The sequence below is a fragment of the Kribbella capetownensis genome, assembly GCF_004331485.1.
In the GTDB taxonomy this organism is placed as follows: Bacteria; Actinomycetota; Actinomycetes; order Propionibacteriales; family Kribbellaceae; genus Kribbella; species Kribbella capetownensis.
In genome coordinates this window covers 222647-278060 of sequence record NZ_SJKD01000008.1, presented here as the reverse complement: position 1 = coordinate 278060, position 55414 = coordinate 222647, and the positions used below count along the sequence as shown (strand labels likewise).

Here is a 55414-nt window from a genome sequence, read left to right as displayed (position 1 = left end):
CAGCTCGTCGCGCAACGGGAGATCCGACAGTGCGTTGATCGCGTTGTTGAGGTTGAGCAGGAGCTTCGACCACTGCACCGGCAGGATGTCGTCGTGCTGCTTCAACGGAAGGCCGGCCTTTGCGAAGCCCCCGACGTACGGCGCCAGACCTGAATGCTCTTGGACATCGAGCGCGCCGGCGGTGCCCTGGTGGAAGACTCCCTGGCCACGGTTCAGGACGTTGAACGGGACCATCCCGGGCACCACGACCTGGTCCGTCAGCCGCTCCCGCAGGACGTCACCATTGCGGATGCCGTTCTGGAAGCTGACCACGACAGTGCCCGGCTTGACCACACCGGCCAACTCGTCGGCTGCGGCCTCGGTCGCGGCCGACTTGACCGTCAGCAGGACCAGATCCGCCGCCCCGGCCGCCTCGGGCGAGGTCTCGTACCGAACCTCGGCAACCCGGAGATCAGCACCGAGGTAGTCGGTCAGGCGTAATCCATGGGTCGCGACCTCGGCCGCCATCCGTTCCCGCCCGACGAACGCCACGTCGGCCCCGCCCGCGAGCAGTCGTCCGCCCACGTAGCACCCGATCCCACCCGCGCCGTACACCACGATCGACACGGCACCACCGTACCGAAGGACAGGAGGTAGTCAGTGCTGACCGGCGCGGCTCCGCTTGGCCCACCCCTGAGGGGCCAACCAGCCGGCCACTACCTCCTGTCCTTCGGTACAACTAGTGGAGTCGAACCCGCGGATCCAGGAAGGCGTACGCGATGTCGACCAGGATGTTCGCGACCACCACCGCGGCGGAGGCGAACAGGACGATCCCGATGATGACCGGGAGATCCTGCTGGTTGATCGCCGTCACCGCGGTCTGCCCGAGGCCGGGCAGGCTGAACACGGTCTCGGTGACGACGACACCACCGATCAGCTGACCCAGATCGATGCCGAACTGCGTGACCACCGGAGTCAGTGCGCTGCGCAGACCGTGCCGGACGATCACCCGGCTCTCCCGGATGCCCTTCGACCGGGCAGTCCGGATGTAGTCCTCGCCGAGTACGTCGAGCATCGAGCCTCGGGTCAACCGGGTATAGGTGGCCGCAAGCAACAAAGCCAGTGCTACCCACGGCAGCAGCAGGTGCTGGAACCAGGCACCGGCGCCGGCGGTCAGTGGAGAGTATCCACCTGCCGGGAACCAGTGGAACCCGGCCAGCGTGAGCCGGAAGTACAGGAAGTACAGCAGCAGCAACCCGAGCAGGAACGACGGGAACGAGTAGAAGAACAACGAGAACAGCGTCAGCCCGCGATCGGCCAACGACCGTGGATGCACCGCGGAGATGACCCCGTTGAAGATACCCAGCAGCAACCACAGTACGGCGGCTCCGAGCGCCAGCGAGACCGTGATCGGCAGCGCCGTCCCGATGATCGTGGTCACCGGCACCTGGTGGTAGTAGTCGTACCCGAGGTTGCCGTGCAGCGCGTTCTCGACGAAGTGCAGGTACTGCTTCCACACCGGCAGGTCCAGCCCGAGCCGGTGCTTGATCAGGTCAACGGTCTCCGGCGTCGCCTGCCGGCCGGCCAGCGTCTGCGCGACGTTGCTCGGGGCAACGAAGAACAGAGCGAACACGGCCACCGTGATGAGCCAGAGGACCAGGAGTCCGTGGCCCAGCCGGCGGATCAGGAAGAGTGCCATCACTAGGTCCGATCTGCGCGGGGGTCGAAGGCGTCGCGGACCCCGTCACCGAACAGGTTGAACGCGAGCGTCGTGATCAGCAGCGCCAGGCCGGGGAAGAGGATGAACCACCAGGCGGTCGTGTAGTAGTTCTGCGAGGCGCTGATCATTCCGCCCCAGTCGGCCGTTGGCGGCGGTAGCCCGAGCCCGAGGAACGACAACGTCGCCTGGGTCACGATCACCACCGGGATCAGCAGCGTGGTGTAGACGATCACCGGCGCCAGCACGTTCGGCAGGACATCGACGAACATGATCCGCCGATCGCCGGCGCCCAGGGACCGGGCGGCCTCGACGAACTCGCGTTCGCGCAGCGACAGCACCTGCCCACGCACGATCCTGGCCACCGACGCCCAACTGAAGAACCCGATCACCAGCACGGTCACCGTCAGGCTCGGTCCGGTGACGGACACCAGCGCGATCGCCACCAGCAGGAACGGCACGGACAGTACGACGTCGATCAGCCGCGCGAGCACCGTGTCGACGACCCCGCCGAGGAACCCGGCCGCGAGCCCGAGGACGACGCCGATCGCGACGGTGATCGCGGTCGCGATGACCCCGACCAGCAGCGAGACGCGGGCGCCGTACGCGATCCGGACCAGGATGTCCCGGCCGAGGTCGTCCGTGCCGAGCCAGAACGTCCCGTTCGGCCCGCGCGGCAACCCGTCCGGGGTCAGCCCGATGTCGCGGTACTGCTCGTTCGGCGGATGCCCGGTGATCGCCGCGAACACCGGCGCGAAGATCGCCATCAGCACGATCAGCACGATCACGGCCAGCGAGATCATCGCGACCTTGTCCTTGCGCAGCCGCCGCAACGCCAGCACGAACGGACTGCGGCCCTCGATCGCCTTGGGCTCGTCGACAACGTCGACCATTTCGATGGCCGCGGTCATGATGCCTTCAGGTCCGGTACGGCGGTCGACATGTCTTCGCCGATCGTCAGCGGATGGAAGCAGGCGGTCCGGTGGTCCTGCTGGTCGTCGAGCACGGAGATCAGCGGTGGCTCACCCGCGGCGCAGTCGGCGCGCGCCTTCGGGCACCGCGTGTGGAACCTGCACCCCTCCGGCGGGTTCGTCGCGGCCGGGATGTCGCCACCGAGGATGATCTGCTCGCGGCTGTCCGCCGTGTCCGGATCCGCCACCGGCAACGCGGACAGCAGCGCCCGCGTGTAGGGGTGACGTGTCTGCCCGAACAACTCGTGCGTCGGCGCCAGTTCGACGATCTTGCCCAGGTACATCACCGCGATCCGGTCACTCACGTGCCGGACCACGGACAAGTCGTGCGAGATGAACACATAGGTCAGGTCGAACTCCTTCTGCAGATCGGCCAGCAGGTTGATGATCTGCGCCTGGATCGACACGTCCAGCGCCGACACCGGCTCGTCGCAGATCACCAGCTTCGGCCGCAGCGCCAGCGCCCGCGCGACGCCGATTCGTTGCCGCTGGCCACCGGAGAACTCGGCCGGGAACCGGTTGTAGTGCTCGGGATTCAGCCCGACCAGCTCCATCAGTTCCTGGACCTTCTTCTTGCGTTCCAGCCCGGACGCGATGCCGTGGATGGCGAACGGGTCGCCGATGATCGAGCCGACCCGGCGGCGCGGGTTCAGCGAGCCGTACGGGTCCTGGAAGATCACCTGGACCTCGCGGCGGACCGGCCGCATCGCCCGCCGCGACAGCGTGCTGATCTCCTTCCCGTCGAACCAGACCGAGCCCGAGGTCACGTCGTACAGATGGGCCATGCAGCGGGCCAGCGTCGACTTGCCGCAGCCGGTCTCGCCGACCAGCCCGAGCGTCTCGCCCTTGTGCACCTCGAGAGAGACCCCGTCGACCGCATGGACCACCTCCTTCGAATGGGTCGGGAACTCCTTACGAACGTCGTCGACTTTGAGTAGTACGTCGTTCATGACGCGATCGCCTCGCTCACGGTGTGGGGCAGCCAGCAGGCCGACTGGTGTCGTGGGTCGCCACCGACGTCGCTCAGCGGCGGCGCCTCCGTGCGGCACTTGTCGAACACGTGCGGGCAGCGGGCGGCGAACGGACATCCCGCGGGCAGGCTGATCAGACTCGGCGGACTGCCGGCGATCGGGGTCAGCCGGTCGCCGCTGCGGGCCGGCAGTGATGCCAGCAGACCTTGGGTGTACGGGTGGTGGTTGCGATAGAAGATGTCGCGGCGTGGTGCCCGTTCCATCACCGCGCCGGCGTACATGACGACCACCTCGTCGGCCATCTCCGCCACCACGCCGAGGTCGTGGGTGATCAGGATGATCGCCGTACCGAACTGCTCCTGCAGGCGGCGCATCACGTTCAGCACCTGGGCCTGCACGGTCACGTCGAGCGCGGTCGTCGGCTCGTCCGCGATCAGCAGCGCCGGGTCGAGCGCCATCGCCATCGCGATCATCACCCGCTGCCGCATCCCGCCGGAGAACTGGTGCGGGTAGTCGTCGATCCGCTCCGACGCCCGCGGGATGCCGACCAGGGTGAGCAGCTCGGCGGCCCGTTGCCGGGCCGCCTGCTTGCTGATCACGGTGTCGTGCGCCCGGATCATCTCGACGATCTGCCAGCCGATCCGGTAGTGCGGGTGCAGGCTGGACAGCGGGTCCTGGAAGATCATCCCGATCTGCGCCCCGCGCAACCTGCGCAGGGTCGACTGGTCCGCGCTGATGAGATCCGTCCCGTCGAAGAACGCCGTACCGGACACCTGGGCGCCGCGGGTCAGACCGGTGATGGTCTGGGTGGAGACGCTCTTGCCCGACCCGGACTCGCCGACCACCGCCAACGTCTGTCCGGCCTCGACGTCGAACGACAGGCCCCGGACGGCGCGGACGGTGCCGTCCGGGGTGTCGAAGGAGACCCGAAGATCTCTTACTTCAAGCAGGGCCATGAGGTTCAGCCGCCCTGCTTGTCCTGGGACAGCCAGACGTTCGCCGGGTCGAAGTTCTGCAGGGACGGAACGTAGATGGCGTTGTGCACCTGCGTGGCGTGGTAGCTCGACTGCTTGTTGTTGGTCACCGGGTAGAAGGCGGCCTGCTCCATCACCCGGGCGTCGGCCTTGGCCCACAGCTCCGCGGCGGCGTCCGTCGTCGGCGCGGCGATCGCCTGGTCGATCAGGTCGTTGGTCTGCGGGTCGTTGTAGAGACCGAAGTTGCTGCCCACCGGCGGGAACGACGGCTCACCCGAGAACAGCGGGTTGAAGAACGACAGCGCCGCGTTGCCGTACCAGTCCGCGCCCCAGCTGGCCAGGGACAGGTCCCAGACCCCGCGCTTGGCCACGTCCGGCACCTGCAGGTACTTCACGTAGAAGTCCGCGTTCGGCGACGGTACGCCGGTCACCGTGATGCCGGCCTTGGTCAGGTCCTGCTGGATCGTCTGGAACGTCTTGCTGCTGCCCTCGCTCGCGTTGCGGTAGAGGAACTTCAGCGTGAGGTTCGGGTAGCCGGCCTCGGCGAGCAACTGCTTGGCCTTGTCCGGGTTGTACGGATAGGGGTCGTTCGGCTTCGATCCGAGGATCACGTCCGGCAGGACATGGGTGAGCGGCGGGTTCAGCGTCTTGCCGCCGAGCACCTGGATGATGTGGTCCCGGTTGATCGCGTAGCTGATCGCCTGCCGCACCTTCGGGTTCGCCAGCGCCTTGTTGTTGTTCGGCGAGGCGGTGTTGTAGACGACGTACGGGTTCGTGCTCGCGGTGTCGCCGATGTTGAGATTCGGGTCCTTCTTCGCCTGCAGGCCGGCCAGTTGCGACGGCGGCGGTGCGACGTCCCATTCCATGTCGGCGGTCGGCGTACCGGTCTGCAGCTGTTGCTGGACCGAGTCCTGGGTGACGGTCTCGTTCACCACGATCTTGTCGACGTACGCCTTGCGGACCGGGTCACTGGCCGGGTCCCAGGCCGGGTTGCGGGAGAAGTTGATCGACTTGGTCGGCACCCACGAGTCGATCTTGTACGGCCCGTCGGACGGGAAGTGGTTGCCCAGCTCCGTGCTGGCCGGCAGGTAGTTCAGCGACTCGATCGGAGCCGGCGAGAAGGCGGACAGCGTCAGCATGTCGACGAAGTACGTCGCCTTCTGGGTCAGGTGGAAGACGACGGTCGCGTCGTCCTTGGCCTCCACCCCGGGCAGCGGGGTCTTCTCGATGTAGTCCTTCAGGCCCGCGACCGTCTTCGGGGCCTTGGCGAACCCGTCGGCGAACGCCTTGTACCCGACGAGCAGGTTGGCGAAGTCCGGGATGCCGCCGAAAGGCTGGACCGGGTTCGCGGTGCGCTTCACGCCGCGGACCACGTCGGCCGCCGTCACCTGGCGGGCGGGGGAGGTACCCCACTTCGCTCCCGGGCGGATCTTGATCGTGTACGTCTTGCCGTCGGCGCTCAGCCCGCCGTTCGCGGTGGTCGGGGTGTCCATGGCCAGGTCCGCGACCGGCGAGGTGTTCTTGCCCCCCGGTTCGGCCGGGTACGTGAACAACTGCCGGCTCCACAGCCGCAGACCCAGGTAGCCGACCGAGTAGTAGCTGATGTTGGGATCCATGTAGTCGACGTCGCCGGCCCCGAGCATGTTCAGGGTTCCGCCCTTCACGGGAGTGGCGCTGTCACCTCCGGATCCGGTTGGTGTCGTGCCACCGTTACTGCATGCGGCGAGCGCGACGAGCGCCGCCACGGCGGCAAGGGATACTGCCGCCAGCCGTCTTCTGGCCATTGGTCCTCCTCCGGGACTCGATAGCGCCGAAATTAGGACCCTTCCGCGCGCCGTCCGCCCGGGTCACCGAAGCGTCAAGAGGTTGTCACCTTCGGCCCGGCGCGAACATGACGGATTCATGACAGCCGTAACCGCCGCCCGCTCCGGTGGTGCGGGACACTGGATGCGTGCCACACAGCCTGTTACTGGTCGACGACGAGCCACGCATCCGTCGGGTGCTCCGGCTCGCCTTGGAGGACGAGGGGTACCAGGTCGCCGAGGCGGCCAACGGGTACGACGCTCTGGCCGCGCTGCGCCGGGAACCACCGGACGTGGTGCTGCTGGATCTGATGCTGCCGGACCGGGACGGATTCACGGTCTGCCGCGAGATCCGCCGCGCCAGCGACGTACCGGTCATCATGGTGACCGCGCGCACCGACAGTCACGACGTGGTCGCCGGGCTGGAGGCGGGTGCCGACGACTACGTGACGAAACCACTCGTTGCCAAGGAGTTGTCGGCCCGGATCCGCGCCCTGCTGCGCCGGGTCGAGCCGGCCAACGCGCGGCAACCCGACGTACTCGTGGTCGGTGACCTCACGATCGACGTTCCCGGGGCCGAGGTGACCCGCGGCGATTCCGTGCTGCCGCTGACCCGGACCGAGTTCAAGCTGCTCGCCGAGCTGGCCGGGGCCGAGGGCAAGGTACTGAGCCGTGAGCAACTGCTGTCCAAGGTCTGGGGCTACGGGTACTTCGGTGACAGCCGGATCGTCGACGTACACATCCGCCGGCTGCGGCTGAAGATCGAGCACGACCCGGCCAGTCCGAAGCATCTCGTCACCGCCCGCGGCCTGGGCTATCGACTGGTGAGCTGACGTTGCGGCGACGGCGACTGGGGCGGCGACTGGGGCTGCGATGGGGCAGGACGGGCCTCAAGCCCGGCCTGCGCGGGCGTGTGATGGTGGCCTACGGCCTGCTCGCGCTCGGACTGTCGTCCGTGCTGGCGTTGGTCACCTGGGGTGTCGTGTCCGACTACCTCACCGAGCAGCGCGAGTCCTCGGCGATGGTCGAGACGGCCGACAACGCGGCGGCGTTCCACTACGGGCTGTTCGGCGCACCACAGCCGTGCCGGCCGGTGCGTCAGCAGGCCGAGTGCGGCAGTCTGACGCCGGACCCGGACGTCGGCGTGACGGATCTGCTGACCAGCCTGCCGTCCACGGATGCGGCCGCCTCGATGGTCTACTACGACAACACCTGGTACTCCCTGACCGGGAAGCCGTCCGACCTGCCGACCGACCTGGTCACCACAGTCCGGAACGGTACGGCGGCGAATCGAAGTCTCACCGTGGGCGGGCAGCACGTGCTGGCGGTCGGCGTACCGATGAAGCAGCCGGGTACCGCGTTCTTCGAATGGCACCCGCTGGCGAGTCTCGACGGGACGCTGCGGACGCTGAAGATCACGCTCGTCGCCGCGGCGATCGTGACCGCGATGATCGGCCTGGCGGTCGGACGGCTGGCGAGCACGCTGGCGCTGCGGCCGCTGGCGGCGCTGACCAAGGTGGCGGACGCGGTGGCGCGCGGGCGGCTGGATGCGCGGCTGGAGGCGGAGAACGACCGGGACCTCGGCGGGCTGGCCCGATCGTTCAACCAGACCGCGGCGAATCTGGAACGGCGGGTGGCGGCGGACGCGCGGTTCGCGAGTGACGTGAGTCATGAGTTGCGTACGCCGTTGATGACGATGCTCAACTCGATGCAGTTGATCCAGAACCATCGGACTGAGCTTCCCAGCGCAGTGCGGGAGCCGGTCGAGTTGCTCGGTGACGACCTGGATCGGTTCCGGCGGCTGGTGATCGATCTGCTGGAGATCTCGCGGGACGACGGTGGTGATCAGGGCAGCCGGGAGATCGTGCGGATCGCTGACCTGGTCCGGGCTGCGGCCGACGCGACGGCCGGACGTGAGGTGACGACGGTCGCGCCGGAGGCCGAGGGGCTGACGCTGCAGGCGGACAAGCGCCGGCTCGAGCGGGTGATCGCGAACCTGGTCGAGAACGCCGAGGACCACGCCGGGGGTTGCAAGGGTGTCGGCGTCGAGGCCGGTGGGCTCGGCGTGATCATCACCGTCGACGACGCCGGTCCCGGGATCGCGCCGGAGGATCGCGAGCGCATCTTCCAGCGCTTCGGCCGCGGCGAAACCAGTGGCCGAGGTCGCGGTGTCGGCCTGGGACTGGCCATCGTCGCCCGCCACGTCCAATGGCACCACGGCACCATCCACGTCACCACCCGCCCCTCCGGCGGCGCCCGCTTCGTAGTAGAACTCCCCGCCAAAACCCCCTGAGTAGTAATTCGAGTGACGGGACCTTGAGGTAGTCGGTAACTTGGATTTATGGCTACTTGCCTCTGTGTCTAGCTGCGGGACCCGCTTCCGTACCCGAAGTGCGTCCCTTGGCTATCACGGAGAGTAACCATCATGATCACCGTCAACGGTGTAGATATTCGCGTCGGCGCCCAGCTGCTGCTGTCCGACCTGTCGTTCCACGTCAGCCCCGGCGATCGCGTCGGGCTCGTCGGCCGTAACGGCGCCGGCAAGACCACTCTGCTGAAGACGCTGGCAGGCGAGGACCGCCCAGCCACCGGCTCCATCACCGTGTCTGGCTCCATCGGCTACCTGCCGCAGGACCCGCGCGCCGCCGACCCCGCCGTCACGGTCACGGACCGGATCCTGTCCGCCCGCGGCCTGGACGTCGCCGTCCGCAAGCTGCGCGAGGCCGAGGCCGCCATGAGCACCGCCACCGGCGACGCGCAGGAGCGCGCGATGGCGGCGTACGCACGGGCCGAGGCGCAGTTTCAGGCCGGCGGCGGGTACGCGGCCGAGGCGGAGGCGGCCCGGCTCGCAGCCGGCGTCGGTCTGCCGAACCGCGCCCTCGAGCAGCCCGTCGGCGAGCTGTCCGGCGGTCAGCGGCGTCGCGTCGAGCTGGCCCGGATCCTGTTCGCGCAGCACGACACGCTGCTGCTCGACGAGCCGACCAACCACCTCGACGCGGACTCGGTGGTGTGGCTGCGTTCGTTCCTGCTGTCGTACCCCGGCGGCCTGATCGTGATCAGCCACGACCGCGAGTTGCTCAAGGCAACGGTCAACCGGGTCTTCCACCTGGATCCGCTGCGGGTCACGATCGACATCCACAACACCGGCTGGACGAAGTACCTCGAACAGCTGGAGACCGACGAGCGCCGCCGTACCCGGGAGCGCAACACGGCCGAACGCAAGGCCGCGGTCCTGCACACCCAGGCGCAGAAGATGCAGGCGAGCGCGACCAAGGCCGTTGCCGCGCGCAACATGGCGCGGCGGGCCGACAAGTTGCTCTCCGACCTCGAGCCGGTACGCCGGGCCGCGCGGGTAGCCCGCATCCGGCTGCCCGCTCCGGCCCCGTCCGGGAAGACACCGCTGACCGCCGTCGGCCTCAAGAAGGCGTACGGCGGACTCCAGGTGCTGAACGGCGTGGACCTCGCCATCGACCGGGGCAGCCGGGTCGTCGTTCTCGGGCTGAACGGCGCGGGCAAGACCACCCTGCTCCGGCTGCTCGCGGGCCGGGAGGAGCCGGACGAAGGCCGCGTCGTGCCAGGTCACGGGCTGCGCCTCGGGTATTTCGCCCAGGAGCACGACACCCTGGACCTGGCCGGCACCGTCCGGCAGAACCTGGCGTCGGTCGCGCCCGGCCTGACCGACGGCGAGGTCCGGAACGTGCTCGGTTCGTTCCTGTTCAGCGGTGACGACGCGGACAAGCCGGCCCACGTGCTGTCCGGTGGGGAGAAGACCCGACTGGCGCTCGCCGGGCTGGTCCACTCCGGCGCCAACGTGCTGCTGCTGGACGAGCCGACCAACAACCTGGACCCGGCCTCCCGGGACGAGGTGCTGGGCGCGGTCGGCAGCTACCCGGGCGCGATCGTCATGGTCACCCACGACGAGGGTGCCATCGAGGCCCTGCAGCCGGACCGGGTGCTGATCCTCCCGGACGCCAGCGAGGACCTCTGGTCCGACGACTACCTCGACCTGGTCTCCCTCGCCTGACCCCGTCCCCACCCGTCTGATGGGCTGACCCAGCCCCGGGTGGGTTGGCCAACCGGATTCCGGTGGGCCAACCCACCATCTCGTGGGCCAGCCCAGCAGACGTGGGCTGGGCGGGGTCAACCCTGGGGTTGAGATCCGGGATCCACCCGGGTGCGAACCGCGGGCTGACGTTCAGGGGACCGGATCCGGGGAGTGTTGTCACCAGCAACGAACAACCTCCTCGGAAAGGAACTGACAGATGTCGGCCGGAGTAGTGGTGGGGATCTTGGTAGGGCTGTGGGTGCTGTTCCGGGTCGTCGGCCGGCAGATCACCGGGTCGCTGGTCACGCAGCGGTCGCTGATGCTGATGCCGGCGATCCTGCTCATCATCGGCTTGCTGCCGCTACCGGCGGCGCTCGGTACGGCGTCGACCGGCGAGATCGCGTTCCTGATGCTGGACTGCGTCGTACTGGTCGGACTCGGCCTGTCCCGCGGTGCGAGTCTGCACCTCACGCAGCGCGAGGACGGGCTGTACCAGAAGGGGACGGGTGCCACGCTCGCGCTCTGGATCGCGACGCTCGGGATCCGGATCGGCGCCGCGTTCACCGCGCCGGCGATCTGGCCGCACGGCACGCTGAACCACGCGACGCTCGCGCTGACCATCGGTCTCACCATCGCCGCACAGAACGCGATGATCTACCGCCGGGCGCTGAGCATGCACATCCCGCTCGCGGTCGAACGGGCATGATGACGGTATGACGTCGACGCTCAGGAGCCGGGTGCGGGCCGCCAGCGCGCCCGGGCTCCTGATCCGTGCGTTCCCCGGCGTACTGACGATCGGAACGCTGGTCTTCGCGGGCGGCGGGGACCCGCACCGGCTGCCGTACCCGGTGATCCTCGTCCTCGCGGTACTTGTTGTCATCAGCAACTTCTCGCTCTTCGGGCTCCGGTACGGCGAGCCGTTGGGCGACGCCACCTACGGGTTGCTGGTGTTCGCGGTCGCCGGATCGCTGCTGTGGTTCGCGTTGCCGCAGAGTCCGTTGATCCTGCTGCCGTTCTGGGTGTCGAGAGCGGCGGTCCGATATCACCGGGCCGGGCCGCGCGAGATCGCGGTGGTCGTCATCGGTGTGGTGGGTGCCTCGGTGCCGCTCTACGTCACGGCCGGTTCGGTGGCGGGGGCGGTTGGACCGGCCTTCGGGTTGGTGGCCCTGGTACTGGCTTCGATCAACCGCCGGAACCGGGAGTCCCAGCTCGAGGACCTGGAAGTCTCGCTGGCCCGGAAGCAGGCGGCGATCGAGGAACACGGCCGCGCCGCCGCCCTGGCCGAACGCGCTCGGATTGCCCGCGACGTGCACGACGTACTGGCGCATTCGCTGGCCGGACTGTCGTTGAGTCTGCAAGGCGCGCGGCTGATGCTGATCCGGGACGGCGCATCGCCCGAGGCGGTCGAGCAGGTGACGCGAGCGCAGGGGCTGGCGGTCGAAGGTTTGGCCGAGGCGAGGCGTGCCGTAGCCGCGCTGCGGGAAGACGCGGTTCCCGACGTACGGGCGCTCGGCGATCTGGTCACGTCGTACCGGCTGGAGAGTGGGGCAGCGGCGGACTTCGAGGTGGAGGGGGAGGCGCGGGAGTTGTCCGCCGACGTGATGAGCACGCTGTACCGGACGCTGCAGGAGGCGCTGGCGAACACCCGCAAGCACGCGCCGGGCGCACCGGTCGACGTACGGCTCCGGTACGCCGATGATGTCCGGCTGACCGTCGAGGACAGGCCGGGGAAGCGTCCGGCGCAGCCGACGCCCGGCGGCTATGGTCTGCTCGGGATGAAGGAACGGGCCGACCTCGTCGGCGGATCGGTCGAGGCCGGTCCGACGTCCGAGGGCTGGCGGGTAGAACTGAGGATTCCGGTATGAGTGCAGTGCGCGTGGTGGTCGCCGACGATCAGACTGTGGTTCGCGACGGCCTGGTCACGTTGCTCAAGCTGCTGCCCGGGATCGACGTCGTCGCGGCCGCCTCCGACGGCGAGGAAGCCGTGCGATTGGTTGCCGAGCACAACCCCGACGTCCTGCTCGTGGACCTGCGGATGCCGAAGTGCGACGGCGTGGAAGCAACCCGGCGGGTCCGCGCGGACCACCCCGGCACGGAGGTCGTCGTACTCACGACCTATAGCGACGACGAATCGGTGCTGTCCGCGTTGCGCGCCGGTGCACGTGGGTTCCTCACCAAGGACGCGGATGCCGAGTCGATCGGGCGGGCCTTGCAAGCGGCCGCGGCCGGGCAATCCATCCTCGACGCCGAGGTCCAGCGCCGCCTGATCGAAGGCGCCGCAACCCCAAAGCCCGCTGACCTCGCCGGCTCGGGCCTCACACCCCGCGAGATCGAGGTACTGCGCCTGATCGCCGACGGACTGTCGAACACGGAGATCGCCCGTCGCCTGGTCGTCAGCGAGGCCACGGTCAAGACGCACATCAACCACCTCTTCGCCAAGGCCAACCTCCGCGACCGCGCCCAAGCCGTCGCGTACGCCTACCGCCTCGGCCTGGCCTGATTGTTGCCTGGCGGTGACCGCTGCACTACCGTCGACATATGAAGAGTTCTGCAGATGTGCAGGGCAGCGCGGCGATCGACGCCTGCAACGTCCGGGTCGTGGACCCGGAACGGGTGGCGAGCGTCAATGCCAGGATGCCGGGGGAGGACGACATCGTCGACACCGCCGATGTCTTCAGCCTGCTCGGCGATCCGCGCCGGCTGAAGCTGCTGGTGGCGCTGCTCGACGGCGAACTGTGCGTCTGCGACCTCGCCGCGGTGACCGGCCTCAGCGAGTCCGCGACCTCGCACGCGCTCCGGCTGCTGCGTGCCCACCGCGTGGTCGCCGTACGGCGGGACGGCCGGATGGCGTACTACCGCCTGGACGACGCACACGTGCGGATGCTGGTCGACCTCGCCGTCGCGCACACCGAGCACACCGACGCGATCCACCCGGAGAGGTCCGGGGCATGACCGCCGAGGCACACGGCCACGGGCACGGCCATGGGGTGAGTGCGGAAGCGGACCGGAAGCTGCTCAGCGGTGCGCTCGCACTGATCGTCGGCTTCATGGTGGCCGAGGTTGTAGTCGGTCTCGCGGCCGGATCGCTGGCCTTGATCACCGACGCGGCGCACATGCTCACCGACGCGATCGCAATCATCCTCGCGCTGATCGCGATCCGGCTGGCCGCCCGTCCGCCGGCCGGCGGGTTCACGTACGGCTTCAAGCGGGTCGAGATCCTGTCCGCCCAGGCCAATGGGATCACGCTGCTCCTGCTGGCGGCGTACTTCGTCTATGAAGCGGTCAACCGGATGATCGACCCGCCCGAGGTGAAGGGCGCCCTGGTGCTGATCACCGGTGTCGTCGGCATCGCGGTCAACCTGCTGGCCACCTATCTGATCAGCAAGGCGAACCGCTCCAGCCTGAACGTCGAGGGCGCGTTCCAGCACATCCTCAACGACCTCTTCGCGTTCATCGCGACGGCCATCGCCGGTCTCGTCGTCCTGCTCACCGGCTTCGCCCGCGCCGACGCGATCGCCGCGCTGGTGGTCGCCGCGCTGATGCTGAAGGCGGGCGTCTCGCTGGTCCGCGACTCCGGCCGGATCTTCCTCGAGGCAGCGCCGGCCCGGATCGACCCGCAGGCCCTCGGCACAGAACTGTGTGCGGTCGAGGGCGTGGTCGAGGTGCACGACCTGCACGTCTGGGAGATCACGTCCGGCGAACCGGCCGCATCCGCGCACATCCTGGTCGCGCAAGGTCTCGACTGCCACCAGATCCGGGTCAAGATCGAGGGGCTACTGGCCGAGCGCCATCAGCTGACCCACTCGACGCTCCAGGTAGACCATGCCTCCGGCAACGATCGCGACGCGCACTGCAGCGACGCGCACGGTACCGTGCACCGCTCGATCACAGCCGCTGGGACAGGACCTGACCCGGCCATTCCCAATCATTGACCGGCACGGTGAACTCCACGTCCCGCACGAATCCCTGCTTCTCGTAGTACCGCACCAGGGCGCCGTCCCCGCCCGCGAAACAGTCCACCCGGATCAGGCTGACGCCGGCCTCGCGCGCCAACCCACGCGCGTGGTCGAGCAGTTCGCCACCGATGCCATGGCCCGCGGACGCCCGATCGGTCACCAGTAGCCGGACGTACAGCTCCGGCTCGTCCACGGTTGGTACGTACGACATCGCCGGCCCGACCGCCAGAGCGCCGACCACCCGGCCGTCCGCCTCGGCAACCCACAGCCCGTCGTCGGCGAACCCGGTGATCTGCGCGACCCGGCGCGGATTGGTCGAGTGCGCCTCCGTGCCCCACTGATCCGTCCGTCCACGAGCGACCAGCCACTCGGTCGCCCCATCAAGCAGTGCGAGCACCGCCGGTACGTCGTCCCGCCCCGCGCGGCGGATGGAGATCTGCACGAAACTCAGAATAGTTCGGCAGACCATGTCGAAACCCGTCCACCGGCCTCTACCTAGGTGTGTAGAGAGGAGCTCACGATGAGCGAGAAACTGGACAAGACGTTCACCGCGCCGCTGCAGAAGAGCCCGGCCAAAGGCGGCTGGACCTACCTGCAGATGCCCGGCTCGGCGGAGTACTTCGGCACCCGCGGGCTGGTCAAGGTCCGCGGCACGATGGACGGCCAGCCGTTCGAGAGCTCGTTCATGGCGCTCGGTGACGGCACCCACAAGCTGCCGGTGAAGGGTGACCTGCGGGACCGGCTGGGCAAGGAGCCGGGCGACGAGATCACCGTTCACCTGCAGGAACGGCTCGGCTGAACCGATTAGCCTCCGGCGCGTGACCGGCGCCACAGCCCCGTTGAGACCGTGGTCACGGGCGGTCATGTCCTGAGTAAGGACTGTGTGAAGAATCAGTCCTGACGGCCTGCACGGGTGGGGATCATCCGGCGCCGGACCGTAAGTTCGGTCCGGGTGGTCAGTCGAAGTCAGGAGTGAACGAAGTGCAACGGGGTTCACGGGGTACGCCGTCGGCGTGCCCGAAACCAACTGTGCCGGGGTCGTCGTGACGACACTGAACAAGATTCTCGCCATCGCCGGGACCGTGCTGGTCCTCGGCGGGCTGGCGCTCGGCTTCCGGTCGGTCTCGGCCGGCGGCACGGACTGCGGTTCGGCTTTCCAGCCGGCCGGTGGGGTCACGCCGATGGCGTGCGACGGTGCCCTGAACAGCGCGGGCACCTTGGTCACGATCGTGCTCAGCGCCGGCGTGCTGTGCCTGATCGCGGCGGTCACGGTCCGGGTCATCCTCGCCAGGGTCGTCCGCGCCAAGGTGAACGCCTGAATTCAGGTGCAGCCAGCAGGTGGTCGCGACAGACTGCGGCCGTGACTGTCGAAGCATTCCGGTTGGACGTGCCGGAGACCGAACTGGCGGACCTGCGCGCACGACTGGACCTGGTCCGATGGCCGGACCAGTTGCCTGGCACCGGCTGGGAGTACGGCGTACCGCTGGCTCATCTGCAGGAACTCGTCGAGTACTGGCGGCATGAGTACGACTGGCGCCGGGCCGAGGCCCGGCTGAACGAGTGGCCGCAGTTCACCACCACGATCGACGGCGCCAACGTGCACTTCGCCCACCTCCGCTCGCCGGAGCCGGACGCGACGCCGCTGATCATCACCCACGGCTGGCCGGGTTCGATCGTCGAGTTCACCGAGGTCGCCGGGCCGTTGTCCAACCCGCGCGCGTACGGCGGCGACCCGGCGGATGCGTTCCACCTCGTCATCCCGAGCATCCCGGGCTTCGGGCTGTCCGGACCGACCCGGGAGACCGGCTGGGAACTGCTCCGCGTTGCCAACGCCTGGTCCGCCCTGATGTCCCGGCTAGGCTACGACCGGTACGGCGTACAGGGTGGTGACTGGGGTGGCGGGATCTCGCGGGAGCTCGGGCGGATCCACGCCGACGAGGTGATCGGCGTACACCTCAATCTCATCCCGGGAGGCGGTGCGACCTCCGAGCCGACGCCGGCGGAACTGGAGCCGCTCGACGCGGAAGAGCGCGAACGTACCTGGGCGTCCTGGCGACGGTTCCAGCATTGGACGAAGGAACTGCAAGGGTACGCCGACCTGCAGATGACGCGCCCGCAGACCGTCGCCTACGCGCTGACCGACTCACCCGTCGGGCAGCTGGCGTGGATCGTCGAGAAGTTCGAAGCGTGGTCCGACCCCGCCAGCACGATCGACCGCGATCTCCTGCTGACGAACGTCATGCTCTACTGGCTCACCCGTACGGCGGGATCCTCCGGCCGGATCTACTACGAACGAGGCCACGCGCCGTACTGGGGTCAGCCGGCCGAACCGTCCACCACCCCGACCGCCCTGCTCGACCTGGCCTACGACAACTTCATCCCGCTCCGGCACAAGGTCGCCCGCACTGACAACGTGGTCCGCTGGACCAGTCACCCGCACGGCGGCCACTTCGCCGCCCTCGAGCAGCCGGACGTCCTTGTCGCCGACATCCGGGCCTTCTTCCAGATGCTGAAGTGAGCCGAACTATCGTTACCGCATGAGTTTCACCGGGTTCCCGGCGGCGGCGCTGGACTTCTACGACGACCTCGAGATGGACAACAGCAAGACCTACTGGACGGCGCACAAGCACGTCTACGAGGAGTCGGTGAAAGCGCCGATGTCCGCGTTGCTCGCGGAGCTCGAGCCGGAGTTCGGTCCGGCGAAGTTGTTCCGGCCGTACCGCGACGTCCGGTTCGCGCGGGACAAGTCGCCGTACAAGACGCACCAGGGTGCGTTCATCGACGTGGCTCCGTCGACCGGCTGGTACATCCAGGTGGCGGCTCCGGGTGTGCGGGTCGCGGCCGGCTTCTACGAGGCGAGTTCGGAACGGCTGGCGCGGGTTCGCGCCGCGATCGACGACGACCGGCGGGGCAAGCAGCTGGAGAAGCTACTGGCCAAGCTGACCGCGACCGGTTGGACGGTCGGCGGCGACAAGCTGAAGACGAGTCCGCGCGGCTACGACCCGGAGCACCCGCGGATCGACCTGCTCCGGCACAAGTCCCTGACGGTCAGCAAGTCCTACGGGTTCGAGCCGGTCATCCACACGCCGGAGCTGGCCGCGTTGATCCGCGCGGACTGGAAGGCGACCAGACCGCTACTCACGTGGCTGTCCGACAACTCCTGAGTGCGTCGCTCGCCGGAGCGTCAGGCGTCGTACTCCTTGAGCGCCTTGGCCAGGATGTCGCGGGTCTGGTTCGGCGGCGGAGCCGCGACGCACAGGGCTTCCATGGTGCCTGTGTAGGTGTCGAGATCCTCGGGCTTGTCCAGGTACAGCGCGCTGGTGAGGTGCTCGATGTAGACGATGTCCGGCAGGTCCTGCTCCGGGAACCGGAGGATGCTGTACGCGCCGCCGGTCGCGGGGTGGCCACCTGAGCCGAACTCCACCACCTGCAGCGTGACGTTCGGCATGTGGCTCGCCTCGAGCAGGTACTCCAACTGCGCCTGCATCGCCTTCTTCCCGCCGATCGGCCGGCGCAGTACGGACTCGTCGATGACGGCCCACAAACGCACCGGGTCGGGCCGGGTGAGGACCTGCTGACGGTTCACCCGCAGCGAGACGCGGCGCTCGATCTCCTCGGCCGGGATCAGGCCGCGGCCGAGCTGCACGACGGCACGCACGTACTCCGGCGTCTGCAGCAGGCCTGGTACGAACTGGAGCTCGTAACTACGGATCAGCTGGGCGACGGCTTCGAGATCGAGGTAGGAGTGGAACCAGCTGGGGAGCACATCGCCGAAGCGGTGCCACCAGCCCGGGTTGTTCGCATCGCGGGCCAGCGCCAGCAGCCGCTCGCGCTCCTCGCTGTCGTCCAGCCCGTAGAGACTGAGCAGGTCGCTGACGTCGCGTTCCTTGAAGCCGACGCGGCCCAGCTCCATCCGGCTGACCTTCGACTCCGACGAGCGGATCTCCCACCCCGCGTCGGAGCGGCTGATCCCTGCTGCGTCCCGCATCCTCCGCAGGTGCGCTCCGAGGATGATTCGAAGCGCGGTCGGCCCGCTGTGCGCGCCCGACTTTGTCACACCCACCTCCACGCCCCAGCAGCTCTCACCAGCGACAACTCGCCCGCAGGTGCACATCATCGCACGCTCGCGAGGCGATCTGCCGGAGTTCTTACATAAGTCCCGCCGATCCGGAGCGACTCGTCACGCAGAGTAGTAATTGTCTGGTAACTCAAGATCTTTTTGTCAGGACAAAGTTGCGCCAAAATCGGCGACGAACACCGTTCGAAATGTGCCGATTCAGGGGGCTGACAGGCGGGTGAAGGGCCGATTTGGGTATCGAATCGGAAAACGTGCGGATGCACGTGCATCGGGCGCTTGCATTCGCAGCGTGCCGACGCCATGATTGATTCATGCACAGAAGGTGAGCTGGATCTCGCGAAAAGTGACATCGCGTGATGCAGCAGGCCGGTCCTACAGGCCGCCAACGGCCCCCCGTTGGCATGACTGGTTGGGGAACCCGAGTCGATGAACGACGACGACAGTGAGGCAGCCGAGTACACCGCCGACATCGCCGGTGGCCGCGCTCCCGACGAGCTGACGGAGCGGGAGATCCAGGAACTGGTCGCGCGTTGCCCTGAGCAACAGCGCTGGGCCTTCGAGGGCTGGCTGCGCGGCGTGCGCCATCTCGACGGCGACCCGATCGTGAGCCTGGCCCCATGAACACCGAGCGAGCAGCAGGAGGACGGAAGATGGTGCGGATCTGGCTGGGCGACCACCTGATCGCCGAGTACACCGCGGAGCCGGACCGCGCCTCGCGGTACCAGCGCGTGATGACGCCGAAGTTCACCGGATTGCGAATCACCGTTGACAATGCGGCCGGCGGCGCGGCCTCCGAGTTGCCGCGCAGCGAGCAGCTCTGGCCGCTCACCGTCCAGTAGGCCCACCACCCCCAACAGCACCGAAGGCCGGCTCCTCGTCGAGGGGCCGGCCTTCGTCGTTCGCTGCCGCCGTACGCCGCTTGTGCGGGTCGGCGGACTCGTGGATACCTCGACGCCCGAAGGCGGCTCAGATCGCCGTACAGCGTCGTCCGCGGACTCTCCGCAGACAGGAAGAGGCCCCTTCGTCACTCGCCTGGCGAAGGGGCCTCTGCTTCCGTGTGACGGTTAGACGAGGTCGTCGAACTCACCGTCGTGAACGCCGCCGAGGAATGCCTCGATCTCGGCCTTCGTGAACACGAGCGCCGGGCCGTCGGTGTGACGCGAGTTCCGCATCGCCACCGCACCACCCTGGAGCTTCGCCACCTCTACGCAGTTGCCGTTCGGGCCACTCCGCTGACTCTTCCGCCAGATCAGCTCGCTGTTCGCGTCGCCGGGCATGCCGTTGTAGACAGCAGTCATCAGCTGCACCTTCCGTACGTCCTTGGCATATGCACGTGCATTTGGCCTTGCATTTGCATCGTACACGCTCCGGGCTCGTGTGTCCGCCCCCTTACGTCCTGTCACCGTGTCGCCCTCAAACACCCGTTGGGACCCCGGTTTGGTCGCGATCGGTGACCAAGTTCAGCGACACGGCTCCTTCGAAGCAGAAGTGAGTCGTCGCGGCGCAGTACTAGTAAGTGGCAGTGGCTCAGTAGGAGGCGCGGTAGTAGTGGTGAGCGCCGGCTGTCGCGGGCGCTTCGATCCGGCTCGGCCCTGAGGTGAACGCGGCGCTTCGGTGGTGAGTTTGTCCGGACGTAGGGATGATCCGAAAGGCCTTCTCTTATTGACGAATCAAGGAGTCGGGGCGATTTCGGGATCACGATGCGCGCAGCGCCGGTCCGGCGTACCGGCAGGTCCGCACCTGTCCTACGATGGCAAGCACAATTCCCCCGACACGAAGGCTGCGCCGATGGCGACTCCCGACGGTCCGGATTCGAATCCGGGCTTCGACACTTCCCAACCGACCATCGCTCGCGTCTACGACGCTCTGCTCGGTGGCAAGGACAACTTCGCTGCCGACCGCGAAGGCGCGGCTCTGTACCTGAAGTACGTTCCGGACGCCGGTCGTTGTGCGATCGAGAACCGCGAGGCCCTGGTCAAGGGCGTTCACTACCTCGTCCGCGAAGCGGGGATCGACCAGTTCCTCGACATCGGCAGCGGTCTGCCGACGCAGAAGAACACCCACGAGGCGGCCCAGGAGATCAATCCGAACGCGCGGGTCGCGTACGTCGACAACGACCCGATCGTGCTGGCGCACGGCCGCGCGTTGCTGGCGACCAACAACAGCACGATCGTGGTCACCGCCGACCTGCGTGAGCCGCAGGGCATCCTCAACAACGAGGAGATCAAGACGCACCTGGACTTCAGCCGTCCGATGGCGCTGATGATCGTCGGCATCCACATGCACTTCCACGACGACGAGAAGCCCGACGAGTGGGTGCGCACCATCATGGACAGGCTGGCCCCCGGCAGCTACTTGTTCATCACCGACTTCGTCGACACCGGTGAGCCGCTGCAGAAGGGGATGGAGCGGGCCGGCCTGGAGAGCCTCGGCAACGGGTGGATCCGGACCCCGGAGCGGATCGAGCAGCACTTCCTCGGCATGCCGCTCGTCCCGCCGGGTCTCGACTTCCTGGCCCGGTGGTTCCCGGAGGACCCCGACGGAGACGTGCCGGCCACGGAGGACCTGGAGCCGTACCAGCGGATCCTGATGGCGGGCCTGGCCAAGAAGGCCTGACCGGCCACTGCGAGACGAAGGCGCGCATCCCACGGGATGCGCGCCTTTCGCATGGATGCATGCGGAAGGCGGTCGGCGGGTACTGGGTTCTCGCAGGCATGACCGTGGTTCAGCGAAGTGCCACGCCGTGACGACAGTCGCGAGGTCATACCCATGACGAGCTCCACTACTGTTGACCGGGCCGCCCGCGAGGCGGCCACCCGGAATCTGATGGAACGCCGGGATGCCAGCACCGACGAATTCGAGCGGCAGCGACTGCTCGAAGAGGTCGTCGAACTCAACCTCGAAATGGCCCGGGGGATCGCGCGCCGGTTTCGCGGCCGCGGCGCCGAGGCCGACGACCTGGAGCAGGTCGCGTATCTGGGGCTGGTGAAAGCTGCCCACCATTACCGGCTCGACGAGGACACACCGTTCATCGGGTTCGCGGTCCCGACCATCCGGGGCGAGGTGAAGCGGTACTTCCGCGACTGCGCCTGGACGGTGCGGATCCCGCGCCGGCTGCAAGAGATGCAAGGCACGATCGCCGCGAAGCTTCCGCTGCTCGAGCAGAAGCTCAACCGGGAGCCGACGCCGGCCGAGATCGCCGAACACCTCGCGGTCGAGGTCGACGAGGTCGAGCAGGCGCTGGCCGCAAAGGGTTGTTTCAATGTGCTGTCGCTGGATCGGCCGGCCGAAGCCGACGCGGATCTGACTCTGGCCGACGTCGTCGCGGATGAAGAGGACGGCAGCATCGACCAGCTGGAAACGGTCGAGATGCTGCAGCCGGTGCTGTCGGATCTCGGCGAGCGCGAACGGCGGATCCTGCACTTGCGGTTCATCGAGGGCTGGACCCAGTCCGAGATCGGTCGCGACATCGGCGTCAGCCAGATGCAGGTGTCCCGGGTCCTGCGCAAGATCCTCGACGACCTGCGCGGCAAGCTCACCCCGCTCCAGGCTGCTGCCTAGTTCTTTGCCAGCGGCAAAAGCCATCCATTCCACCAGGCTGGTTTCGACTCGCCTGGCGTTGGTTGTTACCCATTGCGCGCAGTGATTGCACAATGGGGGAGAGCAAGGGGATGGATGGAGTCGTTGGTCTTGGCGTTCCGGATGATTCGAACGGTGCCCGCGGACGCGGTCGCCATCGTGCGCGCGTACCCGCCGATGGTGATCTGCTTCGCGGCCGCACTCACCGGGACAGCCCTGGTCTTCGACGTCTTCTATCTGGTCGCGAGCCCCGGACTGACACTCGCGCTGGTCTATACGGTGCCGGTGCTCGCCGGGTTGATCGCCGGGCTGGTGGCCGCGGCCGACGACGTCGGGCTGGAACGGCGGGTGCTGCTGCGGACCGTCGGCCTCGCTGTTGCCCTGGGCATCACCAACTCGATCGTGGTGGCGATGCTCGCGGCGATGCGGCGAACCGATCCGTCGAACTGGGGAGCCGGTGGGCAGGCGGTACTGTTCGCCGGCTGCACGGTGTTCGCGGTGGCCTTGGCGATCGTTGCCACTCACAAGCTGATCGATGCGCTGGGCATCGAGATGCGGACGAAGCTGCGGCGTCGTCGCCCGGTCCGGATCCCGATCGCCGCGGCCGCGGTGGCGGCGCCCCGGGTGAGCAAGGAGTCGGCCGCTCGGGCCAAGCCCGTGCACGCACCGCCACCCCCTCCACCGCCGGCACCGGACGACGAGGAGACCATCCCCGTTTTCGTCCCACCACCGCCGCGTGTGGTCGATCTCGACGAGGCCCGTCCGGTCTCGTCGGCTCCGATCTCCAGCGGCCACGCCGACCGGCTCACCCCGCGTCCACGGCGCGTGGTGTCCCGCCGTACGAACAAACCGGGCCGGCGCCCGGGCACCTGACCGACGCGCCGGTTGGGGACATCACCCGGGCTGACACACTGGGAAGGCTTCTCGGGAGGTGCCTGTGTGGGATCTGGTGATCGTTGGAGCCGGACCGGCTGGAGCGTCAGCCGCGCTGGGGGCGCTCGCGGCTGATCCCAGTCTGTCGGTGGTGATGCTCGACCGGCATGACTTCCCGCGGGACAAGGCGTGCGGGGACGGCATCGCGCCGCACGTACTCGATCTGCTGGCCGAAGTGGGCGTGACCGGGATTCTCGACGACTGGACCCCGGTCGGACGGTTTGTTCTGACCAAGGGAGACGTCGGGGTCGACCGGTTCATGGCTCGACCGAACTGGGTGGTGCCGCGGACCGTGTTCGACCAGCGCCTGGCGGAGGCTGCACAGGCGGCCGGTGCGCAGCTCCTGCGCCGGCGTGTGCGGGGATTGCAGCGGAGCGGTGGGTCGATCGGCGTCGACGGTGAGCTGCACGGGCGTTTCGTCGTCGGTGCGGATGGCGCCCATTCCGTCGTACGGCGGGAGCTCCGGGTGGCGCCGGGGCCGGTGGCGCTGGCGATCCGGGGGTACGCGCCGACACCGGCCGGGCGGGCGGCCAGTCAGGTGATCGCGTACGGTCCGGGGCGGCAGCCGTCGTACGCGTGGTCGTTCGATCGTGGCGACGGCTGGTCGAACGTCGGGTACGGCGAGCAGCTCACGTCCGCACGACCGCGACCGACCCGCGCGGACCTGACCGCCCAGCTGGAGAAGCTGTTGCCGGGGGCAACCAATGAGGGGACGTCGTGGTGGGGTCATCATCTGCCGTTGGCGGGCTGGTCGTGGCGACCGCAGCCGGGTCCGGTGATGCTCGTCGGTGACGCGGCCGGACTGATCAACCCGATGACGGGCGAGGGCATCTACTACGCGGTCGCGACCGGGCTGCTCGCGGGTCGTGCGGTCGCCGAGGCTCTGAGGGCGGGCAGTTCTGATGCGGGTACGACGTACCGCCGGGAGGTCGGTCGGCTCCTCGGGCGTCACCTTCGGCACACCGCACTCACGGCGCAGCTGACTCGGTCGGGACGCGTGCTCGACGCGGGGATTCGTGCGGCGGCGGCCGATCAGCGGATCTTCGACGATCTCGTTGAGCTGGGACTGGCCGACGGGTTGATCACGCGTCCGTTGTTGCGGGCGTTGGTGCGACCGCGGCGCGCTGGGTCGCGGTGAGACGGCCGGGCGTGGGGATCGCCTGATAGGTGCCGGTGCTGGGCTGGTGGAGGACGACCGGGTCGGTGTATTCGACGTACTTGGCCGCGTTGCCGAGCGCCTCGGCAAGACGTTCCGGCGGCCAGTCGAGTGCTGCGGCGAGTTGGTTGGCAGACAACGGGCGAGCCGCGTGCAGGAGGACGGCGAGTGCGGTCAGTGCGTCGTCGATGAGTTCGAACGCCGGGCCGCCGGACATGTCCTCGCCGAGCCGGTGGAAGAAGTCGGCCATGTGCGTCAGGCGTTCGCCGGCCGGGGTGCCGGGTCCGAGCAGCGCGGCGCCTTCGGTGGCGGTCTCGGCCCAGTTCAGGTTGGTGCGGGCACTCACCTTCCAGGCCTGCAGCCAGACGTCGTCGGCGATGACGTAGTGCTGCAGGCGGCGCTCGGGGTCAGGCTCGCGGTGGACCATGCCGACCTGCTCGAGGTAGCCGACCGCGGTGGAGATCGATGCAGGGCTGACGCACAACTCGCGGACGAGGTCGGCGGCGGTCAGGCTGCGGGAGTCGGCCGTGTAGAGCCGGGCCAGGACGCGCGACGCCATCCTGGGCAGGCCGCCTTCGACCATCATCGTCGCGAACCGCTCGACGAAGTCCCGCACCTGCTGGTCGCCGTCTGGCTGGAGTTCGGCGTGGTTGGTTGCCTTTCCCGGGCTGCGGCGGGCGCGCGATGCGGTGGAGTAGTGCGCGTGGTCGGCTCGGTAGCCGCGGGCGCCGCCGTTGCGCGCGACCTCGCGACTGATGGTCGACGTCGGTCGGTCCAGTTGCCGCGCGATCTCGGCATACCCGAGTCCTGCCTGGAGGCCGGTCGCGATCTCGCGCCGGTCGTCGTGGGTCAGTCTGCCTCCGGGCATCGATCCTCCGTGGTGCGTTCGACGTCAGCTCATTGCAACGCCGCTCTGATCAGGATTGCGTTCTGCGGCAGCCCCATTGCACAGATTGCCATATTTTCTTGATGATTTCAGGTGGCTGGTGGTTTCTGCGATTGCCGGAGGGCTGGCGCGATGCGTAGCTTTCAGGAATTCCCGAAGGAGGTGGACGATGGTTCTGGCGGTCGACGGGCTGCGGATGCGCTATGGCGACGCCGAAGTACTGCATGACGTCTCGTTCTCGGCCGGGCATGGCGAGGTCGTCGTCCTGCTTGGCCCGAACGGCGCGGGCAAGAGCACCACGATCGAGATCCTGGAGGGGTTCCGGCTGCGCTCGGCCGGGACTGTCGAGGTGCTCGGTGTCGACCCGGCCGCCGGCGACGAGCGTTGGCGGTCCCGGCTCGGCATCGTGCTGCAGTCGTGGCGCGACCACGGGAACTGGCGGATCCGTGAACTGTTGCACCACCTCGGCACGTACTACGCGGCGTACGCCACGAACACGATCGAGCGTCCGTGGGACACGGATGAACTGCTCGCCGCGGTTGGCCTCAGCTCCCATGCGGAGCAGAAGATCAAGACCTTGTCCGGTGGTCAGCGGCGCCGGCTCGACGTCGCGATCGGGATCGTCGGCCGGCCGGAGGTGCTGTTTCTGGATGAGCCGACCGCAGGCTTCGATCCTGAGGCGCGGTACGAGTTCCACAACCTGGTCCGGCGGCTCGCGGCTGAGCATGAGACGACGATTCTGCTCACCACCCACGACCTCGATGAGGCAAGCAAACTGGCGCACCGGATCCTCATCCTCAATGCCGGCCGGATCGTCGCGGCCGGGACGACCGGCGAACTGACCGCGCTGATCGCGGGCGAGGACGAGGTGCGCTGGAGCGTCGACGGCCAACACTTCCACACGACCACGCCCGACTCGACCGGGTTGGCCCGCGACCTCTTCACGCAGTACGGCGCCTCCGTCCGCGATCTCGAAGTACGACGGGCGTCGCTCGAGGACACGTATCTCGCGCTGGTCCGCGGACAGGAGGTGGCGTTGTGAGTCCTCGGATGGCGGCGGTCCGCGCTGGATGGCGGCGTGGACGGATCGAGTTGCGGCAGTCGTTCACCAACCGGCCTGAGTTGTTCAGTCATTTCCTCTGGCCGGTGCTGATGCTGGTCGCGCTGTTCTTTCTGCGGCATCGGGATTTCGGCTCGACCGGATTGTTGCTCGGTACGTTCGCGCTGCCGGGCATTCTCGGAATGAATGCGGCGATGGGGATGGTCAGCATGAGCCAGCAACTCACCGCGGATCGTGAGGACGGCACGCTGCTGCGCGCGAAGGCGACACCGAACGGGATGCTCGGCTACCTCGTCGGCAAGGTCGTCTCGGTGGCCGGCGGGCTGCTTGCCGACCTGGCGATTCTGCTCATTCCAGCGTTGTTGATTGTCGACAATCTTGCGCTCGGGTCCTTCGGCGGCTGGTTCACGCTGCTCTGGGTGCTGGCGCTCGGGATGGTCGCGACGCTGCCCATCGGTGCGGTCCTCGGGTCGGTGTTCACGACCGCGCGGTCGCAGGGGCTGCTCCAGCTGCCGGTACTCGGTCTGATCGCGATCTCGGGCGTCTTCTATCCGATCACTGCCTTGCCCGACTGGCTGGAGTGGATCGGGCAGGTCTTCCCGATCTACTGGATGGGACTCGGCATGCGGTCGGCGTTGCTCCCGGACAGCACGGTCGTGGTCGAGATCGGCGACTCCTGGCGTCACCTGGAGACGGTCGGCGTACTCGGGGTGTGGGCCGTCGCCGGGTTGCTGGTGGCGCCCGTCGTACTGCGGCGGATGGCTCGGCGGGAGTCCGGCTCCAAGGTCGCCGAGCGGCGGGAACGGGCGCTGCGCCGGGTGGCTTGAAAGCGTTTTGAAAGGTCGGTGGCCCCGGCCTGCTCCTAGCGTCGACGTGACAGCAGGCTGGGACCACGAGGGGTCACGCATGGACTGGGACATCAACGTCGACGCGGTCGCGAACGTGCTGCAGACCACCGGCGAGAAGGCATCCGGGTACGAGGCGGTGGCGAAGGGGTACGCCGACTACGCCGAACGGTCGGTCCGGCAGGCTCAGGCGACGCTCGTCGGTCAGGCGGTGGCCGACGTACTGGCGTTCTACCAGGACGCCTGGCAGGACATCGTCGACCAGACCAACGCGTCCCTCACCGGGGCCAAGGACGCCACCATCGCGTACGTGAACGGCCAGGAAGAGATGGCCCTGAACGCGCAGCGGAACGCGACCGACGCACCCGGCAAGCGCCGCGCCGCCGAGTCCCGGGCGAACGCGCAGAAGGCCTCCCGCCAGCGCCACAACATCGAGTGAGGCGGCCATGTTCAATCCCGACGGAGTGCCGGACTTCTTCCCCGGCACCAGTCCCGACGTACTGGCCTTCACCGGCGCCGAGCTGAAGAAGGTCGGCGGCCGGATCAGGTCCACCGGGTACGACGTGAACAGCTCGTTCGAAGGGCTGTCCACCTGCTACCAGGCCCCCGAGGCGGAGACGCTGATCACGTCGCTGCGGCCGGCGTACATCCTGGCCTACGACTTCGGCAGTGATGTCGAGGCGATGGGCGGGATCATCGAGCAGTTCGGCTACGACATGAAGGAGCCGTACGACCGGTTGCAGGACCTGCTCGAGCGGGCTCGCGGTTTCATCGTGAAGTGCAGGCAGGCCGAGGCGAACGGCGACGACTGGCAGGGCTGGGAGAACTGGGTCCAGGAGGAGAACTCCTACCACGAGGGCACCGCCAAGCTGCTGCAGCAGATGATGGACATCCAGGTCCTCGCCGCGAACGAGATCGAGGCACTGATCGGCGGCCTCGGCTGGTGGCCGGACACGCTGGACCGCAAGACCCCCGGCAAGGGCCGCGTGCTCCGGAACGAAACGGACCCGGAGCCGCCGCCGTGGGGTACGCCGGAGGTGTACGACGCACCGTGGATCGCGGACGTCGCCGACGTCGCGCTCGGTGTCGTCGACGGCCTCACCACACTCCTCGGACTTCAGTGGGCGCTCCGCGAGTCCGGCTGGGACTGGGGGAAGGACAACTTCGAGAAGCTGTTCGGGCACGCGCCGTCCGACATGCACCAGATGTTCGACGCCTGGGAGGGCGTCGCCGACGACATCATGATGCTGGCCAACAAGGTCCCCGGCGTCGGCGGACTGCTGCCCGACGGCATGAGCGAAGAGCTCGACCAGCGCTGGGACGACACGATCGACACCATCGGCGACGACTGGTCGAACGGCAACCAGGCCGCGTCCATCATGGGCGCCGTCGGCCTGATCCCGGTCGGCCCCGGCAAGCTCGCCGGCGTCGCCTCGAAACTCGGCAAGCTGGGCAAGCTGGCCGACAAGGTCCCACCGGTCCGCGTCGCCGCACACGCCGCCGACAACTTCCTCGACCTGCGCAACAAACTCCGCAGCACAGCGATCGAGGGCGGCCTGAAAGTCCCCGGCGTCGGCGCCGTCCTGAAGGGCTACTCCCACATCCCCCTCCTCGGCGAATCAGTCCGCCTGGAACGCGGCGTACCCCTCACCCGCAGCCCAAAGGTCGACGTCCCGTCCGGCATAGACCTCCCCCGCACCCCCGTCCCCGCCAGCCACGGCCCAGCGGCCCGGGTCCACGCACCCGACGTACACACCCCCAACGACCCAATCGACCTCCCCGGCAACCCAGCCACCACCCCCGGCAACACCATCGACGCCCCAGCTCAGACGGCCAACACCCCCGGCCCCACACCAGGCAGCACAACACCCGGCAGCACAACGCCGGGCAACACAACGCCCGGCAACACCCCAGGTCCAGACAACACGGTGGACCCCGGCCACCCCCGCCCCGCCGACCCGGCAACCACCATCCCGCCAGTCATCCCCAACACCCCCATCATCCCCAACACCCCAGGCAACCTCGCCACCCCAGGCACACCCGGCACAGTTGGTACGTCGAGCACGCCTGGCACCCCGGGCAGTGCCGGCACGTCGGGGACTCCCGGTACGCCCGGCAGCACCGGAACACCTGGCAGTCCTGGCAGCACGGGAACACCCGGAACTCCTGGCAGCACCGGGACTCCTGGCAGTACGGGCTTGCCGGGGACGCTGGGCAGCACGCACACCCCTGGGACCACTGGCCAGCCAGGTCACACGACGCGCCCGGGTGACGGCAGCACCGGCGAACCGGGTCGGCCCGAGCCAACAGACCGCCGTACCAAGCGGGACGACGACGACCCCACCCAGCACCAGCCAACCCGCCCCGACAAGCCGGACCACTCCGAACTCCCCGGCCCCAACAAACACCCGGAAGGCCCGGAGCCAACGCACACAGGCCCGGAACCCCACCCGACGCGCACCGGCCCGGAGCCGCACCCCACCCGGACCGGCCCGGAGCCCAAGGAGCCCGCTCCGACCCACCCCAACGAACCAACCGCGTCCCCAACCCACCGCGACGCGGACCCAGTCATCGCCCCGATCCAGCCGCTCATCCCACCCCACACCCCAGGCGACCCGGTCCGCAGCCCCGACCCCACCGCCACCCGCCCAACCCCAGGCGACCGCCCAACCCGGACTCCGGGCGACCGCGGAACGCCAACCCCAGGCAGCCGCCCGACCGCGGGTGACCGGCCGAACCCGATTCCGGGTGACCGTGGGACGTCAGCCCCGGGCGACCGGCCGACTGTGGGTGAGGGGGCTGGTCGGCTGGGTGAGCGGTCTATTGCGGATGAGCTTGATCCTGAGCGTGTGAGTGGTGACCGGGTTGGTGGGGATCGGGTCGGAGGTCATCGCGTGGAAGGCGACGAGCTGGATCACCCGCGTACGCATGCGGGTAGTGGTCATGACCCCGTTCGGACGAGCGGTCCGGACCATCCCGAGAAGGTTGCTGAAGGCAAGCATGGGGATGCCGACGGTGAAGGCGACGACCTCATCTCGCGGCGGTTGCGGGGGGAGGATGGGCCGGATGTGGCGGCGCACGTGCCGGACGACCACGCCGGGCCGGTGCGGCATCCGGAGGATGGGCGGCCGGTGGATCCTGAGTGGGATCGGCTGGATTCGGGTGGGCGGTTGGCGCAGGCGACTGCTGAGATCTCGCGGGGTGCGCGGACCTTTGCGTCCGAGGCCGAGGCTACGGCGTGGGGGCGGCGGCATTGGGGTGAGTACACCCGCGACCTCGACCCGCGGAAGGCGGACGTGGTTGAGCGATTCACCCGCGGTGGCGACAGCGTGCAGGGTTCGTACAAGCAGGTCGGCGATCACCTGCGCGGCATTGAACACCGTCCTGGGCTCGATCCGTTGATCGACGAGTTCGACGAGGTATTGGATGGGCGCCGGGTCCCCGAGGACGTTGTGGTTCGCCGCGTCACCGACATCGACCACTTCGACGGGCCGATCGATCAGCTGGTGAACAAAACGTTCCGCGACCCGTCGTTCCTGTCGACTTCGTTGGGTGAGGCGGTCCCGTCCAGCCGGCCCGGGATCATTCACCTGAAGGTCCCGAAGGGCACGCCGGCGCTGTACACCGGCCACCACTCGGCCCACGGCGAAGGCGAACGCGAACTGGTCCTCGGCCGCGGCCTGACCATCACGTTCACTCGAGTGTTCCCACACAACGGCAAGATCCACCTCTTCGCCGAGATCGTCCCCGACGTTCGCCACGTCGACACCCCGGACGTACGCCGCACGCCGCAGGACGTTGGTGAGGTCGTCCGGGATCCGGATCGCCTCCCGGGCGAGCAACTGCGGGAGCGCGGCGATGCGCCAGATCCGGACGCGACGCAGCGCATCCCGCGTGAGCAGATGCGGCAGTACGACGGCGCTCCGGGCGAGCACGGCGGTGGATCAGATCCGGACCGAGTCCGGGGCGAGCGCGGCGATGCTCCGGGCGCGGACGGTGTCCCGGGCGAGCGGCTGGGGGAGCGGCGTGATGGGACGGGTCCGGACCGTGGTCCGCGTGGGCGGGTGCCGGGGCGTGGGGATGCTGGTGACCCGGAGGCGAGTCTGCGGGGGTCGCGGGCTAGTAGTTCGAATCCGTGGGGGCGTCGTATGGATGCGCCCGACCAGCCTGGAAGAGGTAGGGGTTCCGAGGGTTCCGATGCGCCCGGACAGGCACCCGGGCACCCGAGGCACGGCCAGCAGCCTGGCCACGGGAAGCAGCCAAGCTTCGGGCAGTCGGGGCAGCCCGGGCGCGGGCAGCAGGCTGGGCAGGGGTGGTCGGGGCGGGAGGATCAGGGTGGGGTGGATGCTTGGCGGCGGCGGGAGGCGGGGCTTTACCGGAATCAGCCGGGGGAGGTTGACGGCAGCGATCCGGTGCCGACGGAGCCTTTGGGTCGTAGTAGTCAGGAGCCGGATCCGAGCAACATCGGGACGTACAGTCCGCAGTGGAAGGACATGGTCGACCCGCAGCGGATCTCGTACGACGTGCCGCAGGAGCGCGGGCGTCCGCCGCGGGCTCGGGTGCAGCCGGGCGATCCGATCTTCGACAAGTTCGGGCCGAAGGAACACCAGTGGGAGCAGGAACTCGACCTCCAGCCACCACCGGCGTACGGCGAACCCGGGGTGCACCGAGGCGATCGCGACCGCGCCCGCTACAACCCGCACGACCCTGGTCAGGTCCACCAGCAGAACCTGGCGAACGCGGCCGGCCCGGTCCCGTTGCACACCGTGCCGCGGTGGAAGAACCTGCTCAACCCGAACTACCAGAAGCAGTGGGTCGAGTTCATGTTCAACTGCTCGGCCGTGATGCGGGCCACCGTCGACCTGCTCCAGGGCCGAGCGGTGCGACTGGCCGACGGTGACTTCCGCAGGGCGCCCGCGCCCCATCAAGGCACACCGGGTACGCCGATCCCCGGCGACTACGACGACAGCTACGAGTGGATGGGCGTCCGCGGTCCGGGACACCGGATGGACTTCCAGCCGTTGCCTGGGCACCCGAACTCGGCCGCGGACCTGACCGATTTCACCCACAGGGCGTACAAGTCGGTCGAGGACGGACTCCGCGGCCGCCCGCCCGGCACGGTCGCGGCGATCTGCATCGGGTGGGCCGACGGCGGCGGTCACTGGTTCGCGGCGTACGTCGATCACAACGGCGACATCCGCGCGATCGACCCGCAACCGGCGCCGGACGCGATCGACGAACCGTGGCCGCACGTGTACGGGACCGAACTGAACCGGCTGGAGTTCACCATCCGCGAGCCGAACGGCGACTGGGAAGGCGGCTCGTCCGCGGATCCGGAGTCCGAGTGGTGACCGGGACCGGCAGAACAGGAGACTTCTGATGTCAGTGACAGAAGCGAGGACGGTACTGGCGGCCTGGCTGGCGCAGCATTCGGTATCACCCGACACCTGGACACCGGAGGCCCTGCAGGGCTGGCACACGTCACACGCCGAGGAGTGGACCGTCTTCACGCCACCCGGCAACGTGAACCGCCTCTTCCTGGTTGCCAACGGCATCGTGTTCTCGTTCGCCCCGAGCGAGCTCTCGTTGGCGAGTGCCGTTCTCGCGGCCCGAGAGGAGAGCCGGCGATGAGCGGATTCCTCGACTACATCGCCGGCGCCGACCTGGTCACCGAGAAGGCCGTCGTGCTCATGCAGGACAGAGCGGTCGTCGGACTGTCGACCTGGCTCCTCGACGCTGCCCTGGCAGCGGAGAAGGCCAACCGCGAACTGCAGTTCGTCACCCCTCCCACCTCCAGAGTGACCCACGCGGTCCGGACCCAACTCCTCGTCGGCGGCTCGCGCTGGGTGGTCCAAGCGGACAGTCCGTACGACGGTCTGACCGGCGTACCGCTGACTTGGGACGGCGAACTGTTCGTACCGACCGGGAAGGCGGGCCGGCCCCGGCCGAGCCAGCACTGGCTGGCGCCACCGGACGAGATTCATGCGAACCTGCAGATTGTCGCGCGAGTCCGGCACGCCGCGGTCGAGTCGGCGGTCGTTGGTGGCGCCACGGAGTTCCTGTTCCGTGAGTTGGCCGGCGGACCACCGGCAGGTTGGGGGACCGAGGAACCGGTCAGTCAGCCCTGGGACATCCGGGAGCTCACCCAGTTCTGCCGCCGCTGGGCGCCGCGCAGCTCGCTGCTGACGGTGGCGGGTGAAGGCGCGGCCAGCGGCGTGATCGACATCGACGTTCGTCCGGCCGGATTGGAGGAGACGGCAACCATTGCCATCGGCTACCAAGGCATGGAGACGCCGTTGCCCGAGGCCCTCTTCCCGGCCGTTCGCGAACTGGCGGAGCGGTTCGAGGTGGTCTCGATGTTCATGCTGGGGATCGGCGGCTCCGCGGATGCTTGCCTGCTGCCACGATTCACCGGTGTCGCCGACCCGGTCGCGCTGGTGATCGGTCAGGACGGCCGGGCCGCGATGGGACCGGAGGCGGCGAAGGCCGTCGAGGCCGGGGTGGCGACGTCGATCGGTCACGACACGGCGCTGTGGTTCCCGATCGGCACCGGGTACTGCGCGCCCGACTGGGAGACCTTCTCCACGACCATGCGCCGGATCACGATCGCGACCGCGCACCACTCCGGCAAGCCGTCCACCCAGAAGGTCGAGTTCACCATGCCCAACTGAACCGCGTCTGAGATCGTCGGAGTATGGCCGATCTGATGGACGTGTGGGCAGTCGACCGGCCTGGGCCGATCGATGAGGGTCCGTTGCAGCGAGTACGTCGTACCGTCCCCGCACCCGGACCGGGTGAGGTCCTGATCCGGGTCGAGGTGTGCGGTATCTGCCGGACCGACCTGCATCTGTGTGAAGGCGACCTCGAGCCGCGCAGACCGGGAGTCGTTCCGGGCCACCAGGTCGTCGGCGCTGTGGTCGATCGCGGTACCGGAGCCGATCGGTTCGCCATCGGTGACCGTGCCGGGATCGCGTGGCTGCGGCGTACGTGCGGATCGTGCGAGTTCTGCCGGTCGGGCTCGGAGAACCTCTGCCCGCGGTCGGCGTACACCGGCTGGGACGCGGATGGCGGCTTCGCCGAGTACGCCGTCGTACCGCAGGACTATGCCTACGCGCTGCCGGCGGATCGCCCGGCGGTGGAGCTGGCGCCGTTCCTCTGCGCCGGGATCATCGGCTACCGCTCGCTGCTGCGGGCGAACCTGCCGCCCGGTGGCCGCCTCGGGATCTACGGGTTCGGATCCAGCGCCCACCTCACCGCGCAGCTGGCGATCGCGCAGGGTGCCGAGCTGTTCGTGATGACCCGGGGTGCACAGAACAAGGAACTCGCCCGCGAGCTGGGCGCCGCGTTCGCCGGCGACACCACGGACCGGCCGCCGGTCCCGCTGGACTCGGCCATCGTCTTCGCCCCGGCCGGTGACGTGGTGCCGCACGCACTCGAAGCGCTCAAACCGGGAGGCACCGTCGCGGTCGCCGGGATCCATCTGAGCGACGTACCGGTGCTGAACTACGAGCGGCACCTCTTCCACGAGCGCGATCTGCGCAGCGTCACGTCCAACACGCGTCGCGACGGTGAGGAGCTGTTCCGTCTGGTCTCGCGGCTGCCGGTCCGTGCGCACACCACCGAGGTCCCGTTCGACGCGGTCGACCGAGCTCTGTCCGACGTCGCGCACGGCCGTGCCGTGGGGTCGCTGGTCGCCGTCCGGCCCGACTGAACCGGACCGGCCTGTTGAGCGTTAGAACTAAGTGAAGATTGATCCGGGGGCGGGGTCCGGACTTCAGGGTGGAGGGCTAGCTGCGTTAGATTTGATCAAATCTACGATCGTCCAGGGAGTGTGAGCGCCGTATGCGGGATCTGACCAGGCAGGCGTGGTCGGACCGCACGGCTGTTCCCTGCACACCGCGAGACGGGCAGTGCTGAGCAAGGTACTCGGCGCGGTAGGTGTGGTCCTGCTGATCGCCGGGGTCGTGTTCGCCGTCCGTCCGATCCACGTCGACGACTTCAACTGTGGTTCGGTCTTCCAGCCGGGCAACGGGGTCACGCCGATGCAGTGCGACGCGCGGCTCAAGTCCCGCAGCGACCTGGTCATCGGCTTCGGCTCCGGCGGCGTCGCCGTCCTGCTGGCGGGTTTCGCGGTCGCCGCGGTCCGCGACCGCCGCGCCCGCGTCATCTCCTCCTGACCCCTGTCGCGGAGCCAGTCAGCCGCGGACGATCGTGCCGAGGACGTCGTTGAACGCCTCCGTCGAGGACGGGTGGGTGTAGATCGACTCGCGCAGTTCGGTCGCGGTGATCCGGTGCCGCATCGCCAGCGCGACGGTGTTGATCAACTCCTGCGCGTCGACGCTGAGCAGCGCCGCGCCGAGGATCTCGTCGGACGCTGCGTCGATGACGAACTTCATCACCCCGCGCGTCTCCTCGACGATGTACGCGCGCGGCATCGCCACGATGTCGGCCACCCGCTGCATCCCGATCCTGACCTCATGCCCGGCCGCATGCGCCGCCTTCTCGGTCAGCCCGACGGTCGCCAGCGGCGGGGACATGAACAGCGTCTGCGGTACGGCGATCCGATCGGCGGTGGATCGTTTCCCGGAACCCAGGAGCTGGTCGAGCACGATCCGGCTGTCGTCGAGCGAGATGTAGGTGAACTGCGGTCCGCCGTTGACGTCGCCCAGCGCGAAGATGTGCGGCTGGCTGGTCCGAAGGTGCTCGTCGACCTCGATCGCACCACCGTCCGTCGTCTTCACGCCGGCGTTCTCGAGCCGCAGTTCGGCGGTTGCCGGCGTACGGCCGGTCGCGGCCAGAATCGCGTCCACCGTGAGGCTGTGCTCACGGCCGTCCTTGCGGTAGACGACCGTGTCCTCGCCGCGGATCTCCAGCACCTCGGCTCCGGTCACCACCTCCACGCCGTCACCGGCCAGGACTTCCGCTGCGGCGGCCGCGACGTCGTCGTCCTCCCGGCCCAGGATCTGCGGCGACGCCTCGAACACGGTCACCGCGGTCCCGAACCGCCGGTAGATCGACGCGAACTCGATGCCCAGATATCCACCGCCGATCACGGCCAGCCGGCCGGGCAGGTGGGTGGTGTGGATCAGGTCGACGTTCGTCACCGTCCGCGGACTCTCGCGCAGACCGGGGATGTCCGGGATGACCGGCTCCGAGCCGGTGTTGACCAGGATCGTCTCGCCGACCACCCGGACCTCGCCGGACTCGTTGCTGACAGCAACGGTATGGAGGTCCACGAAGTGGGCCGTGCCGGTCAGGACGGTGATCGTCGCGGCGCCGTTGAGCGCGTCGTAGTTGCCGGCCCGGAACGTCGACGTGAGCGCCTGCACCTCACCGATCGCCTGCTCGAACCACTCCTGCGGGGAGTCCTCCGGCCGGCGCCGGCCGGAGTGGTGCACCAGCGCCTTGGTCGGAACACAGCCGACGTTCGGGCACGTCCCGCCGTACATCTGGTCCGAGCGTTCGATCAGGATCACCCGGCGGCCGGCCCGCCCGAGCGCGGCGGCGGCGACCTTGCCGCCCTTGCCGAACCCGATGACGACGACGTCGGCCCACAGGGTGTTCTTCGCAGCAGCAGTCATGGGTTGAGTCTCCGGGGTAGCCTTGAGACAGAACAGCCGATTCCAGCTCACTTTTCTGCGCAGATGTCTCATGGATTCCATCAGTTACGTGATCGGGCTCGCCCGGCTCCGGGCGAGCGTCGACAAGCGCTGCCTGCTCGCCGGTACGACCGAGATGAAGGTCCCCGCGTACGGCGACGCCAAGGCCGCGTTCCACTTCGTCCTGGACGGCGAGTGCGTCCTGGAGTTGCCGGACCGGCAGGTTCCGCTCCGCGGTGGTGACGCCGTGCTGTTGGCCGGCAGCCCGCCGCATCTGATCCGAACGGCCGGGCCGGGCCGGATCCGCTCCTCGGTCGAGACTCCGGGGACCGCGTTCGACACGATCCGCAGTCCGTCAGGGCAAGCGGTGACGGACATCTTCTGCGGTCACTACTCGGTCGGGTCGGGGTCCGGCGTACTTCTGCTGCGGAGCCTGCCGGATCCGTTGGTCGTCTCGTTCGGCGCCGACGAGTCCGTCCGGACCCTCGCCGCACTGCTACGGGCCGAAGCGCTGGCCGAGGGCTCAGGTACGGCGGCCGTCGTCGACGCACTGTGTGCCGGGCTGCTCGCGATGATGCTGCGTCGTGGTGACCTGCCGGGCGTCGCGCCCTGGACCGCCGTCGCCGACCGGCGGATCGCCGCGACCATCGACGCCGTCCTCGGCGATCCCGGCGCCGACTGGACACTCGACCGGCTGGCCGCGACCGCCTCGATGTCCAGGGCAACTTTCGTCCGGCACTTCGGCAAGCACACGCGGACGACGGTCGCGGCGTTCGTCACCAGCCTGCGGATGATGGTGGCCGCGGACCTGCTGACCGACCCCGAGCTGACGGTCGCCGCCGTCGCCGGCCGGGTCGGTTACCACTCGGAGTCAGCCTTCAGCCGGGCCTTCCGGGAGGCCACCGAAGTCACGCCGGGGCGGTACCGGCGTACTCAGATCGCACGGCAGGGTTGACCTTCACACTGTGTCAAGCCGGAAGGTGGGGACATGTTCACCATCGGAGACTTCGCGGCATTCGGGCAGGTATCGCCCCGGATGCTTCGGCACTACGACGCGATCGGGCTGCTCCGGCCGGCCGTGGTCGACGCGGTCAGCGGGTATCGCTACTACTCGGCCGACCAGTTCAGCCGGCTGAACCGGATCATCGCGCTGAAGGATCTCGGGTTCAGCCTGCAGCAGGTCCAGGAGATCGTCGACGCCAAGCTGAGCGCCGAGGAACTTCGCGGCATGCTGCGGCTGCGCCAGGCGCAGCTGGAGGCCGAACTCGCGCGCGGTACGTCGCAACTCGTCAGTGTCGAGGCGAGGCTCCGCCTGATCGAGAAGGAAGGTCACATGCCTACCGACGACGTTGTCCTGAAACACATCCCCGCCACCCATGTCGCCGAGCTGTCCGCGCTGTTGCCGAGTTACGACGGTGCGGACATCGGTCCCGTCCTGCAGCCGCTGTTCGGTCAGCTGTTCGAGCGCCTCTGTGCGGCCGGTACCAACCCGTGCGGCTCGCCGGTCGCGTACTACGAGGACGCCGAGAACGAGCAGATCCTGGTCCATGCCGCCGTACCCGTCGACGCCGGCGCCACCGGCGCCGACGTCGAGATCGTGGAACTGCCCGAGCTCGTGCAGGCCGCGACCATCGTGCACCAGGGCGACATGATGGACGCCGAACGCAGTACCCAGACGCTGGCCCGCTGGATCGAGGACAACGGCTACCGCAGCCACGGCTACGCCCGCGAGGTCACACTCCAGTTCGACCCGGAGAACCCGGCGAACTGGGTGCACGAGTTCCAGATCCCGGTCACACAGCAGAGCTGACCGTCGCGAACGAGTGTGGCGGAAGGGTGACCCGCAGGCCGCGGGGGTCAGGCTCCAAGCCGGTCAGGGCGACCGGCGTGACCGCCTGCGGGTCACTCGGCGTGTTGTGGTCCTGCGGCTTCGATGCCGTGAGCAACCGTCCGGCCGGGCTGCGGAGCTCACCGCCGCGCAGATCCAGTACGACGTCCAGCGGCGCAACGGGATCCAGGTTGCTGACCGAGATCAGCGCCTGCCCGTCCTTGACGCTGGCCGACACCGACAGCAACTCCATCGTCTTCCCGTCCAGCTCGTACGGCGCCGGCCGCTCGACCACGTGGACCGGGACCGACACCGCGTCCTGGTGACCCTTGTTCATCTCGAACACGTGGTACGTCGGGGTGCGGATCAAACCACCGTCCTCGTCGGTGAGCAGCATCGCCTGCAGCACGTTCACGGTCTGCGCGATGTTTGCCATCGTCAACCGATCGGCATGCCGGTGGAACACGTCGAAATGCAGGCTCGCGACCAGCGCGTCGCGCATCGCGTTCTGCTGGTACAGGAATCCTGGGTTGGTGCCCGGCTCGACGTCCCACCAGGTGCCCCACTCGTCGAGCACCAGGCCGATCGCCCGGTCCGGGTCGTAGGCGTCCATCACCGCCTTGTGGCCGCGGATGATCCGCTCGATGTCCTGCGCCTTGATGATCGTGCGGTAGTAGTCCTCGACGTCGAAGTCGGTCGCACTGCCCTTGCTGTCCCAGGTCCCGGCCACCGTGTAGTAGTGGATCGAGACGGCCTGGAAGATGTTGCGCGGCGTGCGACCACAGCCGAGGCAGCTCACCGCCTTCATCAACGCCTCGGTCCAGGCCAGGTCGTCGTTGGAGGCCCCCGCGGCGATCCGGTAGAGCTTGTTGTCGCCGTGATCCCGGCAGAACGTGGCGTAGCGGCGGGCGAGATCGGCGTACGCCTCGGCGCGCTGGTTGCCGCCACAGCCCCAGGCCTCGTTGCCGAGGCCCCAGAACGGAACCTTCCACGGCTCGTCGCGGCCGTTGGCCTTGCGCTGCCGGACCATCGGGCTGTCGCCGTCGCGAGTCAGGTACTCGACCCACTCGCTCATCTCCTGGACGGTCCCGCTGCCGACGTTGCCGTTCACGTACGCATCGGCGCCGAGCAACTCGCACAGGGCCATGAACTCGTGCGTGCCGAAGTGGTTGCTCTCTTCAACATTTCCCCAATGGGTGTTGATCATCGACGGCCGGTCCGCCTTCGGCCCGATCCCGTCCTTCCAGTGGTACTCGTCCGCGAAGCAGCCGCCCGGCCAGCGCAGGTTGGGGATGTCCAGCGCCCGCAACGCCTCGACCACATCCAGGCGGATGCCGCCCTCGTTCGGCAGGTCCGAGTCCTCGCCGACGTAGAAACCGCCGTAGATACAGCGGCCGAGATGCTCGGCGAAGTGCCCGTAGAGATGCCGGCTGATGGCCGGACCGGGTACGTCGAGATCGATCACGACGCGCGCTGCTGATGCAGTCGACATGACTCAGCTCCTTGGTCTCTTACAGTTGTCGCCATGAAGAAGGCATCCACCGTGGTGACGATGGCCGACGTGGCGCGGTCCGCAGGGGTGTCCACGATGACGGTCTCGAACGTGATCAACGGCCGGCCGCGCGTCGGTGCCGCGACCCGGGAGCGGGTCCTGGCCGCGATCAACGAGCTCGGCTACCAGGTCAATCTCGCCGCCCGGCACCTGCGCGCCGGCCGCACCGGCGTGGTCGGCCTCGCCGTTCCGGAGCTCGAGCGCCCGTACTTCGGTCAACTGGCCGGCCGGCTGGCGGATCGCTTCGAGGCGCAGGGCCTGCGAATCGTGATGGAGCGGACCGGTGCCAGCCGCGAGGGCGAGATGGACGCGGTCGCGTTCTCCCGGCTCCGGATGTACGACGGCCTGATCCTCAGCGTGGTCGACATCGATCCGGCCGAGTTGGGCCAGATCCGCACCGACGCGCCGGTGGTGATGATCGGTGAGCGGGCGCTGCCGTCGGGCTTCGACCACGTGATGATGGACAACGTCGACGGCGCCCGGCAGGCGACCGCGCAACTGCTCGCCACCGGCGCCCGCCGGATTGCGATGCTCGGTGGCGACCCGGCCGGTTCCGCGAACATGCCGGCCCTGCGTGCCGAGGGCTACGCGCTCGCGCACGCGCAGGCCGGCGTACCGATGGACCCGGACCTGGCCGTCCGGTGCAGGTTCCGCCTCCAGGACGGGTACGACGAGGTCCGGCGACTGCTCGAGCGGGGGATCGACTTCGATGCGGTGTTCGCGCTCACCGATCTCGTCGCGATCGGCGCGTTGCGTGCGCTGGCCGATGCCGGACTGCGAGTCCCGGAGGATGTCCAGGTCGTCGGCTTCGACGACATCGACGAAGCGCCGTACCTGGTCCCGTCGTTGTCCACGGTCAACCCGGGGCACGAGGAGATGGCCGACGCGATCACCGCGCTGCTGCTGGCCCAGCTCAACGGCGGCCCGACTCGCGACCCGCAGGAACTGATCGTGCCGGCGCACCTGATCCGGCGCGGCACCACCAAATCCGTCGACTAGCAGCACGTGGACCTCCTGTCGCTACAGGAGGTATATCGATAAACGGCGTGCTGGGCAAGACTTGTCGTCCTGCCCAGCGGGTCAGCTCACTCCGTCAGCAACTTCTCGATGTCCGCCAGTTGCTCGTCGCGGAGCGGACCGAACGACATCGCAGCCGCGTTCTCCTCGGCCTGCGCGACGGTGCGGAAACCAGGAATCGGGACGGTCCGCGGGCTCCGCGCCCACAGCCACGCGAGCGCGCCCTGCGCCAGCGTGCGGCCGTCACTCCCCAGTACGTCGCGGATCGCCGACACCTTGTCCCACCACTCCGCAGCCGGTACGCCGCCCTTGTCGAAGAAGCGCAGCCACGACGGCGGCAGCGTGCGGATGTCCGCGCCGGTGGCCGGCCGATCCGCGGCGCGGCGGCCGAGGATGCCCATGCCCAACGGGGTCCGGTTGATGCTGGCGAGGTCGGCCCGTTCGCAGAGCGCGAAGAAGCCCGACGCGTCGTGCAGGACGCTCGCCTCGTGCTGCACAGCCGCGCAGTGCTCGCCCTCGGCGAAGAGCTCCGCGCTGTGCAGCGTGTCGGTGCTCCAGGCATAGCTGCGGATCAGTCCTTCGCGGACCAGGTCCTCGCACGCCTCGCGCAACGGCAGCGCGATCTCGTCGGTGGTGTCGAAGTGCAACTGGTACAGGTCGATGTGGTCGGTGCCGAGGCGGTCGAGCGACGCCCGGACAGCCTTGTGCACGTACTCGACCGAGCCGTCCTGGTGGTGCATGACCCGCGTCGACTCGTCGAAGGTGTTGCCCCACTTGGTCGCGATCACGACCTCGTCGCGCCGGCCCTCGAGGGCCTTGCCGAGAATGCGCTCGCTGTGCCCGGCGCCGTACACATCGGCGGTGTCGAAGAACGTCACGCCGAGGTCGATCGCCCGCTGGATCGCGCGCACCGACTCCTCGTCGTCCACCTCACCCCAGCCCAGCGGTTCGCCGGCCGGATTGCTGAACGGACCGCCGATCGCCCAGCACCCGAACCCGACCGGGCTGACCTCGATCCCCACTCGTCCCAACCTGCGCATATCCATGACACCGACCCAACCAAGGATCGCTTCATCGGTCCAATGAATCTTTTCCACACTGTTGATGCGGATAGTGCATGGATCAGTAGCCGGTCGCGCGGGCGGCCAGCGCGTGGTTCATCGCGACGAACTGGGGCTCGATGGTGCCGGTCAGCATGGAGCGGGTGAATGGGATGGCGACGCCACGGAAGGTTTCCTCCTGGATCAGCCGGGTGTGACCGTTGGGCAGCGTCTCGAGGCGAAACGAGTGCTCACCGTCGAAGATGCCGCCGAATCCGATCTTGCCGATCCAGCGCAGTTCCTTGCCCGGCTCGACCACGAGCAGCTCGGGCGCGAAAGTCGTCTCCTTGCCGTTGGTGTCGCGCAGGACGTTCGTGATGGTCTGGCCGGCTGTCAGCTCGCCGGTCGAGGACACGATGAACGGGTTCCACTCCGGGTACGCCGACCGGTCCGCGAGCACCTTCCAGACCTGCTCCGGTGGCGCGGCGATGTCGAGCTCGGTGTGCAGCACGAACGGCCGGACGATCGTGTAGACGCTGTATCCGGCGACCAGGACGACCAGGGTGCCGAGGGCAACCAGGATCTTGTGGCGCTTCTTCATGACTTCTCCGGATCAGGACCGAGGGTGCTGTGCACCAGCTCCCTCACATAGGCGGAATCGATCGGCTCGCCGGTGACGAGGAGCCGGTAATACAGCGGACCGACCAATTGGTCGACCAGTACGGCGGGGGAGGCGTGCCCGGGGACGAGACCGTCCGCCTGTGCCTGCCCGACGACCGCGGTGACAGCCGCATGCCGCTCACCCCACAGAGCGCGCACGCTCTCACGGACCCGCGGCTCCCGCGCCGCCGCCGCGGCCAAGTCTGCGATCAGGGTCGTCGGTACGGCGCTCAGCGTCGTCGCGATGCCCGTCACCAGATCGGTGAGGTCGCGGCGCGGGTCGCCGCTCGGGTCGAACGGCACGGCGGCGCGCAGGCCGGTGATCATCGCGACCACCAGCTCTGCCTTGGACGGCCAGCGGCGGTAGAGCGTCGTCTTCGCCACGCCGGCCCGGTCTGCGACCCGATCGACCGACAGACCGTCGTACCCGCGCGCCTGCATCTCGGCCATGGCGGCCTCGATCACCCGTGCCTCGACGCCGGCGTCCCTCGGTCGTCCTCTCACCATGGGATCTATTTTCGCTACTGCGGTATCGAAAAACAAGACTGACATCGATTGTCAGTGATTGGTGGCACCGTCGGGTGGGTGATCAGAACGCACAGACTGCTGCTGCCCGCAGCCTTCATCACCTCCCTGGGGAACAACATCCAGCTGATCGGCGCCGCGCTGCTGCTCGTCCAGGCGCAGGGGTCGATGCTCGACGTCGGCTGGCTCTTCATCGCCGTCGCCGTGCCGCAGGCGGTGTTGTCGCCGTACTTCGGCCGGCTGGCGGACCGGCTCGACCGGCGGCTGCTGTGGATCGGTTGTGACGTCGTCAGTGCGGTCGCGGCGTTGGGTCTGCCGATCGGGCTGGCCGTTGGCGCGCCGCAGCAGGCCGTTGTCTACGCGAGCAACTTCGCGCTGGCCGTGGTGGCCGCGCTGTTCATGCCGGTGAGTGCCGCGCTGGTGCGGGAACGAGTGCCGGCGCCGGAGTTGCGCCGCTTCAACGGGCACTACGAGATCGCTGTGCAGAGTGGGATGTTGCTGTCGGCATCGGTCGGTGGATTCGCCTTGCAGTACTTCGGTTCCACGCCACTGTTCGTGTTCAACGGGATCACATTCGTTTCCTCGGCAGTGCTGGTCGTTGCCGTTGGCGCCCTTCGCCGGCGGATCGAGACGCCGGCCGAAGCGCCGCCGGTCACCAAGCGTGTCGCGGTGAGGTTGCCGGTCGGAGCGCTGGCGCTGCTCTACGGCCAAGGCTTGGTGGTGGTGACGGTGTTCAACGCGTTGCTGCCCGTCCTGATCGTCGGTGAGTGGCATCGCGGTGCGGCCGTGGTCGGTGTGGTCGATGCCCTTGGTGGTGCCGGGTTCTTGCTGGCCGCGGTGGCCTATCGGCGTTCCGCCGTACGGCTGGGTGATCTGCGGGTCGCGCTGATCGGGTTCGTCGCGTGCAACGCGTTGCTCGTGTTGCAGCCGCTGTTCGGGGTTGGTGCGCTGATGGGCCTTGTGCTGGTCGGTGCGTTCGTGTTCGGGCAGGCCCGGATCGCGACGCGGTTGCTGCTGATGACGTCGGTGGACGAGTCCCAGGTCGGCCGCGCGTTCGGTGTCGCGAACGGCTACGGTCTGGCCACGACGGTCGTCGTCATGCTGGTCACGTCCGCGATCACGGACCGCACCAGCACCCACTACGGCTTCGCCGCGCTCGCTGCCAGCAGCCTCGCGGCCGCCGGGCTCGCCGTCGTTTGGATCCGCCGAGCTAAATCTGACAGGACTTATATAAGTACTGTTACGATGTAGTGCATGGACGATCCGACCGAACAGAGTCAGTGGCGTGGCCTGCAGCAGTTGCAGGCCCGGATGGACGCCGAGATCGCGCGCATCTACACCGAGCGGCAGATCAAGGGCCTGAAGCCGACGTACGTGATGGAGTTGCTGCGGCTGCAGGCCAAGGGGCCGATGACGATCACCGAGCTGGCCGAGTCGGTCGGCCGGACGCATTCGGCCCTCAGTCAGAAGGTGTCCGCGATGCGCACCGCGGGTCTGGTCCGGACGGTGCCGGGGACGGATGCCCGCAGCAAGAAGGTGACGCTGACGGCCAAGTCCAAGGCCATCGTCGAGCTGCTCGCGGCCGAGTGGCGGGCGACGGAGGCGGCGATCACCGAGCTGGAGGCGGAGATCCCGTATCCGATGACACAGGTCGTCCGTGACGTCGAGGAGGCGCTGGCGCGGAAGAGCTTCCACGACCGGATCGCGGAGAAGCTGCGGGGCTTCGAGGGCGATCCCTCGCCGAAGCAATGATGCGGGCGTTCATCGACCTGCGTCCGCTGCGGGTCTCGCCGGCGTTCCGGCGGCTGTGGACCGGCCAGATGCTGTCGACCTTCGGCGGACAGCTCGCGTTCGTCGCGGTGATGATCCAGGTGTGGGACGAGACCTCGAGTGCGGCGTGGACCGGTGCGGTCGGGCTGTCGAAGGCCGTGCCGATGATCCTGCTCGGGCTGTTCGCCGGCGCGGCGGTCGATCGGTTCGAGCGGCGGCGGTTCTACCTGATCACCACGACCGGGCAACTGGTCACGGCGGGCCTGATGGCGAGTCAGTTGATCATCGGTTCAGTGCCGGTCGGCGTACTGCTCGGGCTGGTTGCCGTGCAGGCGTCGTTCGGTGCTGCGAGCGGTCCGGTGGCGCGGACCGTGCTGCCGCAGTTGCTGCCGCGCGACTTGCTCGCCAGTGGCATCGCGCTGAACCGGATCGCCTTCCAGGGGCCGATGCTGATCGGGCCTGCGGTGGGCGGCCTCGTAGTGAGTGCCTGGGGGACCGGGGTCTGCTACCTGATCGACTGTCTCAGCTTCCTTGCCGCGCTGTACGGCGTACTCGGTCTGCCGAGACTGCGGGTCGAGGCGGTGGCGCGGGCCGGGCTGCGAGGGGTGCAGGACGGGTTGGCGTTCCTGGTGGCGACGCCGGTAATCCGCGGCGCGTTGATCACTGATCTCGCCGCCACGGTTCTCGCGATGCCGGTCAGCCTGTTCCCGGTGATCAACGCGGAGAAGTTCGGCAACGATCCGCGGACGCTCGGGTTGTTCCTGACCGCGATCGCGGTCGGTGGCGTGGCGGCGTCGGTGCTGTCCGGCGTGTTCACCCGGCTGCCGCGGCACGGCGTGGTGATGCTGACCGGTTCCGCGGTCTGGGGCATCGCCCTTCTGCTGTTCGCGTTCGCGCCGACGCCCTGGCTCGCGTTGGTCTTCCTCGCCTTGGCAGGTGCCGCCGACACGGTGTCTGTCGTCTCCCGCAGCACGATCATCCAGTTGCACACTCCGAACGAACTGCTCGGTCGCGTCACCGCGGCGGAACAGATCGTCGGTCAGGCCGGGCCAGACCTGGGCAATCTCCGCGGCGGTGTGGTCGCGCAACTGACGTCGCCGGTCGCGTCCCTCGCGTCCGGCGCCTTCCTGTGCATCGCCGCCGTCGCAGCCGTGGCCGTCAGGACGCCGCGACTCCGCGCCCCGGCACCCGAGGAAGAGCTGACCAGCTAGGCCTGTGCAGCTCGACAGGAGGTGTCGACCCAACGCGTCGATCCCACGCCTTCACGAGCGCGACGTGGTCTGGCTACCGTCCACACCTCCTGTCCGTATGCACGACTAGATGGTCGGTGCGACGGTGCGGAAGCCGGCGTTTCCCATCGACGACTCCGGGGTGTTCGACGAGCGGGCGGAGTTGCGGTAGCGGTTGCAGTACGAGTCGTGGCACAAGTAAGAGCCCCCGCGCATCACCCGGGCGGCGCCGAGGGATGGGCCGCGCGGGTCCTCGCCAGGAGTGAACTTGTAGTAGCGCGGGCCGAACCAATCCGCGCACCACTCCCACACGTTCCCGACCGTCTGCCACAGCCCGTAGCCGTTCGGCGTGAAGGTGCGGACCGGCGCGGTCGTCAGGTAGCCGTCCTCGAGGTCGTTTCGCTCCGGGAAGACGCCCTGCCAGATGTTGCAGCGCCACTCCCCGTCAGGCCCGATCAGTTCGTCACCCCACGGGTACCGGGCGCCCTCCAGCCCGCCGCGGGACGCGTACTCCCACTCGGCCTCCGACGGCAGCCGCCGCCCGGCCCACGAGCAGTATGCGACCGCGTCGTTCCAGCTCACGTGGACGACCGGGTGGTCGTCGAGGCCGTCCAGATCCGACAACGACCCGCCGGGATGCCGCCAGTCGGCACCGCGCACCCCGGCCCACCATGGCGTACCCGAGGCCGGGCCCATGAACTCGGCCGGCTCGGCCTGCAGGGCCAGGTGGAACACCGCCGAGAATCCGAAGGTCTCGGCCTCCGTCCGGTACCCGGTCGCGTCGACGAACCGCTCGAAGTCCTGATTCGTCACACTCGTCGCATCGATGCTGAACGGCTGGAGCCGGATCTGGTGGACCGGCACCTCGCCGTCACCGGTGTTGCCGTCGCCGGTCCCGTCACCCATCGCGAACTCACCACCCGCAAGCGCGACCTGCTCGATCTCATGCCGCCCTGGCTCGGCGGCCGGTACGGGAGGCGGCGCCGAGATCCCCACTACCGGGCGGGACGGCGCGCAACAGGACGGGTGCTCCTCACTCATACCAGCAAGGATAGGTTTACAGCGCTTTCTGCGGTCAGCCGAGGCTGGGTGGGCCCTGCTCGATGCGCCGGAGGACCGGGTCCAGGCGGTAGAAGTCGGTGCCGCCGAGCAGTTGGCGTTCGTCCCACCAGGTCGCGCCGGCCTCGGCCAGCGGCTCGATCAGCGCACGTGACTGCGCCGGGTCCGCCGGGCTGATCCCGCCGACGATCACGTCGTACGGCGTCGTCGTACCGGCGCCGTTGTCGCGGAGAAATGCCATCAGCTCGCGCACCTCCTCGACCGGGGGAGCCTCGCCGTGGTTGGCGCTGCGGAACAGCGGTACGGCGCCGTCCCAGCGGGCGGCTCGGCGCATCGGAGCCTTGCGCGGCCAGTACCCGGCCAGCCAGACCGGCGGCCGCGGCGTCTGAACCGTTGCCGGGAGCAACGTGACGTCATCGACCCGGTAGTGCTCGCCCTGGTGGTTGACGGTTTCGCCGGACCAGTACCGGGCGAGTACGTCGAGGCCCTCGTCGAGCCGGGCAGCCAGCACCTTCGGATCGGTCTCGTCGCCGAAGCTGCCGAACTCGTCGTCGATCGGTCCGCCGAGGCCGGCGCCGAAGATCACCCGGCCGCCGCTCATCCCGTCCAGCGTCGCGACCTGGCGGGCCAACTGCTCCGGCCGTCGTCGCGCGATCGGGGTCACCAGCGGACCGAGCTTGATCCGCGACGTCGCCAGCGCGGCCGCGGTCAGCAGCATCCACGGGTCGCCGAAGGCCTGACCCTTCCGCCGTTCCTTGCTGTGGACGACGTGGTCCCAGACGAAGAGGCCGTCCCAGCCGGCCTCCTCGGCCGCGGCTGCCACGCGGGCGACGGTGTGGGCGTCGGCGAAGTCGCCGAAGTTCGGAATGTTGATCGAGTAGCGCACTATCGCATCCTCACTCATCGAGGCGTAGTTCGACGAACGGAATGGTGTCGCCGGGCAGCAGGTACGTCTCCACCTCGACGAATCCGCGCGCCTTGGCGAACCGCAGCCCCTCCTCGTTGCTGGCCAGGATGTGCGTCTCGATGCCGTCGCTCCTCAGCTCACCGGCCAGCTCGAGGCAGCGCTGGTAGATCGCCTCGCCGAACCCGCGCCGCCGGTACTCTGGGAGCACTCGGGCGATCACGGTCGCGGCAGCCGTCTCCTCCGATGGTGGTCGCACCGTGGAGTTCCCCACGAGTACGTCGCCGTCGTACGCCACCTCGAGAAGGTGTCGTGTCACCCGGCCCCGCACGTCCTCGACCGACAACGGTGCAGTCGGGATGATCTCGTTGTGGACCCGCTGCCAGTCCAGCAGCGTGTCATCGTCACTCACCGACACGATCCGCGGCTCAGCCATCGCCCCAGCGTAGTAGCGTCCCTCTCGTGCGCATCTTGTTCGTCGGGAACAGCTTCACGTCGCGGAACAACCTGCCCGGACTGCTGAAGGGTCTGGCCGGGGCGCGGGGGATCGACATCGAGCACAAACTGATCTCGGCCGGTGGCGCGTCGTTGCGGCAACACCTGAACGCCGGGAAGGCGCTCGAGGCGATCGCCGGTGGTTCGTTCGACACCGTCGTACTGCAGGAGCAGAGCACGTTACCGGTGAAGAGTCCGGCGCGGATGCGGGACAGCGTGCGGGACTTCGACGCGGCGATCAAGGAGGCCGGGTCGCGGACCGCGCTCTACCTGACGTGGGCGCGGCGGAACGCCCCCGAAGCGCAGGAGGCCCTGACCTCGGCGTACGCCGGAAGCGCGCTGGAGCTCGGCGCGACTCTCGTCCCGGTCGGCATGGTGTGGGAACGGTTCCTCGGCACCCACGACGAGCCCGCCCTACACGACGCAGACAACAGTCACCCCGCACTCGCGGGCAGTTACCTCGCGGCCTGTGTGTTCCTGATCGCGCTGCTGAATGAGGACCCGGTGGGCATCGACGTGCCGGTGAAGGGTCTTGACGCGGACACCGCCGTGCTTCTTCGCCAATCCGCCTGGGACATCTGCGAGTCTCTAACCGGCTGACTACGGAATGGAGTCCGGCATGCCCATCCCCGCCGTCGTCCCCCGGTTCCGGGGTGACGCGAAGATCGAGTGGGCCGACCACGAGTACCGCGAACCGGGCGCCGGTGAGTTGCGGTTGCGGATCGCCGCGAACGCCATCTGCGGCACCGACCGGCACGAGTACTACGACGGCAGCCCGATCGTCCCCGGCCATGAGGCCGCAGGCATCGTGGCCGACGCCGGTCCCGGTACGACGACCGCGCCGGGCACCTGCGGTGTCGTCTACCTGATGGACTTCTGCGGCGAGTGCCGCAGCTGCCAGGTCGGTGCGACCAACCAGTGCTTCGCCAAGCGCGGCGACGTCGGCCAGAACACCGACGGCGGCTATGGCCCGTACGCCGTCGTCCACGAGACCAACTTCTTCCCGATCGGCGACGAGCTCGACCTCGCGACTGCGACCATGCTGCTCGACGTGATGGGGACGAGTTCGCACGCGCTCGGCCGGGCCCGGCTGATCCGGCCGGACATCGAGAGCATCTTCGTCGCGGGAGCCGGCCCGATCGGTCTCGGGCTGCTGGTGACGGCGAAGGTCCGGCTCGGCGCGGACTTCCCGGTATTCATCTCCGACGTCAGCAACTGGCGGCGTACCTTCGCCGAAAGCCTCGGCGCGGTCAGCTTCGCGGCCGACGACCGGGACGGCATCATCGCCGCGGGTGCCGACATGTGCTTCGACTCCTCTGGCAGGCAGGCGGCCCGCGAGCTTGCACTCGCCGCGAGCACGCGGCGCGGCGGACTGATCTGCGTCGGTCACGGCGAGGGGTTGATGCTTGACGTGTCGCGCGACCTGATCGCGCCCGAGCGGGCAGTCATGGGGAGCGAGTACTTCCGGTACGACGAACTGCCCGAGAACCTCGAACTCCTCCGAGCCCATGCGGACTACATCGGCAAGGTGATCACGCATCGCCTGCCGGTGAGCGAGTTGAGGAACGCGTTCGAGCTGTTCTTCTCCGGCCAGACCGGCAAGGTCGTCATCACTCAGGAGGCCGAATGACGGTGCGCGTGGCGGTGGTCGGTGCCGGGGGTTGGGGACGGCAGCACGCGCGGATCTTCTCCGGGCGATCTGATTGTGAGCTGGTCGCGATCGCGGCGCGAACTCCGACGAGTGCGGCCGAACGGGCGGCGGAGTACCGGACGGCGCCGTACACGGATCTCGGCGCGATGCTCAAGGAGACGCGGCCGGATCTGGTCACGCTTTGCCTGCCCAACGAGGGGCACTTCGAGCCGACGCTCTCGCTGATCGAGGCCGGGGCGAACCTGTTGGTCGAGAAGCCGCTGGTCTTTGATTTGACCGAGGCCGACGAGCTCCTGCGGCGGGCCGAGGACCGCGGGATCTTCTTCGGGATCAACTTCAACCACCGGTACGCCGAGCCCGTCGTCCGCGCGCAGCGGGCGATCCAGGACGGCGTGCTCGGCGACCTGCTCTTCCTCACCTGGCGGTTCGGCGGCGAGGCGAACTACGGCGAGTCGCCGCACGCGAACTTGATCGAGACGCAGTGCCATGGGTTCGACATGCTGGAGCATCTCGGTGGGCCGATCCGGTCGATCGCGGCGCAGATGACTCGGAAGACGTACGGGGCGTACAGCACGGTGGCGTTGGCGCTCGGGTTCGAGAACGATGCCGTCGGCACCATTCTCGGCAGCTACGACTCGTCGTACGCCTATCCCGACACGCACCTGGTCGAGGTCAACGGGACGGCGGGGCGTCTCACGATCCACGACACGGTCCGTCGGTTCACGCTGTCGCGGGCCGGGGACGAGACGACCAGCGTGTGGGAGGCGGGGTACTTCAACGACGAGGCCCGCTCGTTCCACTCCACCTTCGATCGTCACGTCGACCACATCATCACCGCCCTCCAGACCGGCGCCCCACCACCCATCCCCGCCACCGCCGGCCGCCGAGCCCTCCAACTAGCCCAAACCGCCATAACGTCCTTCGAACGCGGAACCCGAGTAGACGCCGAAGAATTCGCCTGAAAGGACACCGCCCTCGGCGGGTGCCGCGGACCGATATCAGTCGCGGCGTGGTCGGCGGAACACCCGGAATCCCGGCGACTCGGTATCGCCTTCAGCGGCGATGGCCTCTCGGGTCGTCTGGGGGTCGATGTTCAAACAGCCGAAGTTGTGATAGCGGATCAGCGACGACAGGTGCTGCCTCAACGCGGGGTGGGGAGATAGTCGGCGGGCCCTGCTGATGCACAAAGCGGCGTACTCTCGTCTGGTCTCAGGAACGCCGCCGGTCGGTTCTCGCGATGTGGAAGCCTGGTTGTCGACGGCTTGTCCGCGGCTGCACTGCGTCTGTCAAACTTCCGGTATGGCCGAGCAGCAGCTCGATGGCGGGATCGCGAACGCGGGCCAGGTTGTCCGTGTCGGTCCGCATGTTCTTCGTCCTTCGAGTCCGCACTCGGGTTCGATTCACGCCTTCCTGCGAGCGGTGCGAGACGCCGGATTCGAGGGTACCCCGATTCCGGTCGGCATCGAGGAGGACGGCCGAGAGCGCCTCGTGTTCATCGAGGGCGAGGTCCCGGTTTCGCCCTATCCGGACTGGAGCCAGTCCGGCACCGCGCTGGCGTCCGTCGCGAGGCTGCTGCGCGGGCTGCACGACGCTGCTCGCGAGTTCGACCCTCAGGGTCTCAGCTGGAACGACGGTCTGGCTGACCCTGCGGGCGGGACGCTGGTGTGCCACAACGACGTGGAGCTCTCGAACGTCGTCTTCCGTGACGGCATCGCCGTTGCGCTGCTCGACTTCGAGTTCGCCGCCCCTGGCCGCCCCGTCTACGATCTCGCCCAGCTCGCCCGCCTCTGTGTACCGATCGAGGACGACTTCGACCAGGACCGGATCGGCTGGATGCCCGCCGACCGGCCGGCACGGCTACGACTCATCGCCGACGCCTACGGACTGGACCGGGACGGCCGCGCAGAACTGCTCAGCGCCATCAACGATGCCCTCGCCCGCATCGAAGCAGCCGCGCGGTGCAGCATCGATGCGGGCGGCCCGAACACCGTCGCGATGATGAATCGGAGGGGAGGCATCGAGAAGTTCGACCGCCGGCGCCGCTGGTGGACCACCCACCACGACCAATTCGCCGCCGCCCTTCTCTGACCGGGCCCTCATCCGTTGACACGCGCACCCTTCGGACTAGGTCGTTTCGTGCCGCGTCGAGCTGCGGAGGAGACGAAGTCGATCGGGCAGATCTCCTCCCTCACCGCACCCGTCGGGGGGTTGCTCGCCGGAGGCGGTGTCCTCGTCACCCGGTTAGGCGAAGAGTTCGGCTAGTAGTTCTGGGCTGAGGGTTATGGAGGCGGGGCGGTAGGTGGGTGGCTCGGTGCCGGTCAGTTCGCGGACCAGGAAGTCCCAGGAGCGCTTGCGGACGTAGGCCAGGCAGTCGATCAGGGTGTGCTCGGCTCCGGGGACGATGAGTAGTTCGAAGTCCTTGTCTGCGGCAACGAGTCGGTCGGCGAGGCGGAGCGTGTGGTGTGGGTGGACCTGGTCGTCCATCTCGCCGTGGATGAGCAGGAGCTTGCCCGCCAGCCGGTCCGCGATGTCGACGTTGGAGGCGGCGGCCCAGGCCTCGGGGTTGTCGGCACCGTCGTACATCTCCGCGAAACCAAGGTTGAAGTAGCGGAGGTCGTGCGAGCCGGACATGGCGACTCCGGCCTTGTACACCTCGGGGAAGTCCAGCATCGCCCGCGCCGCCGCGAACCCGCCGCCAGAGTGACCGAACACGCCTGCTCGGTCCAGGTCCATCCACGGCCGGGTTTCGGCCAGCTGCTGCAGTGCCGTGACATGGTCGGCCAGCGAGCCCGCGTCGGCCACGTGGCCGTACGACGCATCGTGGAAGGACTTGCTCCGCCCAGGAGTGCCACGGCCGTCCAGCGCGATCACCACGAAGCCGAGCGCCGCAAGGGGTTCCGCGTCGAGACCCATGCCGCCGGGGTCGAAGCTCGGCGCGACCCGGTTGACCTGCGGGCCTGGATAGAGCGTGTCCACCACCGGATAGCGCTGCGCGGCGTCGAACCCCCGCGGCCGGTACAGGACGCCGTAGATGTCCGTCACCCCATCGGCCGCCTTCACGCGGAACCGTTCCGGCGCCGTCCACCCGGTTGCGGTGAGCTTGCTGCTGTCGGCGCGCTCCAGTTCGACCACCACCCGTCCGGTCCAGTCAAGGACACGCGACACCGGAGCGATGTCGACCGTCGACGCAGAGTCGATGAAGTACGCCGGGTTGGCCGCCAGCGTGACGATGTGGTCCAGCTCGTCGTCGGTGACCTTGGCGAAGCCCGTGCCGTCCAGTCCGACGCGGCACACCGTACGCCGGTACGGGTCATCGTCGACCAGCCCGGACGCGACGAAGTACACCACTCGCTCAGCCTCGTCGACGCGCAGGATCTGCCGCACCGCCCACTGCCCGGAGGTGACCTGCCCCAGCAGTTCGCCGGTGTGCAGGTCGTAGCGGTACAGGTGGCCCCAGCCGTCCCGCTGCGAGTACCACAGCACCTCGTCGCCCAGCACCTGCACGATTGGGGGCTCGAACGACCACTGGTTGGGTTCGACCCTGGTGTCTCCGGTCTCACTGAGCACAGTGGTGACCGCACCGGTGGTGGGGTCCAGCCGGTACAGGGTGAGCGTGCGGAGGTCGCGGGGCCGGTCGAGGTAGTACACCGCCGAGCCGTCCGGAGCCCACCACGCCCACTTGGCCATGATCGGGGACAACTGCGGCATCAGAAGCGGCTCGGTCTGTGCACGAACAACGGTGCCCTCGGCAACGTCCAGTACGACCAGCTCCGCCAGCGGCATGTGCTCGTCGCCGGGGTACGCGTAGCGCTGGGTGTGCAGGACCGGTGCGCTGCCATCAGCGGGCCTGGCCTCCACGAGGTGGGTCTGCCGGACGTTGCGCTCATCGGTCCGATGCGCCAGCACCTTCGACGAGTCGGGCGACCAGGCCACCGCGGGCGGCAGGTACGGCAGACCGATCTTGCGGAGCAGGGTGCTGTTGCCGGTGCTGGCCGGGCCGGCGCCGTACTGGTAGTCGGGCTCGCCGTCGGTGGTCAGCGCCCACTCGCGTCCGTCGGACAGCGAGCGCGCCCACAGGTCATGCCCCCGCCGGGACACCGCGACCTTGTTGTCGGGCGACGGCACCTCCAGCGGGTTGCCTGGCGGCGTGAACTCGGCCCGCTCGCAGGTGTAGGTGTCCAGGCTGCAGCGCCAGTACTCGCCGAAGGCGTCGAACTCAACGGCGTTCCCTGCGAGGGCGATGCCCATGAACGGAAGGGACTCAGGGTCGACCTCTTGCCCGGAGACGGCGGTCAGTGCGGCGGCGAGGCGGGCGTGGTCGAAGGCCGGTTCGCGAGTGCCCGCCTCCGGGTCGACCAGGACGAACCGCTTGCCGGCGCCGTTGCTCACGGCGTACCAGACCCGGGCGCCTCCGTCGATCCACTGCGGCCTGACCTTGTCGCCGACGACGAGCTCGCCGGGGCGGGCGGGCCGGCGGAGGAGCTGCTCCGCGGCCTGGTAGTCCTGCGTGGTGGTCATTGTCTGGGTTCCTTGTCGGTGATCGGTGCGGTTCAGAGGCTGTGGGCGGTGATGTCGCCCTGGGTGGTGGTGGCGTGGATGGTCAGGCCGGTCGTGTCGCCCGCGTTCTTGAGCGAGTTCTGGATCCGGCCGACGGTGGTGCCGGCGTCGAGGGAGGCGGAGACTCCGGCGGCGGTGCCGACCGACACGTTGCCGACCTGGGTGCGCAGTACGACGTCGCCGCGGACGGCCTCGGCGATCGTGATGTCGCCCTTCGAGGTGGTGATCTCCGCGGGGCCGTTGAGGCGGCCGAGCGAGACGTCACCGGCTTGCGTGGTGAGGCGGACGCTCGCGGCCTCGTCGATCTTGATCGGGCCGTGCGAGCTGTCGTACGCGACGTCGCCGAGGCGTCCGACGCCGCGGAACTCTGCGCTGGCGGCCTTGGCCTCGACGCCGGAACCGGCGGGGAGCTGGACGGTCACCTCGATGGATCCGGTGCTGCCGAGGATCTGGGTGGTCGTCGGGGCCTCGATCCGCAGTACGCCGTCGGCGTACTCGACCGTGGTCTGCTCCGCGAGCTTCACGTCGCGGCTCTTCGAGGCGTTCACCGGCCGGACGTCGACCGTGGTGTCGGAA

The 55414-nt window shown here is 68.5% G+C and carries 56 protein-coding genes (2 of these 56 cut by a window edge); 36 read left to right on the top strand and 20 right to left on the bottom strand.

All coding sequences use genetic code 11. From position 1 onward, the window contains the following. From E0H75_RS32055 to E0H75_RS32030, 6 genes are all read right to left on the bottom strand, one after another. A protein-coding gene (locus E0H75_RS32055; RefSeq protein ID WP_131517443.1) for a 2-dehydropantoate 2-reductase crosses the window boundary here: on the bottom strand, positions 1-606 show its 5' portion. Its footprint begins 387 nt before the window's first position; the window shows 606 of its 993 coding nt (coding positions 1-606); it begins with the start codon at positions 604-606; the stop codon falls past the left edge of the window. A 112-nt stretch (positions 607-718) separates the two neighbouring features. After that, positions 719-1678: an ABC transporter permease gene (locus tag E0H75_RS32050; protein ID WP_131517442.1), complete on the bottom strand. Its 960-nt coding sequence runs from the start codon at positions 1676-1678 to the stop codon at positions 719-721. 2 nt (positions 1679-1680) lie between these two features. Then, complete coding sequence (locus E0H75_RS32045) at positions 1681-2607, bottom strand: ABC transporter permease (RefSeq protein ID WP_131361844.1); 927 nt, start codon at positions 2605-2607, stop codon at positions 1681-1683. Continuing rightward, positions 2604-3617 (bottom strand): ABC transporter ATP-binding protein, encoded by a 1014-nt coding sequence (locus E0H75_RS32040; protein ID WP_131517441.1) that lies wholly within the window; start codon positions 3615-3617, stop codon positions 2604-2606. Before E0H75_RS32040 ends, E0H75_RS32045 begins: the two co-directional genes overlap by 4 nt. Further along, positions 3614-4594: an ABC transporter ATP-binding protein gene (locus E0H75_RS32035; protein WP_131517440.1), complete on the bottom strand. Its 981-nt coding sequence runs from the start codon at positions 4592-4594 to the stop codon at positions 3614-3616. Before E0H75_RS32035 ends, E0H75_RS32040 begins: the two co-directional genes overlap by 4 nt. Positions 4595-4599: 5 nt before the next feature. Continuing rightward, on the bottom strand, positions 4600-6396 hold the full coding sequence (locus E0H75_RS32030; RefSeq protein WP_131517439.1) for an ABC transporter substrate-binding protein: 1797 nt from the start codon (positions 6394-6396) through the stop codon (positions 4600-4602). A 167-nt stretch (positions 6397-6563) separates the two neighbouring features. Between E0H75_RS32030 and E0H75_RS32025 the strand changes: the two genes are divergently transcribed. The 8 genes from E0H75_RS32025 (at position 6564) to E0H75_RS31990 (ending at position 14391) form a co-directional block, all read left to right on the top strand. Then, positions 6564-7247 (top strand): response regulator transcription factor, encoded by a 684-nt coding sequence (locus E0H75_RS32025; RefSeq protein ID WP_131517438.1) that lies wholly within the window; start codon positions 6564-6566, stop codon positions 7245-7247. Between the two features lie 83 nt (positions 7248-7330). Continuing rightward, positions 7331-8707, top strand: coding sequence for a sensor histidine kinase (locus E0H75_RS32020; RefSeq protein ID WP_131517437.1), 1377 nt, complete (start codon positions 7331-7333; stop codon positions 8705-8707). Positions 8708-8839: 132 nt separating this feature from the next. Further along, positions 8840-10438 carry an ABC-F family ATP-binding cassette domain-containing protein gene (locus tag E0H75_RS32015; protein WP_131517436.1) on the top strand — a complete coding sequence of 533 codons (1599 nt, stop codon included), beginning with the start codon at positions 8840-8842 and terminating at the stop codon, positions 10436-10438. A gap of 256 nt (positions 10439-10694) precedes the next feature. Next, positions 10695-11165: a hypothetical protein gene (locus E0H75_RS32010; protein WP_131517435.1), complete on the top strand. Its 471-nt coding sequence runs from the start codon at positions 10695-10697 to the stop codon at positions 11163-11165. Positions 11166-11172: 7 nt separating this feature from the next. Next, a complete protein-coding gene (locus tag E0H75_RS32005; RefSeq protein ID WP_131517434.1) occupies positions 11173-12324 on the top strand; it encodes a sensor histidine kinase in 1152 nt (383 codons plus the stop codon). After that, positions 12321-12959, top strand: a complete 639-nt coding sequence (locus tag E0H75_RS32000; RefSeq protein WP_131517433.1) for a response regulator — start codon at positions 12321-12323, stop codon at positions 12957-12959. The genes E0H75_RS32005 and E0H75_RS32000 overlap by 4 nt, the downstream gene beginning before the upstream one ends. Before the next feature lie 38 nt (positions 12960-12997). Then, positions 12998-13411, top strand: coding sequence for an ArsR/SmtB family transcription factor (locus E0H75_RS31995; protein WP_131517432.1), 414 nt, complete (start codon positions 12998-13000; stop codon positions 13409-13411). Continuing rightward, entirely contained in the window at positions 13408-14391 is a 984-nt protein-coding gene (locus tag E0H75_RS31990; protein ID WP_131517431.1) for a cation diffusion facilitator family transporter, read from the top strand. The genes E0H75_RS31995 and E0H75_RS31990 overlap by 4 nt, the downstream gene beginning before the upstream one ends. Here E0H75_RS31990 and E0H75_RS31985 read toward each other — a convergent pair. After that, entirely contained in the window at positions 14345-14857 is a 513-nt protein-coding gene (locus tag E0H75_RS31985; RefSeq protein WP_238163378.1) for a GNAT family N-acetyltransferase, read from the bottom strand. The genes E0H75_RS31990 and E0H75_RS31985 overlap by 47 nt on opposite strands. Positions 14858-14935: 78 nt before the next feature. Between E0H75_RS31985 and E0H75_RS31980 the strand changes: the two genes are divergently transcribed. The 4 genes from E0H75_RS31980 (at position 14936) to E0H75_RS31965 (ending at position 17579) form a co-directional block, all read left to right on the top strand. Beyond that, positions 14936-15214 (top strand): DUF1905 domain-containing protein, encoded by a 279-nt coding sequence (locus E0H75_RS31980; RefSeq protein ID WP_131517429.1) that lies wholly within the window; start codon positions 14936-14938, stop codon positions 15212-15214. Between the two features lie 214 nt (positions 15215-15428). Continuing rightward, positions 15429-15734, top strand: a complete 306-nt coding sequence (locus E0H75_RS31975; RefSeq protein WP_131517428.1) for a hypothetical protein — start codon at positions 15429-15431, stop codon at positions 15732-15734. Between the two features lie 41 nt (positions 15735-15775). Continuing rightward, positions 15776-16933, top strand: a complete 1158-nt coding sequence (locus E0H75_RS31970) for an epoxide hydrolase family protein (protein ID WP_131517427.1) — start codon at positions 15776-15778, stop codon at positions 16931-16933. A 19-nt stretch (positions 16934-16952) separates the two neighbouring features. Continuing rightward, entirely contained in the window at positions 16953-17579 is a 627-nt protein-coding gene (locus E0H75_RS31965) for a DUF2461 domain-containing protein (protein WP_131517426.1), read from the top strand. A 20-nt stretch (positions 17580-17599) separates the two neighbouring features. Here the strand turns inward: E0H75_RS31965 and E0H75_RS31960 are convergent, their stop codons facing one another. Continuing rightward, entirely contained in the window at positions 17600-18472 is an 873-nt protein-coding gene (locus tag E0H75_RS31960; RefSeq protein ID WP_202873278.1) for a helix-turn-helix domain-containing protein, read from the bottom strand. Between the two features lie 447 nt (positions 18473-18919). Between E0H75_RS31960 and E0H75_RS31955 the strand changes: the two genes are divergently transcribed. Further along, entirely contained in the window at positions 18920-19114 is a 195-nt protein-coding gene (locus tag E0H75_RS31955; protein ID WP_131517425.1) for a hypothetical protein, read from the top strand. After that, the gene (locus E0H75_RS31950; protein ID WP_238163377.1) at positions 19111-19332 is read left to right on the top strand and encodes a hypothetical protein; all 222 of its coding nucleotides are present in this window, start codon (positions 19111-19113) and stop codon (positions 19330-19332) included. The genes E0H75_RS31955 and E0H75_RS31950 overlap by 4 nt, the downstream gene beginning before the upstream one ends. A 225-nt stretch (positions 19333-19557) precedes the next feature. On the opposite strand, the gene E0H75_RS31945 is transcribed toward E0H75_RS31950, so the two are convergent. After that, the gene (locus E0H75_RS31945) at positions 19558-19791 is read right to left on the bottom strand and encodes a DUF397 domain-containing protein (protein WP_131517424.1); all 234 of its coding nucleotides are present in this window, start codon (positions 19789-19791) and stop codon (positions 19558-19560) included. A gap of 490 nt (positions 19792-20281) precedes the next feature. Between E0H75_RS31945 and E0H75_RS31940 the strand changes: the two genes are divergently transcribed. The 4 genes from E0H75_RS31940 (at position 20282) to E0H75_RS31925 (ending at position 24143) form a co-directional block, all read left to right on the top strand. Further along, complete coding sequence (locus tag E0H75_RS31940) at positions 20282-21109, top strand: SAM-dependent methyltransferase (RefSeq protein WP_131517423.1); 828 nt, start codon at positions 20282-20284, stop codon at positions 21107-21109. Between the two features lie 153 nt (positions 21110-21262). After that, positions 21263-22054 (top strand): SigB/SigF/SigG family RNA polymerase sigma factor, encoded by a 792-nt coding sequence (locus E0H75_RS31935; protein ID WP_131517422.1) that lies wholly within the window; start codon positions 21263-21265, stop codon positions 22052-22054. Positions 22055-22168: 114 nt separating this feature from the next. Beyond that, positions 22169-22945 (top strand): hypothetical protein, encoded by a 777-nt coding sequence (locus E0H75_RS31930; protein ID WP_238163376.1) that lies wholly within the window; start codon positions 22169-22171, stop codon positions 22943-22945. 64 nt (positions 22946-23009) lie between these two features. Further along, positions 23010-24143, top strand: a complete 1134-nt coding sequence (locus E0H75_RS31925; RefSeq protein ID WP_238163375.1) for an NAD(P)/FAD-dependent oxidoreductase — start codon at positions 23010-23012, stop codon at positions 24141-24143. Here the strand turns inward: E0H75_RS31925 and E0H75_RS31920 are convergent. Further along, a complete protein-coding gene (locus E0H75_RS31920) occupies positions 24088-25029 on the bottom strand; it encodes a GbsR/MarR family transcriptional regulator (RefSeq protein WP_131517421.1) in 942 nt (313 codons plus the stop codon). The genes E0H75_RS31925 and E0H75_RS31920 overlap by 56 nt on opposite strands. A 187-nt stretch (positions 25030-25216) precedes the next feature. On the opposite strand from E0H75_RS31920, the gene E0H75_RS31915 reads away from it, so the two are divergent. The 8 genes from E0H75_RS31915 (at position 25217) to E0H75_RS31880 (ending at position 35129) form a co-directional block, all read left to right on the top strand. Then, positions 25217-26089 carry an ABC transporter ATP-binding protein gene (locus E0H75_RS31915; RefSeq protein WP_131517420.1) on the top strand — a complete coding sequence of 291 codons (873 nt, stop codon included), beginning with the start codon at positions 25217-25219 and terminating at the stop codon, positions 26087-26089. Continuing rightward, complete coding sequence (locus tag E0H75_RS31910) at positions 26086-26934, top strand: ABC transporter permease (RefSeq protein ID WP_238163374.1); 849 nt, start codon at positions 26086-26088, stop codon at positions 26932-26934. The genes E0H75_RS31915 and E0H75_RS31910 overlap by 4 nt, the downstream gene beginning before the upstream one ends. Positions 26935-27013: 79 nt before the next feature. Further along, positions 27014-27391: a DUF6507 family protein gene (locus tag E0H75_RS31905; RefSeq protein WP_131517419.1), complete on the top strand. Its 378-nt coding sequence runs from the start codon at positions 27014-27016 to the stop codon at positions 27389-27391. A gap of 7 nt (positions 27392-27398) precedes the next feature. Next, entirely contained in the window at positions 27399-32303 is a 4905-nt protein-coding gene (locus E0H75_RS44725) for an ADP-ribosyltransferase (RefSeq protein WP_131517418.1), read from the top strand. A 28-nt stretch (positions 32304-32331) separates the two neighbouring features. Further along, positions 32332-32583 carry a hypothetical protein gene (locus E0H75_RS31895; protein ID WP_131517417.1) on the top strand — a complete coding sequence of 84 codons (252 nt, stop codon included), beginning with the start codon at positions 32332-32334 and terminating at the stop codon, positions 32581-32583. After that, positions 32580-33623 carry a DUF6177 family protein gene (locus tag E0H75_RS31890; RefSeq protein WP_131517416.1) on the top strand — a complete coding sequence of 348 codons (1044 nt, stop codon included), beginning with the start codon at positions 32580-32582 and terminating at the stop codon, positions 33621-33623. Before E0H75_RS31895 ends, E0H75_RS31890 begins: the two co-directional genes overlap by 4 nt. Positions 33624-33646: 23 nt before the next feature. Beyond that, entirely contained in the window at positions 33647-34663 is a 1017-nt protein-coding gene (locus E0H75_RS31885; protein WP_238163373.1) for a zinc-dependent alcohol dehydrogenase family protein, read from the top strand. A gap of 199 nt (positions 34664-34862) precedes the next feature. Continuing rightward, the gene (locus E0H75_RS31880; RefSeq protein ID WP_131517415.1) at positions 34863-35129 is read left to right on the top strand and encodes a hypothetical protein; all 267 of its coding nucleotides are present in this window, start codon (positions 34863-34865) and stop codon (positions 35127-35129) included. An 18-nt stretch (positions 35130-35147) separates the two neighbouring features. On the opposite strand, the gene E0H75_RS31875 is transcribed toward E0H75_RS31880, so the two are convergent. Further along, complete coding sequence (locus E0H75_RS31875) at positions 35148-36533, bottom strand: FAD-dependent oxidoreductase (RefSeq protein ID WP_131517414.1); 1386 nt, start codon at positions 36531-36533, stop codon at positions 35148-35150. A 70-nt stretch (positions 36534-36603) separates the two neighbouring features. On the opposite strand from E0H75_RS31875, the gene E0H75_RS31870 reads away from it, so the two are divergent. Both E0H75_RS31870 and E0H75_RS31865 read left to right on the top strand, forming a co-directional pair. Continuing rightward, positions 36604-37506, top strand: a complete 903-nt coding sequence (locus E0H75_RS31870) for an AraC family transcriptional regulator (protein ID WP_131517413.1) — start codon at positions 36604-36606, stop codon at positions 37504-37506. Positions 37507-37539: 33 nt separating this feature from the next. Next, positions 37540-38361, top strand: coding sequence for a MerR family transcriptional regulator (locus E0H75_RS31865; RefSeq protein ID WP_131517412.1), 822 nt, complete (start codon positions 37540-37542; stop codon positions 38359-38361). On the opposite strand, the gene E0H75_RS31860 is transcribed toward E0H75_RS31865, so the two are convergent. Then, positions 38345-39871, bottom strand: a complete 1527-nt coding sequence (locus E0H75_RS31860) for an alpha-N-arabinofuranosidase (RefSeq protein WP_131517411.1) — start codon at positions 39869-39871, stop codon at positions 38345-38347. The genes E0H75_RS31865 and E0H75_RS31860 overlap by 17 nt on opposite strands. Before the next feature lie 33 nt (positions 39872-39904). On the opposite strand from E0H75_RS31860, the gene E0H75_RS31855 reads away from it, so the two are divergent. Next, positions 39905-40930 carry a LacI family DNA-binding transcriptional regulator gene (locus tag E0H75_RS31855; protein ID WP_202873276.1) on the top strand — a complete coding sequence of 342 codons (1026 nt, stop codon included), beginning with the start codon at positions 39905-39907 and terminating at the stop codon, positions 40928-40930. A gap of 86 nt (positions 40931-41016) precedes the next feature. Here E0H75_RS31855 and E0H75_RS31850 read toward each other — a convergent pair whose 3' ends face one another. From E0H75_RS31850 to E0H75_RS31840, 3 genes are all read right to left on the bottom strand, one after another. Beyond that, positions 41017-41994: an aldo/keto reductase gene (locus E0H75_RS31850; RefSeq protein ID WP_131517410.1), complete on the bottom strand. Its 978-nt coding sequence runs from the start codon at positions 41992-41994 to the stop codon at positions 41017-41019. Between the two features lie 76 nt (positions 41995-42070). After that, positions 42071-42589, bottom strand: coding sequence for an SRPBCC domain-containing protein (locus tag E0H75_RS31845; protein WP_131517409.1), 519 nt, complete (start codon positions 42587-42589; stop codon positions 42071-42073). Next, entirely contained in the window at positions 42586-43155 is a 570-nt protein-coding gene (locus E0H75_RS31840) for a TetR/AcrR family transcriptional regulator (RefSeq protein WP_131517408.1), read from the bottom strand. The genes E0H75_RS31845 and E0H75_RS31840 overlap by 4 nt, the downstream gene beginning before the upstream one ends. Positions 43156-43233: 78 nt before the next feature. Between E0H75_RS31840 and E0H75_RS31835 the strand changes: the two genes are divergently transcribed. From E0H75_RS31835 to E0H75_RS31825, 3 genes are read left to right on the top strand one after another with little or no spacing between them, the layout of a single operon-like run. Further along, on the top strand, positions 43234-44424 hold the full coding sequence (locus E0H75_RS31835; protein ID WP_131517407.1) for an MFS transporter: 1191 nt from the start codon (positions 43234-43236) through the stop codon (positions 44422-44424). A gap of 3 nt (positions 44425-44427) precedes the next feature. After that, the gene (locus E0H75_RS31830; protein WP_202873275.1) at positions 44428-44925 is read left to right on the top strand and encodes a MarR family winged helix-turn-helix transcriptional regulator; all 498 of its coding nucleotides are present in this window, start codon (positions 44428-44430) and stop codon (positions 44923-44925) included. After that, positions 44925-46154, top strand: coding sequence for an MFS transporter (locus tag E0H75_RS31825; protein ID WP_238163372.1), 1230 nt, complete (start codon positions 44925-44927; stop codon positions 46152-46154). Before E0H75_RS31830 ends, E0H75_RS31825 begins: the two co-directional genes overlap by 1 nt. Positions 46155-46259: 105 nt before the next feature. On the opposite strand, the gene E0H75_RS31820 is transcribed toward E0H75_RS31825, so the two are convergent. Genes E0H75_RS31820 through E0H75_RS31810 form a run of 3 tightly spaced genes read right to left on the bottom strand, consistent with a single transcriptional unit; the run spans position 46260 to position 48571 of the window. Then, positions 46260-47213: a formylglycine-generating enzyme family protein gene (locus E0H75_RS31820; protein ID WP_131517405.1), complete on the bottom strand. Its 954-nt coding sequence runs from the start codon at positions 47211-47213 to the stop codon at positions 46260-46262. A gap of 34 nt (positions 47214-47247) precedes the next feature. Next, positions 47248-48135, bottom strand: coding sequence for an LLM class flavin-dependent oxidoreductase (locus E0H75_RS31815; RefSeq protein ID WP_202873274.1), 888 nt, complete (start codon positions 48133-48135; stop codon positions 47248-47250). Beyond that, entirely contained in the window at positions 48128-48571 is a 444-nt protein-coding gene (locus E0H75_RS31810; protein ID WP_131517404.1) for a GNAT family N-acetyltransferase, read from the bottom strand. The genes E0H75_RS31815 and E0H75_RS31810 overlap by 8 nt, the downstream gene beginning before the upstream one ends. Positions 48572-48597: 26 nt before the next feature. On the opposite strand from E0H75_RS31810, the gene E0H75_RS31805 reads away from it, so the two are divergent. The 4 genes from E0H75_RS31805 (at position 48598) to E0H75_RS31790 (ending at position 52369) form a co-directional block, all read left to right on the top strand. Next, positions 48598-49230: an SGNH/GDSL hydrolase family protein gene (locus E0H75_RS31805; protein ID WP_131517403.1), complete on the top strand. Its 633-nt coding sequence runs from the start codon at positions 48598-48600 to the stop codon at positions 49228-49230. Positions 49231-49249: 19 nt separating this feature from the next. Then, a complete protein-coding gene (locus tag E0H75_RS31800; RefSeq protein WP_131517402.1) occupies positions 49250-50260 on the top strand; it encodes an alcohol dehydrogenase catalytic domain-containing protein in 1011 nt (336 codons plus the stop codon). Continuing rightward, positions 50257-51243: a Gfo/Idh/MocA family protein gene (locus tag E0H75_RS31795; RefSeq protein WP_131517401.1), complete on the top strand. Its 987-nt coding sequence runs from the start codon at positions 50257-50259 to the stop codon at positions 51241-51243. The genes E0H75_RS31800 and E0H75_RS31795 overlap by 4 nt, the downstream gene beginning before the upstream one ends. Before the next feature lie 337 nt (positions 51244-51580). Further along, positions 51581-52369, top strand: coding sequence for a phosphotransferase (locus E0H75_RS31790; protein ID WP_165554168.1), 789 nt, complete (start codon positions 51581-51583; stop codon positions 52367-52369). A 153-nt stretch (positions 52370-52522) separates the two neighbouring features. On the opposite strand, the gene E0H75_RS31785 is transcribed toward E0H75_RS31790, so the two are convergent. Both E0H75_RS31785 and E0H75_RS31780 read right to left on the bottom strand, forming a co-directional pair. Continuing rightward, complete coding sequence (locus tag E0H75_RS31785; protein WP_131517399.1) at positions 52523-54799, bottom strand: S9 family peptidase; 2277 nt, start codon at positions 54797-54799, stop codon at positions 52523-52525. A 32-nt stretch (positions 54800-54831) separates the two neighbouring features. Next, on the bottom strand, positions 54832-55414 hold the 3' portion of the coding sequence (locus tag E0H75_RS31780) for a DUF4097 family beta strand repeat-containing protein (protein ID WP_131517398.1). 83 nt of this gene lie beyond the right edge of the window; the window shows 583 of its 666 coding nt (coding positions 84-666); its start codon lies off the right edge, out of view — the gene reads right to left on this strand; its stop codon occupies positions 54832-54834.

Excerpts from the sequence above, each read along its gene's own strand:
- E0H75_RS32050 (WP_131517442.1), bottom strand. The coding sequence starts at position 1,678 with ATGGCACTCTTCCTGATCCGCCGGCTGGGCCACGGACTCCTGGTCCTC.
- E0H75_RS32045 (WP_131361844.1), bottom strand. The coding sequence starts at position 2,607 with ATGACCGCGGCCATCGAAATGGTCGACGTTGTCGACGAGCCCAAGGCG.
- E0H75_RS32040 (WP_131517441.1), bottom strand. The coding sequence starts at position 3,617 with ATGAACGACGTACTACTCAAAGTCGACGACGTTCGTAAGGAGTTCCCG.
- E0H75_RS32035 (WP_131517440.1), bottom strand. The coding sequence starts at position 4,594 with ATGGCCCTGCTTGAAGTAAGAGATCTTCGGGTCTCCTTCGACACCCCG.
- E0H75_RS32030 (WP_131517439.1), bottom strand. The coding sequence starts at position 6,396 with ATGGCCAGAAGACGGCTGGCGGCAGTATCCCTTGCCGCCGTGGCGGCG.
- E0H75_RS32020 (WP_131517437.1), top strand. The coding sequence starts at position 7,331 with ATGGTGGCCTACGGCCTGCTCGCGCTCGGACTGTCGTCCGTGCTGGCG.
- E0H75_RS32015 (WP_131517436.1), top strand. The coding sequence starts at position 8,840 with ATGATCACCGTCAACGGTGTAGATATTCGCGTCGGCGCCCAGCTGCTG.
- E0H75_RS32005 (WP_131517434.1), top strand. The coding sequence starts at position 11,173 with ATGACGTCGACGCTCAGGAGCCGGGTGCGGGCCGCCAGCGCGCCCGGG.
- E0H75_RS32000 (WP_131517433.1), top strand. The coding sequence starts at position 12,321 with ATGAGTGCAGTGCGCGTGGTGGTCGCCGACGATCAGACTGTGGTTCGC.
- E0H75_RS31995 (WP_131517432.1), top strand. The coding sequence starts at position 12,998 with ATGAAGAGTTCTGCAGATGTGCAGGGCAGCGCGGCGATCGACGCCTGC.
- E0H75_RS31990 (WP_131517431.1), top strand. The coding sequence starts at position 13,408 with ATGACCGCCGAGGCACACGGCCACGGGCACGGCCATGGGGTGAGTGCG.
- E0H75_RS31980 (WP_131517429.1), top strand. The coding sequence starts at position 14,936 with ATGAGCGAGAAACTGGACAAGACGTTCACCGCGCCGCTGCAGAAGAGC.
- E0H75_RS31965 (WP_131517426.1), top strand. The coding sequence starts at position 16,953 with ATGAGTTTCACCGGGTTCCCGGCGGCGGCGCTGGACTTCTACGACGAC.
- E0H75_RS31955 (WP_131517425.1), top strand. The coding sequence starts at position 18,920 with ATGAACGACGACGACAGTGAGGCAGCCGAGTACACCGCCGACATCGCC.
- E0H75_RS31950 (WP_238163377.1), top strand. The coding sequence starts at position 19,111 with ATGAACACCGAGCGAGCAGCAGGAGGACGGAAGATGGTGCGGATCTGG.
- E0H75_RS31945 (WP_131517424.1), bottom strand. The coding sequence starts at position 19,791 with ATGACTGCTGTCTACAACGGCATGCCCGGCGACGCGAACAGCGAGCTG.
- E0H75_RS31940 (WP_131517423.1), top strand. The coding sequence starts at position 20,282 with ATGGCGACTCCCGACGGTCCGGATTCGAATCCGGGCTTCGACACTTCC.
- E0H75_RS31935 (WP_131517422.1), top strand. The coding sequence starts at position 21,263 with ATGACGAGCTCCACTACTGTTGACCGGGCCGCCCGCGAGGCGGCCACC.
- E0H75_RS31930 (WP_238163376.1), top strand. The coding sequence starts at position 22,169 with ATGGAGTCGTTGGTCTTGGCGTTCCGGATGATTCGAACGGTGCCCGCG.
- E0H75_RS31920 (WP_131517421.1), bottom strand. The coding sequence starts at position 25,029 with ATGCCCGGAGGCAGACTGACCCACGACGACCGGCGCGAGATCGCGACC.
- E0H75_RS31915 (WP_131517420.1), top strand. The coding sequence starts at position 25,217 with ATGGTTCTGGCGGTCGACGGGCTGCGGATGCGCTATGGCGACGCCGAA.
- E0H75_RS31905 (WP_131517419.1), top strand. The coding sequence starts at position 27,014 with ATGGACTGGGACATCAACGTCGACGCGGTCGCGAACGTGCTGCAGACC.
- E0H75_RS44725 (WP_131517418.1), top strand. The coding sequence starts at position 27,399 with ATGTTCAATCCCGACGGAGTGCCGGACTTCTTCCCCGGCACCAGTCCC.
- E0H75_RS31895 (WP_131517417.1), top strand. The coding sequence starts at position 32,332 with ATGTCAGTGACAGAAGCGAGGACGGTACTGGCGGCCTGGCTGGCGCAG.
- E0H75_RS31890 (WP_131517416.1), top strand. The coding sequence starts at position 32,580 with ATGAGCGGATTCCTCGACTACATCGCCGGCGCCGACCTGGTCACCGAG.
- E0H75_RS31885 (WP_238163373.1), top strand. The coding sequence starts at position 33,647 with ATGGCCGATCTGATGGACGTGTGGGCAGTCGACCGGCCTGGGCCGATC.
- E0H75_RS31875 (WP_131517414.1), bottom strand. The coding sequence starts at position 36,533 with ATGACTGCTGCTGCGAAGAACACCCTGTGGGCCGACGTCGTCGTCATC.
- E0H75_RS31870 (WP_131517413.1), top strand. The coding sequence starts at position 36,604 with ATGGATTCCATCAGTTACGTGATCGGGCTCGCCCGGCTCCGGGCGAGC.
- E0H75_RS31865 (WP_131517412.1), top strand. The coding sequence starts at position 37,540 with ATGTTCACCATCGGAGACTTCGCGGCATTCGGGCAGGTATCGCCCCGG.
- E0H75_RS31860 (WP_131517411.1), bottom strand. The coding sequence starts at position 39,871 with ATGTCGACTGCATCAGCAGCGCGCGTCGTGATCGATCTCGACGTACCC.
- E0H75_RS31855 (WP_202873276.1), top strand. The coding sequence starts at position 39,905 with ATGAAGAAGGCATCCACCGTGGTGACGATGGCCGACGTGGCGCGGTCC.
- E0H75_RS31850 (WP_131517410.1), bottom strand. The coding sequence starts at position 41,994 with ATGGATATGCGCAGGTTGGGACGAGTGGGGATCGAGGTCAGCCCGGTC.
- E0H75_RS31845 (WP_131517409.1), bottom strand. The coding sequence starts at position 42,589 with ATGAAGAAGCGCCACAAGATCCTGGTTGCCCTCGGCACCCTGGTCGTC.
- E0H75_RS31840 (WP_131517408.1), bottom strand. The coding sequence starts at position 43,155 with ATGGTGAGAGGACGACCGAGGGACGCCGGCGTCGAGGCACGGGTGATC.
- E0H75_RS31830 (WP_202873275.1), top strand. The coding sequence starts at position 44,428 with ATGGACGATCCGACCGAACAGAGTCAGTGGCGTGGCCTGCAGCAGTTG.
- E0H75_RS31825 (WP_238163372.1), top strand. The coding sequence starts at position 44,925 with ATGCGGGCGTTCATCGACCTGCGTCCGCTGCGGGTCTCGCCGGCGTTC.
- E0H75_RS31820 (WP_131517405.1), bottom strand. The coding sequence starts at position 47,213 with ATGAGTGAGGAGCACCCGTCCTGTTGCGCGCCGTCCCGCCCGGTAGTG.
- E0H75_RS31815 (WP_202873274.1), bottom strand. The coding sequence starts at position 48,135 with ATGAGTGAGGATGCGATAGTGCGCTACTCGATCAACATTCCGAACTTC.
- E0H75_RS31810 (WP_131517404.1), bottom strand. The coding sequence starts at position 48,571 with ATGGCTGAGCCGCGGATCGTGTCGGTGAGTGACGATGACACGCTGCTG.
- E0H75_RS31800 (WP_131517402.1), top strand. The coding sequence starts at position 49,250 with ATGCCCATCCCCGCCGTCGTCCCCCGGTTCCGGGGTGACGCGAAGATC.
- E0H75_RS31795 (WP_131517401.1), top strand. The coding sequence starts at position 50,257 with ATGACGGTGCGCGTGGCGGTGGTCGGTGCCGGGGGTTGGGGACGGCAG.
- E0H75_RS31790 (WP_165554168.1), top strand. The coding sequence starts at position 51,581 with ATGGCCGAGCAGCAGCTCGATGGCGGGATCGCGAACGCGGGCCAGGTT.
- E0H75_RS31785 (WP_131517399.1), bottom strand. The coding sequence starts at position 54,799 with ATGACCACCACGCAGGACTACCAGGCCGCGGAGCAGCTCCTCCGCCGG.